General features: G+C 69.8%; 48 protein-coding genes and 1 riboswitch (2 of these 49 only partly in view). Of the genes, 22 read left to right on the forward strand and 26 right to left on the reverse strand.

All coding sequences use genetic code 11. From position 1 onward, the window contains the following. Together CHC09_RS23680 and CHC09_RS23685 are read right to left on the reverse strand one after the other, a co-directional pair. On the reverse strand, positions 1-1121 hold the 5' portion of the coding sequence (locus tag CHC09_RS23680) for a hypothetical protein (protein WP_143232489.1). Its footprint begins 85 nt before the window's first position; 1121 of the gene's 1206 nt are visible here — the first part of the coding sequence; the start codon lies at positions 1119-1121; the stop codon falls past the left edge of the window. A gap of 286 nt (positions 1122-1407) precedes the next feature. Continuing rightward, positions 1408-2067, reverse strand: a complete 660-nt coding sequence (locus CHC09_RS23685) for a response regulator (protein ID WP_089295375.1) — start codon at positions 2065-2067, stop codon at positions 1408-1410. A 213-nt stretch (positions 2068-2280) separates the two neighbouring features. Here CHC09_RS23685 and CHC09_RS23690 point away from each other — a divergent pair, with 213 nt between their 5' ends. The 5 genes from CHC09_RS23690 to CHC09_RS23710 all read left to right on the forward strand — a co-directional run bounded on the left by CHC09_RS23690 (position 2281) and on the right by CHC09_RS23710 (position 6113). Continuing rightward, the gene (locus CHC09_RS23690; RefSeq protein ID WP_089295376.1) at positions 2281-2766 is read left to right on the forward strand and encodes an AfsR/SARP family transcriptional regulator; all 486 of its coding nucleotides are present in this window, start codon (positions 2281-2283) and stop codon (positions 2764-2766) included. A gap of 42 nt (positions 2767-2808) precedes the next feature. Continuing rightward, on the forward strand, positions 2809-3408 hold the full coding sequence (locus CHC09_RS23695; RefSeq protein WP_089295552.1) for a class I SAM-dependent methyltransferase: 600 nt from the start codon (positions 2809-2811) through the stop codon (positions 3406-3408). An 80-nt stretch (positions 3409-3488) separates the two neighbouring features. Then, positions 3489-3977, forward strand: coding sequence for a MarR family winged helix-turn-helix transcriptional regulator (locus tag CHC09_RS23700; RefSeq protein WP_089295377.1), 489 nt, complete (start codon positions 3489-3491; stop codon positions 3975-3977). Then, on the forward strand, positions 3974-5734 hold the full coding sequence (locus CHC09_RS23705; RefSeq protein WP_089295378.1) for an MDR family MFS transporter: 1761 nt from the start codon (positions 3974-3976) through the stop codon (positions 5732-5734). Before CHC09_RS23700 ends, CHC09_RS23705 begins: the two co-directional genes overlap by 4 nt. A gap of 67 nt (positions 5735-5801) precedes the next feature. Beyond that, positions 5802-6113 carry an antibiotic biosynthesis monooxygenase family protein gene (locus tag CHC09_RS23710; protein ID WP_089295379.1) on the forward strand — a complete coding sequence of 104 codons (312 nt, stop codon included), beginning with the start codon at positions 5802-5804 and terminating at the stop codon, positions 6111-6113. A 111-nt stretch (positions 6114-6224) separates the two neighbouring features. Here CHC09_RS23710 and CHC09_RS23715 read toward each other — a convergent pair whose 3' ends face one another. Further along, entirely contained in the window at positions 6225-6980 is a 756-nt protein-coding gene (locus CHC09_RS23715) for an ANTAR domain-containing protein (RefSeq protein WP_179277262.1), read from the reverse strand. A 456-nt stretch (positions 6981-7436) separates the two neighbouring features. Between CHC09_RS23715 and CHC09_RS23720 the strand changes: the two genes are divergently transcribed. Beyond that, the gene (locus CHC09_RS23720) at positions 7437-7649 is read left to right on the forward strand and encodes a hypothetical protein (protein WP_239138470.1); all 213 of its coding nucleotides are present in this window, start codon (positions 7437-7439) and stop codon (positions 7647-7649) included. A 4-nt stretch (positions 7650-7653) separates the two neighbouring features. Here CHC09_RS23720 and CHC09_RS23725 read toward each other — a convergent pair whose 3' ends face one another. Further along, entirely contained in the window at positions 7654-8169 is a 516-nt protein-coding gene (locus tag CHC09_RS23725) for a DUF1360 domain-containing protein (RefSeq protein ID WP_089295381.1), read from the reverse strand. A 17-nt stretch (positions 8170-8186) separates the two neighbouring features. Continuing rightward, positions 8187-8438 (reverse strand): DUF6158 family protein, encoded by a 252-nt coding sequence (locus CHC09_RS23730; RefSeq protein ID WP_089295382.1) that lies wholly within the window; start codon positions 8436-8438, stop codon positions 8187-8189. 87 nt (positions 8439-8525) lie between these two features. Between CHC09_RS23730 and CHC09_RS23735 the strand changes: the two genes are divergently transcribed. The 3 genes from CHC09_RS23735 to CHC09_RS23745 all read left to right on the forward strand — a co-directional run bounded on the left by CHC09_RS23735 (position 8526) and on the right by CHC09_RS23745 (position 10607). Next, the gene (locus tag CHC09_RS23735) at positions 8526-8936 is read left to right on the forward strand and encodes a hypothetical protein (RefSeq protein ID WP_089295554.1); all 411 of its coding nucleotides are present in this window, start codon (positions 8526-8528) and stop codon (positions 8934-8936) included. Between the two features lie 16 nt (positions 8937-8952). Then, the gene (locus CHC09_RS23740; RefSeq protein WP_089295383.1) at positions 8953-9276 is read left to right on the forward strand and encodes a DUF3817 domain-containing protein; all 324 of its coding nucleotides are present in this window, start codon (positions 8953-8955) and stop codon (positions 9274-9276) included. A gap of 207 nt (positions 9277-9483) precedes the next feature. Further along, positions 9484-9621: riboswitch (cyclic di-AMP (ydaO/yuaA leader) on the forward strand. A 14-nt stretch (positions 9622-9635) separates the two neighbouring features. Further along, complete coding sequence (locus CHC09_RS23745; protein WP_239138471.1) at positions 9636-10607, forward strand: C40 family peptidase; 972 nt, start codon at positions 9636-9638, stop codon at positions 10605-10607. Between the two features lie 67 nt (positions 10608-10674). Here the strand turns inward: CHC09_RS23745 and CHC09_RS23750 are convergent, their stop codons facing one another. Next, positions 10675-11676: a sigma-70 family RNA polymerase sigma factor gene (locus tag CHC09_RS23750; RefSeq protein WP_089295385.1), complete on the reverse strand. Its 1002-nt coding sequence runs from the start codon at positions 11674-11676 to the stop codon at positions 10675-10677. Between the two features lie 548 nt (positions 11677-12224). Between CHC09_RS23750 and CHC09_RS23755 the strand changes: the two genes are divergently transcribed. After that, a complete protein-coding gene (locus CHC09_RS23755; protein ID WP_089295386.1) occupies positions 12225-12908 on the forward strand; it encodes an SDR family NAD(P)-dependent oxidoreductase in 684 nt (227 codons plus the stop codon). 10 nt (positions 12909-12918) lie between these two features. On the opposite strand, the gene CHC09_RS23760 is transcribed toward CHC09_RS23755, so the two are convergent. Then, positions 12919-13653, reverse strand: coding sequence for a dTMP kinase (locus CHC09_RS23760; protein ID WP_089295387.1), 735 nt, complete (start codon positions 13651-13653; stop codon positions 12919-12921). A gap of 139 nt (positions 13654-13792) precedes the next feature. On the opposite strand from CHC09_RS23760, the gene CHC09_RS23765 reads away from it, so the two are divergent. The 7 genes from CHC09_RS23765 (at position 13793) to CHC09_RS23790 (ending at position 19429) form a co-directional block, all read left to right on the forward strand. Continuing rightward, complete coding sequence (locus tag CHC09_RS23765) at positions 13793-14377, forward strand: nucleotidyltransferase family protein (protein WP_089295388.1); 585 nt, start codon at positions 13793-13795, stop codon at positions 14375-14377. Beyond that, positions 14374-14622, forward strand: coding sequence for a hypothetical protein (locus tag CHC09_RS23770; RefSeq protein WP_089295389.1), 249 nt, complete (start codon positions 14374-14376; stop codon positions 14620-14622). The genes CHC09_RS23765 and CHC09_RS23770 overlap by 4 nt, the downstream gene beginning before the upstream one ends. Beyond that, positions 14619-15371 (forward strand): metallophosphoesterase family protein, encoded by a 753-nt coding sequence (locus tag CHC09_RS23775; protein ID WP_089295390.1) that lies wholly within the window; start codon positions 14619-14621, stop codon positions 15369-15371. Before CHC09_RS23770 ends, CHC09_RS23775 begins: the two co-directional genes overlap by 4 nt. 46 nt (positions 15372-15417) lie before the next feature. Next, entirely contained in the window at positions 15418-15561 is a 144-nt protein-coding gene (locus CHC09_RS45365; protein WP_014688232.1) for a GPGG-motif small membrane protein, read from the forward strand. A 178-nt stretch (positions 15562-15739) separates the two neighbouring features. Next, positions 15740-17014 carry an MHYT domain-containing protein gene (locus CHC09_RS23780; RefSeq protein WP_239138472.1) on the forward strand — a complete coding sequence of 425 codons (1275 nt, stop codon included), beginning with the start codon at positions 15740-15742 and terminating at the stop codon, positions 17012-17014. Between the two features lie 66 nt (positions 17015-17080). Next, positions 17081-17776 carry an HD domain-containing protein gene (locus CHC09_RS23785; protein ID WP_239138473.1) on the forward strand — a complete coding sequence of 232 codons (696 nt, stop codon included), beginning with the start codon at positions 17081-17083 and terminating at the stop codon, positions 17774-17776. A gap of 27 nt (positions 17777-17803) precedes the next feature. Then, the gene (locus CHC09_RS23790) at positions 17804-19429 is read left to right on the forward strand and encodes a glycoside hydrolase family 13 protein (RefSeq protein ID WP_089295392.1); all 1626 of its coding nucleotides are present in this window, start codon (positions 17804-17806) and stop codon (positions 19427-19429) included. Here CHC09_RS23790 and CHC09_RS23795 read toward each other — a convergent pair. Then, positions 19337-20797 carry an MFS transporter gene (locus CHC09_RS23795; RefSeq protein ID WP_089295555.1) on the reverse strand — a complete coding sequence of 487 codons (1461 nt, stop codon included), beginning with the start codon at positions 20795-20797 and terminating at the stop codon, positions 19337-19339. The genes CHC09_RS23790 and CHC09_RS23795 overlap by 93 nt on opposite strands. Positions 20798-20879: 82 nt before the next feature. Here CHC09_RS23795 and CHC09_RS23800 point away from each other — a divergent pair, with 82 nt between their 5' ends. Continuing rightward, positions 20880-22037 (forward strand): glycosyltransferase, encoded by a 1158-nt coding sequence (locus CHC09_RS23800; RefSeq protein WP_089295393.1) that lies wholly within the window; start codon positions 20880-20882, stop codon positions 22035-22037. 9 nt (positions 22038-22046) lie between these two features. On the opposite strand, the gene xylB is transcribed toward CHC09_RS23800, so the two are convergent. Then, on the reverse strand, positions 22047-23447 hold the full coding sequence (xylB, locus tag CHC09_RS23805; RefSeq protein WP_089295394.1) for a xylulokinase: 1401 nt from the start codon (positions 23445-23447) through the stop codon (positions 22047-22049). 2 nt (positions 23448-23449) lie between these two features. Continuing rightward, positions 23450-24634, reverse strand: coding sequence for a xylose isomerase (gene xylA / locus CHC09_RS23810; protein WP_089295395.1), 1185 nt, complete (start codon positions 24632-24634; stop codon positions 23450-23452). A gap of 85 nt (positions 24635-24719) precedes the next feature. Here xylA and CHC09_RS23815 point away from each other — a divergent pair, with 85 nt between their 5' ends. Then, positions 24720-25850 (forward strand): ROK family transcriptional regulator, encoded by a 1131-nt coding sequence (locus CHC09_RS23815; protein WP_089295396.1) that lies wholly within the window; start codon positions 24720-24722, stop codon positions 25848-25850. A gap of 66 nt (positions 25851-25916) precedes the next feature. On the opposite strand, the gene CHC09_RS23820 is transcribed toward CHC09_RS23815, so the two are convergent. The 9 genes from CHC09_RS23820 to CHC09_RS23860 all read right to left on the reverse strand — a co-directional run bounded on the left by CHC09_RS23820 (position 25917) and on the right by CHC09_RS23860 (position 45933). Continuing rightward, entirely contained in the window at positions 25917-27695 is a 1779-nt protein-coding gene (locus CHC09_RS23820) for a VWA domain-containing protein (protein ID WP_239138474.1), read from the reverse strand. A gap of 180 nt (positions 27696-27875) precedes the next feature. After that, positions 27876-28934, reverse strand: coding sequence for a lactonase family protein (locus CHC09_RS23825; RefSeq protein ID WP_089295398.1), 1059 nt, complete (start codon positions 28932-28934; stop codon positions 27876-27878). Positions 28935-29685: 751 nt separating this feature from the next. Next, positions 29686-30087, reverse strand: a complete 402-nt coding sequence (locus CHC09_RS23830) for a hypothetical protein (protein WP_089295399.1) — start codon at positions 30085-30087, stop codon at positions 29686-29688. Next, positions 30084-40883, reverse strand: coding sequence for a LamG-like jellyroll fold domain-containing protein (locus CHC09_RS23835; RefSeq protein ID WP_089295400.1), 10800 nt, complete (start codon positions 40881-40883; stop codon positions 30084-30086). Before CHC09_RS23835 ends, CHC09_RS23830 begins: the two co-directional genes overlap by 4 nt. 199 nt (positions 40884-41082) lie before the next feature. After that, a complete protein-coding gene (locus CHC09_RS23840; RefSeq protein ID WP_089295401.1) occupies positions 41083-41559 on the reverse strand; it encodes a type 1 periplasmic-binding domain-containing protein in 477 nt (158 codons plus the stop codon). A gap of 158 nt (positions 41560-41717) precedes the next feature. Continuing rightward, positions 41718-42314 (reverse strand): GTP-binding protein, encoded by a 597-nt coding sequence (locus tag CHC09_RS23845; RefSeq protein WP_089295402.1) that lies wholly within the window; start codon positions 42312-42314, stop codon positions 41718-41720. Next, positions 42295-42660 carry a DUF742 domain-containing protein gene (locus tag CHC09_RS23850; protein WP_089295403.1) on the reverse strand — a complete coding sequence of 122 codons (366 nt, stop codon included), beginning with the start codon at positions 42658-42660 and terminating at the stop codon, positions 42295-42297. Before CHC09_RS23850 ends, CHC09_RS23845 begins: the two co-directional genes overlap by 20 nt. A gap of 13 nt (positions 42661-42673) precedes the next feature. Then, entirely contained in the window at positions 42674-43093 is a 420-nt protein-coding gene (locus tag CHC09_RS23855) for a roadblock/LC7 domain-containing protein (protein ID WP_089295404.1), read from the reverse strand. Continuing rightward, positions 43093-45933: a nitrate- and nitrite sensing domain-containing protein gene (locus CHC09_RS23860; protein WP_089295405.1), complete on the reverse strand. Its 2841-nt coding sequence runs from the start codon at positions 45931-45933 to the stop codon at positions 43093-43095. Before CHC09_RS23860 ends, CHC09_RS23855 begins: the two co-directional genes overlap by 1 nt. Positions 45934-46300: 367 nt before the next feature. On the opposite strand from CHC09_RS23860, the gene CHC09_RS23865 reads away from it, so the two are divergent. Together CHC09_RS23865 and CHC09_RS46540 are read left to right on the forward strand one after the other, a co-directional pair. After that, positions 46301-46981: a hypothetical protein gene (locus CHC09_RS23865; RefSeq protein WP_089295406.1), complete on the forward strand. Its 681-nt coding sequence runs from the start codon at positions 46301-46303 to the stop codon at positions 46979-46981. Between the two features lie 12 nt (positions 46982-46993). Continuing rightward, positions 46994-47791 (forward strand): hypothetical protein, encoded by a 798-nt coding sequence (locus tag CHC09_RS46540; RefSeq protein WP_089295407.1) that lies wholly within the window; start codon positions 46994-46996, stop codon positions 47789-47791. 65 nt (positions 47792-47856) lie between these two features. Here the strand turns inward: CHC09_RS46540 and CHC09_RS23875 are convergent, their stop codons facing one another. From CHC09_RS23875 to CHC09_RS23900, 6 genes are all read right to left on the reverse strand, one after another. Further along, complete coding sequence (locus CHC09_RS23875; RefSeq protein ID WP_089295408.1) at positions 47857-48306, reverse strand: hypothetical protein; 450 nt, start codon at positions 48304-48306, stop codon at positions 47857-47859. Between the two features lie 155 nt (positions 48307-48461). Further along, positions 48462-50447 (reverse strand): M48 family metallopeptidase, encoded by a 1986-nt coding sequence (locus CHC09_RS23880; RefSeq protein ID WP_089295409.1) that lies wholly within the window; start codon positions 50445-50447, stop codon positions 48462-48464. A gap of 75 nt (positions 50448-50522) precedes the next feature. After that, positions 50523-51944: a family 20 glycosylhydrolase gene (locus CHC09_RS23885; RefSeq protein ID WP_089295410.1), complete on the reverse strand. Its 1422-nt coding sequence runs from the start codon at positions 51942-51944 to the stop codon at positions 50523-50525. A gap of 189 nt (positions 51945-52133) precedes the next feature. Continuing rightward, positions 52134-52994, reverse strand: a complete 861-nt coding sequence (locus CHC09_RS23890; protein WP_239138475.1) for a prephenate dehydrogenase/arogenate dehydrogenase family protein — start codon at positions 52992-52994, stop codon at positions 52134-52136. After that, positions 52991-55099: an aminodeoxychorismate synthase component I gene (pabB, locus tag CHC09_RS23895; protein WP_179277251.1), complete on the reverse strand. Its 2109-nt coding sequence runs from the start codon at positions 55097-55099 to the stop codon at positions 52991-52993. The genes CHC09_RS23890 and pabB overlap by 4 nt, the downstream gene beginning before the upstream one ends. 6 nt (positions 55100-55105) lie before the next feature. After that, positions 55106-55441 (reverse strand): chorismate mutase family protein, encoded by a 336-nt coding sequence (locus CHC09_RS23900; RefSeq protein WP_089295412.1) that lies wholly within the window; start codon positions 55439-55441, stop codon positions 55106-55108. A 474-nt stretch (positions 55442-55915) separates the two neighbouring features. On the opposite strand from CHC09_RS23900, the gene CHC09_RS23905 reads away from it, so the two are divergent. Further along, entirely contained in the window at positions 55916-57271 is a 1356-nt protein-coding gene (locus CHC09_RS23905; protein ID WP_179277252.1) for an XRE family transcriptional regulator, read from the forward strand. A 46-nt stretch (positions 57272-57317) separates the two neighbouring features. On the opposite strand, the gene CHC09_RS23910 is transcribed toward CHC09_RS23905, so the two are convergent. Continuing rightward, positions 57318-57671, reverse strand: partial view of an MFS transporter gene (locus CHC09_RS23910; RefSeq protein WP_239138476.1) — the 3' end only. The gene runs 903 nt beyond the window's last position; only the last 354 of its 1257 coding nucleotides appear in the window; its start codon lies off the right edge, out of view; it ends in the stop codon at positions 57318-57320.

Below are 57671 nucleotides of genomic sequence, written 5' to 3' on the forward strand. Positions count from 1 at the left end.
AGCGTGGAGCCCGGCGCGACGTCCCGCAGCGTGCGGGTCCCCGCGGTCACCGTGGCCGCGCCGCCGCCGACCTTCACCCGGATCGGGCTGCCGGCCGGTGCGCGCAGGGTCAGCTCCTCCACCCCACCGGTGATCTTCACCGGAACGGTTCCGGACGCCTTCGACAACGCCAGCACCGCCCGCCGCGTCCCGCCGACCACCTCGATCCGCTCGACCTTGCCTTCGCCGAGATCCACGTCCCGCTCCGCGGCGTACCCGGAGAAACGCAGCGTCCAGCGCACGCGCGCGGCGAGCACGACGTCCACCTGACCGTCCGCCCCGGCGCCGCTCCTGGTGACCTGCAGGCGTACCCCGTCGTCGGCCAGTTGCGGGCTGGGCAGCAGCGGTGAGTCCTCCGGGGTGCTGATCCGGAAGAGGTCGTCGCCGATGTCGGCGACCGACAGCCGGATGCTGTCGCTGGCCGCGAGCATCTCGAACGCCGCCTTGGTACGGCCGTTGAGCGGCGCGGTGACCAGATGTGAGCTGCTGCCGCCGTCACCGGCGTTGAGATTCAGCATCTCATTGATCTTGGAGTCCGGTCCGGAGTAGAAGATCACCCCGGTCAGCGTGATCACCAGCACGGCGACCACGCCCAGCACGGCCATGCCCCCGGTGACCATCCGGGGCCGGCGCCGGGGCGCGGGAACGGCCGATCCCGGCCGCCCCGGGCTCGGGACGTCGAGCGTGTCCGCCCAGGTGGCGCTCTCCCAGGAGGGAAGTCCGGTGTCCACTCCGGAGGACCGCCCGGCGGGATTCCCCGGTGCCGCCGCAGGGCTGTCGGGCGGCAGGGTCTCAGAATTTCGCCGTACGACCGGCAGCGCGCCCGAATCCGACTCGATCACCGGGAAAGTCCCGGAGTCGTCCCGCCCGCTCAGCGGCCGGTTCCCACTGATCGGCCCGGCGGTGAACCCGAAACCGGCCCGTCCCGGCCCGGCCGGGGAAGCCGGCCCGAATTCGGGCGGACCGGCCGGTGAGACCGGCGAGTCGGGCTCTTCCTCGAGCGAGTGGGCCCCGATTTGAAAGGTCTGGGGCGCGGCCGGGGTGGACTTGTCCTCGCCGTCACCGAACCATCCGGCCGGCATGGCGGCCTTCTCCGCCTCCGACGGCGGGCGCCGGTAGATCCGGTCCCGGTCGGTCTTCCGCCGCTGCGGCAGCCCGCTACCCGTCGAGTCCTGCGCCGGAGGGGAGGACGAGGGCAGCAAAGATGACGAAGACGGCGATGGATCTGCCGGCTCCGGCGTTACGCCGTCGCTGACGGTACGGTCCACGGCGGATGTCCTCTCCCACGCAGCGCCGTCACGTGGCGCCCGCAAGAGAATACGGATCGCAGCCCTCTGCGGATGAGCCTGATCGAAGAGTCACAGGAAATTACCGCCGGTCAGGCCGGACCAGCCCCCGCCGGGTCGCGATGGCAACCGCCTCGAGCTGACTGTGCGCCCCGAGCTTGGCCAGAACCGATTTCTGGTAGCCCCGGCAGGTGTGCACGCTGATGCCCAGCCGCCGGGCCACCGCACGAGCGTCCAAACCGGCCGCCATCAGCTGCAACACCTCGTCCTCACGGGCGGTCAGCCCGCTACCGGTCCGGGTCACCGTCGCCGGGCTGGTGCTGCGCAGCAGCCGGGCCATGATGTCGGTGGAGACCGTCATCCCGCCGCCGTGCGCGGTCCGCAGCGCGTTCAGCACGTCGGCCAGCGCACCGTTCTTGGAGATGAATCCGCCGGCGCCGAAGGCGGTGGCCCGGCTGATCAGAGCCGGGTCCTCGCGCGCCGTGAGGATCACCACACGAACGTCCGGCTGGCGGACCCGGATCAGCTGAGCGATCGCGATGCCGTCGGCATCGGACAGTTCCGGATCGAGCAGGATGACGTCGGGTGACAGCTCGGATGCGAGCCGCAACGCCTCCGCACCGGTCCGCGCGTGGCCGACCCAGCGTAGGTCGGGCTGCCCCGCCAAGGCGTGTCCGAGCAGCTCAGCAAAGGTCTGGTGACCGTCGACGACGAGCACTCGGATCGTCCCGTCGTTCCCCATTCGTGCACCATCCTCTGTCCAGCGGTTAGCCCCCGGGGCCCCGCGCAGTCTAAGGACTACCCACCACCCTGCCGCCCTACCAACAGGCGGCCGTTGTGCCACGGCGACGCAAGGTTGCCACCGAGCGGTCCCGATCACCAGTCTTTTCGGCCGAGGGCACCCCCCGCATTGGGGCTTGCTGGCGCGCATCGACAACGGACACGATTCTGCATCATGTACGACATCCAGCTCTTCGGCAGTATCGAGGTTCGTACCCGTGGCATCCGCCTCGCGGGCGACGACTTCGGCGGTGACCGCCCGCGCCGGCTGCTCGCCCTCCTGGCGCTGCACGGCGAGCAGTCACTTGTGGAGCTGTCCGACCTGATCGGCGCCCCGCCGGCGACCGTCAAGGACGACCTCAAGGTGCTGCGCGACCGGCTGGAGCCGGGGGTGTCGGGCCGCGAGTCGGTGGTCGTCGGCCGTCGCGGGAGTTACCGCCTGGACACCGAGCGCGTCCGGGTCGACGTCGCCACCTTCGACCAGTTGATCCAGGCCGCCGAGGGCCGCTCACCGGAGAGTGCCGCCCGCCCGCTGACCGCGGCCGCCTTCCTGGCCTCCCGCCCGCTGCTGGAGGACGAGGACGCCCCCTGGGCCGCCGAGCTGCGCGCCAAGTACCGCGACAAGCTCCGCCTTCTTGAAGTCGAGTCCGCTCAAATCTGAGGAAACAGGCGAAGGCCGGGGGTGCGGGCGGAGAATCGCCGCGTGCTCAACGCCCCGACCGCCCTGCAGCCCGTACCGCTGGCCCCGGAGATCTCGCTTCATCTCGTCGACGCTCCGCTGGGCCTCTTCGATCTGACCGGCGGTGAGTTCCACAGCGACTCGCCGCCCCCGTTCTGGGCGTTCGTCTGGGCCGGCGGCCAGGCCCTGGCCCGCTACCTGCTGGACCATCCGGGCGAGGTAGCCGGCCGCCGGGTGCTGGACCTGGCCACCGGCTCCGGGGTGGCCGCGATCGCCGCCGCCCGCCGCGGCGCCACCCTGGTCGCCGCCACCGACATCGATCCGGACGCGGTCGCCGCCGCGCACCGCAACGCCGCCGCCAACGCCGTGACCCTGGCGGATCGCCTGGACGAACCGGACGTCGTCCTGGCGGGGGACGTCTACTACAGCCCCGCCGTCGCACCACAGATCACCACGCGGTTGCGCGCGTTCCGCCGGAACGGCGCCGCCGTGCTGGTTGGGGATCCCGGCCGGGGGTACTTCCCGGAACGGCTCTTCGAGCTGGTCACCGAGTACGTGGTGCCGGTCTCGGAGCACCTGGAGGAGACCGGCGAGCTGCGGACCGGGATCTGGCGGATGCGCTGACCGCCCAAGATGCGTTCATCACGCAACAATTTGTACGCTACACGTATTGTCCCCCCGGCGCCCATGAGGACGGCAATCACGTGCCTGACGAGCAGAAACCCAACCCGGGCACCGTGCGGCTGTCCGACGAGATCATCCGATTCATCCGGATGGGGCCGCGATTCCGAGGCATGCTCAAGACCGGAGACCTCGGTGCCGAGTTCTCCGCGCTGATGCTGCTGCTGCCGTTGCGTGCGATGGGTCCGATGCGAGTGACCGACCTCGCCGATCTGAAGCAGGCCGACCCGTCGACGATCAGCCGGCAGGTCGCCCAGCTGGTCAAGGCCGGCCTGGCCCGACGGGAGGCGGACCCGGCGGACGGGCGGGCCTCCCGGCTGGCGGTCACCGAGACCGGGCTGGCTGCCTGTGAGCGCCTGGGCGCGGCCCGGATCGCCCTGCTCGAGCGGGCCCTGAGCGACTGGCCGACGGACCGGGTCGACACCTTCGCCCAGCTCTTCGAAGAATTCAACACCTCCGTCGAGGCGCTGCTCCGCACCGACCTCGACGCACCACCACGGGAGAACCTGTGAGCCACCCCACAGCGGTCGGGAAACCGCCCGCGGAATTCACGCACCGACAGATCCTCACGATCCTCGTCGGCCTGATGATGGGCATGTTCCTCGCCGCCCTCGATCAGACGATCATGGCCACGGCTACCCGGACCATCGCCGACGACCTCAACGGCTTCGACCTGCAGGCCTGGGCCACCACGGCGTTCCTCATCACGTCGACCATCTCGACGCCGCTGTACGGCAAATTGTCTGACATTTACGGCCGGCGGCCGTTCTTCCTCTTCGCCATCGGCATCTTCATCGTCGGCTCGTTCCTCTGCGGGCTCTCCACCGACATGTACCAGCTCGCCGCGTACCGGGCGATCCAGGGCATCGGCGCCGGTGGCCTGATGTCGCTGGCGCTGGCGATCATCGGCGACATCGTCCCGCCCCGCGAGCGCGCCAAGTATCAGGGCTTCTTCCTGGCCGTCTTCGGCACCGCCAGCGTGCTGGGCCCGATCCTGGGCGGCTTCTTCGCCGGTGCCGACCAGATCCTCTGGATTGACGGCTGGCGCTGGGTGTTCTACCTGAACGTGCCGATCGGCATCGCCGCCATGGCGGTCGTGGCGCGGGTGCTGCACCTGCCGCACCACCGGATCAACCACCGGATCGACTGGCCGGGCGCGGTCGCCCTGATCGTCGGCCTGGTGCCGCTGCTCACCGTCGCCGAGCAGGGCCGGGCCTGGGGCTGGGACTCCGGCCGGTCCATCCTCTGCTACGTGGTCGGCGCGGTCGGCCTGATCGCGTTCGTGGTCGCCGAGCGGGCGTACAAGGAGGAGGCGCTGCTGCCGCTGCGGCTCTTCGGCAACCGCACGATCGCGGTCGGCACCGGCGCCAGCACCATCCTCGGCATCGCGATGTTCGGCGGCCTGATGACCGTCCCGCTGTACCTGCAGATCGTCAAGGGCGCCTCGGCCACCATGGCCGGCCTGGAGATGATCCCGTTCGTGATCGGCATCATGTCCGGCTCGATCGTCTCCGGCCAGCTGATCGCCCGTACCGGGCGCTACCGGATCTTCCCGATCATCGGCAGCATCCTGATGGTCCTCGCCCTCTTCTTCTTCTCCCTGGTCGGCGCGGACACCCCGCTCTGGCAGACCATGCTGGTCATGGTGCTGATGGGCCTCGGCCTGGGCGGCAACATGCAGCCGATGATCACCGCGGTGCAGAACGCGGTCTCCCCGCGGGAGATCGGCGTGGCCACCGGCGCGGTGACGTTCTTCCGCTCGATGGGCGGCACGCTGGGCACCGCCGTCTTCCTCTCGGTGCTCTTCAACGTCCTGCCCGGGCACATCAACAGCGCGTACGCCGACGCGGCCAAGGACCCGGCGTTCCTCGCCGCGACCAAGGCTCACCCGGAGCAGGCCGCGCAGTTGCAGAGTCTCGGCAAGGAAGCGCTCAGCGACACGTCGTTCCTCAACAAGATGGCCGACGAGCTCACCCACCCCTTCAAGGTGGGCTTCGCGGACAGCGTGCACGTCGTGTACCTGCTGGCGTTCTTCATCATGCTGATCGGCCTGGTCACGGTCTTCTTCCTGCCGGAGATCCCGCTCTCCATGCGCTCCGCGCAGCAGCAGCGCGCCGACGACGCGGCGCAGGCGGGCAGCGCCGACGCCCCCGCCGGCCCGGCCTCCGACACCGACGGCGACGCCGAGAGTGACGGTGACGCTGAAAGCGGCGGCGACGCCGAGAACCAATCGGGGGTCAAGGCCGGCAGAGACGGCACCGGTCACTGAGCAATTGCCGGGGTACGGACGGCCGCGTGGCCGTCCGTACCCCGCTCCACGTACTAGCGTGACCCGCATGGCTGTTGTGAAGATCAACGCGATCGAGGTTCCCGAGGGCGCCGGCCCCGAGTTGGAGAAGCGCTTCGCCGCCCGGCACGGCGCGGTCGAGAACGAGCCCGGCTTCCTCGCCTTCGAGCTGCTGCGCCCGGTGGCCGGAGACAATCGCTACTTCGTGTACACGAGGTGGGAGTCCGAGGAAGCGTTCCAGAACTGGGCCCAGGGCAGCGCCAAGGCCGCCCACGCCGGCGAGCGCGCGAAGCCCGTCGCCACCGGCTCCAGCCTCCTGGAGTTCGAGGTCATCCAGCACGTCGAGAAGCCCACCGCGTAGCCCCGAGGATGCACTGGCACGCACCCGGAATCCCTCCCGGTGGCGTGCCGGTGCGTGCTCCCTCGCGGACGAGGTGGCTGCCTGCCGGCGCCGAATTCACCCGAGCCCGCCTCAGGAGTTCTCGCGATCACGGGCGGCCGCCGCCACCAGCCTCTCAGCGACCGTCACCCGATCCAGCCCGAGCCGCTGCGCACTGTCCTGCAGGATCCGGTAAGCCTCCTGCACCCCGCACCCCCGCTGCGCGATGATCACACCGACCGCCCGGTCGGCCGCCGCCCCCTCGGTCAGCGCCTCCCGCCGGTGCATCTCGCCGAGCAGCACCTCGGCCTGCCCCGCGATCGCCATCGTGGTCAGCAGCAGGTCGGGGCGGAGACCACCGACCCCCGCCAGGGAGACGCTCAACGACCCCACCGCGTGCCGGCGCACATCCATCGGGACGGCCGCGACCGCCCCGATCCCGTCCGCCCGCGCGGCCGCGGTCAGTTCCGGCCACCGCTCATCGGCCCGTAGATCGTCCACGGTGACCAGGGTGCGGGTGCGGGCCGCCTCCAGCCCGGGACCGGCGCCCTGGGCGTACTGGAGCCGGTCTGAAGCCTCTCCGGCGGACCCGGCGGCGGCGACGGTGACCGGCCCACCCTCACCGATCAGCGCGACCGAGCAACGAACCGCGCCGGGCAGCGCGCCCACCGCGAGCGCGGCGAGCCGATCGAGCGCCTGCGCCACCGTGTCAGCGGTCAACAACCGCACCGTCACCTCGTGCAACAGCCCGGCCAGCTCGACCGGGTGCGGTCCTTCCACACCGAGCGACGCGGCACTGGTATGCCGGGGCCGGCCTCCGGCGACGGGCCTGCGGGGCGGGCCGGGCATGGTCACGCCACCCGGAGTGACACGGCGGCGAGCTCGGCTGCCGCGCTGCGCGGCCGGTACGCGACGTTGCGGTACTGACACCCGACGGATACTGCCACGTCGATCCGGCGATAGCTCGTTCCGTTGCCCCGATCGTGGAGTGTTGTCCGTTTAAACCCACTCGACCTGTATAGCGGAAAACGACCTGTCCGGGAAACGAGTCGGCCCCGGGCGAACCCGGGGCCGAACGAGGTAGACGCCGGTGTGCAGGTCGCCTCGCGGCGAGTGGCTCAACACGGCTCCAGCCGAACTGGTATTCCGTGCAGGCTATGGGTGAGGCCCGGGGACACTGGGCACACCGGCGTCTGTTCACAACCTTCGGCACCAAGCCCTGATTCCAGCAACGATTGTGACCTGGCTTACAAACATCGGCCGTCCGGGAGTTTGCCGCGCACCGCCCCGGGTAACCCTGCCGCCGTGACCGACGAACCCATTGGGGATGGCGCCCGCCTGACCGTGTTCCTGGACCAGGCGTACCGCGCCGAAGAGCGCCTGACCAGCGGCGATCTGCAACGTAGGGCGATCGCCGAGGATCTTCCGGCGACCCTGCTGACCCAGATCGACGCCCTGCCGGAGGGCGAATATCTCCAGGACGAGGCGGCCGAGGCGCTGCAGACCCTGGCCGCCTGAGCCGCTATTCGGCCTTCTCCTTGGCGATCGAGTACGCCATCTGCAGGAAATCCGAGACGGCGGTGGCGGTCAGCACGGTCGCCACCAGCCGGGTCAGCCGGGGCGCCAGCACGAGCCCACCGGTCAGCCCGGTGGCCACCCAGAGCGCCAGGCAGAACGGGCAGAGGATCAGCTCGCCGATCCCGTGCCGGACCTCGCTCCCCTCGTCCCGTACCTCCTCGTTGATCTCGGCCGAACCGGCCGGCTCGGCGTACCGGGTGAACGGCGCCCGCAGCGGGCTGGTGACCGAGTCCTTCGCGAGCAGCCGGCTCAACTTGTGGGTGGCGACGGAGAGCAGCAGCAGATCGGCCGCGGCCGGACGCTCCGGCACCTGGCGTCCGCCGAGCCGCACGGCCGCCGCCAGGCCGGCCGTCAGCGCGCCGAACGCGCCCATTGCGACCAGGTAGCCGCGCAGCGGCCGGTGCTCGTGCGGCGCGTAGGCCCGGGCCACCTCGGCGGCCCGGGTCTGCAGGCTGGTCATGGGAAGTCCCTTCGTGGTCAGAACGCCTGGGTGAGCCGGTCGGGGGTGACCTCGCGCCCCGGGAAGCGCGCCATGTACTCCGTCTCCAGCTCCGCGGTACGCCGGAAGTGGTTCTCCAGCGCCGCGTCGGGGCCGTACCGCAACGTGTCCAGCCGTGTCCGGTAGAGGCTGGCGAGCTCGCGGAAGAGGTCTTCGTCGGCCAGTCCCGCGGGGTCGACGCCGATGTCGAAATCCACCGCCGCGCCGTCAGTGAATCGCGCGCCCGTCATCCTGCTCCTCCGCTCGGGTCAAAGGATTCGTCGTCTGCTGGCTTGCCCATGCGGGTGACCGCCAAACCCGCCGGTAGTCTCGGGAGCATGAAAGGGCTGTGGACTCCGGCATGGATCGCCCGGCACGTCCTGGCGCTGGTGCTGACGGCGGCCTGTCTCGGGCTGGGCTGGTGGCAGTTCAGCCGGGCGACCGGCGGCAACTCGCTCAGCTGGGGTTACATGTTCGAGTGGCCGGTTTTCGCCGGTTTCGTGGTGTTCATCTGGATTCGCGAGATCCAGGTGTACCGTCGCAAGCTCACGCCCACCACCGACGAGGCCCCCGCCCCGATCCGTGATCCCGACGCCCCGGTCGTCCTGGGCCGCCCGGTCCGGGTGGCCATGCGCCCGGCGGCCACGGTGACCGACCCGGAGCTCGACGCCTACAACGACTACCTGGCCTGGCTGGCCGAGCACCCGGGTGCGCGGCCGGCCGACTACCCCGGCCGCATCACCAGATAGAAGGAGATCCCCCACCGTGCAGGGCGCCCTCACCCGTTACCGGATCATCGCCTGGATCGTCGGCGTGCTCCTGATCGTTCTCGTGCTGGTCGGCATGCCGCTGAAGTACCTCGGCGACAACGCCACGGTGGTCGCGGCGATCGGCCCGCTGCACGGCGCCCTCTACATGGTCTACCTGCTCCTCACCTTCGATCTGTCCCGTCGGGTGCGCTGGCAGTTCGGCCGGATGGTCCTGGTGATGCTGGCCGGCACCATCCCGTTCTTCTCGTTCTGGGCCGAGCGGCGAGTCACCCGGCACTGGATGCCGAATGCCGCACTCGAGCCGGCGCTGAACGGTTAGTCCACTTTCCCGAGTCGAAATAACGCTCAGCGCGGAACAAATAACAGCCCGTTATCGGGATTAAGTTCGCAAGCGCGACTATTGGTAAATTTCACTCGGCAAACACTTGATTTTGTTTTCTGCACCGATAAGTTGGTGCGGTTGGTTCGGTCCGCAGCCACAAACCCTCCGGTGGCGCCGACCAACGCCGCCGAATCATGTGCGGTGACCGGTCCACCCCCGGATCGACACCGCCCGGGAACCGGGGAACCATCTTCCCGGGGTGAATCCGCGTTCTTCGCGGTAGGGCTTTTCTTCCGAGCCCGAACCCGTCAGCTAACCCGGTAGGCGGCCAGAAGCGGAAGAAAGGCCCCTGACCAGTGCCACACCCCCGAACCAGGCTCCGGGCGCTGGTGGTCGCGCTGACCGCGTTGGCGATCACCACGTCGGGAGCTACCGCCGCACACGCGGCGCCGTCCGAGGCTCAGCTGAAGAAGCAGATCGAAACGGCTTCGAACAAGCTCGAGGACGTCAGCGAGGCGTACAACAAGACTGTTATCGCCCAGAAGAAGACCCAGGCCGACATCGTGAAGCTGAACGCTTCACTGAAGCCGACCAAGGAGGCGCTGGCCCAGGCCACCACCCGGATGTCGAAGATCGCCACCTCGTCGTACATGACAGGGCGGGTCGGCCCGGCGGAGGTCCTGCTCAGCAGCAACCAGCGTGATCTCCTCCAGCGGATGAGCTACCTCGAGCAGCTCAGCCAGTCGAACCAGCTGGAGATCGACAACTACACGGAGACCACGCAGACGTTCGCCGACAAGCAGGCGGCTCTCAAGACCCAGCAGACCAAGCAGGGTCTGCAGGCCAAGGAGCTCAACGCGCAGAAGGCGACGTACAAGAAGGACCTCGAGAAGCTGTACGACATGCGCGAGGACCTCTACGGCAGCGCGACAGAGAGCACCGGGTCCTACACCGGTCCGATCCCGAAGATCTCCGGCGACGCCGGCGTCGCGGTCACCTTCGCGTTCAAGCAGATCGGCAAGCCGTACGGCTTCGGTGACGCCGGTCCGGGCTCGTACGACTGCTCGGGTCTGACCATGGCCGCGTGGGCTGCCGCGGGTCACTCGCTGCCGCACAGCGCCGCACAGCAGAAGAACAAGCCGCACGTAAAGTTCTTCACCGACAAGAGCCAGCTCGCGGCAGGCGACCTCGTGTTCTACCGAAGTGGTGGACATGTCGCGATCTACGTCGGAGACGGCATGATCATCGACGCGCCGTCGGCCGGGCGAGATGTGCTGCACCGGACGATCAACATCATGACCCCGGACGGGTACGGCCGGGTCCTGTAACACCTGAACGTACGAAGAAGGCCGGTGCCCCTCGAGGGGTACCGGCCTTCTTTCTGGATCAGGTGGGTCAGGCGGCCTGCAGGCCCTCGGCCCGGGCCAGCTCACGCAGCCGGCCGAGTGCCTGGATCTCCAGCTGGCGGATCCGCTCCCGGCTGAGCGAGAAGCGCGAGGCCACCTCGGTCAGCGAGTGCTCCCGCCCGTCCTCCAGGCCGTACCGGGCCCGCATGATGCCGGCCGAGCGGTCGTCCAGGTGGTTGAGCAGACCCTCGATGCGCTGGCGCTCCAGTGCGCTCAGCACGATCTCCTCGGGCGACGGGGCGTCGCTGTCGGCCACCAGGTCACCGAGGTTGGTGTCGCCGTCGTCGCCGACCGGGGTGTCCAGCGACACGGTGTCCTGGGCCCAGCGGGTCAGCTCGTTGACCCGCTCCACGGTCACGCCCAGGGCCGCGGCGACCTGCTCCGGCTCCGGGTCGCCGCCCAGCTCACGGACGAGCTGGCGGGTCACGTTACGCATCCGGTTGACGTCCTCGACCAGGTGCACCGGGAGGCGGACGGTGCGCTCCTGCTGGGCGATGGCGCGGCTGATCGCCTGGCGCACCCACCACGTCGCGTAGGTGGAGAACTTGTAACCGCGCTCGTAGTCGAACTTCTCGACCGCGCGCACCAGGCCGGTGTTGCCCTCCTGGATCAGGTCGAGCATCGGCATGCCCGAGCGGACATAGCGGCGGGCGATCGAGACGACCAGTCGCAGGTTCGCCCGGATGAACAGGTCCTTGGCCCGGCTGCCCTCGGTGACGAGCCGCTCGAGCTCCTCCCGGCTGACGCCGCGGCGCTCCTCGCCCTGCTCGAGCAGGTGCTCGGCATAGAGGCCCGCCTCGATCGACTTGGAGAGCTCGACCTCTCGCGCGGCATCCAAAAGTGGCGTCCGGGAGATCTCGTGCAGGTAGACTCCGACGAGGTCGCGTTCCTCGGCGACCTGATCGGTACGCATCACGGTGCTCTTCTCCACGTTGCCCACGGTCCCCTCATTGCCGTCACTAACCCTGTTACGGGCATTACCTGCGTCCATCAGCCCTCTCCCGTAACGTCCGCAGCTCGTGCATTGCGGTTGCTGACACTTACACAACAAATGACTGCCTGGACTGATTCCGGCTGGCGGGTCGAAAGTGTCACGAATGCCTGGGTCTTACCTGAGAGCCCAGTGCGCGGTACCTGAGTGCGATCTCTGTGCGACCGCGTGGTGGATAGATGGATATACCCGTCGCGCGCCTCATAACACCATCGGCCTCTCATCGTCCACAGCGACGGGCATCACCTGGGCGCCGCGATGCTCGTCACCCTGGTTTACGGGTTTTTCGCCCGCCGGGTTCATGTGAAGCATCGACCGGCCGCCGACGGGCCTGAAACAAACGCGAAGATCAAAAGATCCCATGCCACCCGGCCGCACTCGCCGAACAGGACCATCGGCCACAATGCGCCACGCGAAGCTACAGTTCACTCGCCCGCACGGGTGATGCTCCCCGATGCGGTGACATTCCCGTGGCGGGCGCGCGGGAGCACGGTGTAGTGACGAAAAGCACACCCACGGCCGTGTGACAACCTGCTCGGATGCTTGCCATGAACAACACTGCTCTCGTCACGGGCGGCACCGGCGGGCTCGGCTCCGCGACCATCGCGACGTTCCTGGCAGCGGGGTGGCGGGTGGTGGCCCCGGCCCGTCCCGGCTCCATCGACCGGCTGCCGTCCGGCGTCGTCGCCGTCCCGGCCGATCTGGGCGACCCGGCCGGTGCCGCTGCGGCAGCCGCGGCAGCCGCCGGAGATCCGGCGGCCCCGCTCAAGGCCGTGATCAATCTGGTCGGAGGGTACGCCGGAGGCGGATTGATCGCGGACACCCCGGTCGAGGAGTTCGAGGCGATGTTGACGGCCAACCTGCGGCCCACCTACCTCACCACGGCGGCGGCCCTGCCGCACCTGGTGGCGGCCGGCGGCGGCTCGGTGGTCTGCGTCTCGTCCCGGGCCGCGGTGGCACCGTTCCCCGGCGCGGCCGGATACGTCGCGGCCAAGGCCGCGGTGCTGGCGTTCGCCGAGACTGTCGCGGTCGAGTACCGGAAGCAGAACGTACGGTGCAACACCGTGCTGCCGAGCGTCATCGACACCCCGGCCAACCGGCTGTCCATGCCGGACGCCGACCACAGCCGCTGGGTCGCCCCGGCGCGGATCGCCGAGACCTTCCTCTTCCTGGCCTCGGACGCCTCCGCTCCCACGAGTGGTGCCCGGATCCCCGTCTACGGCCAGGCGTGACCGCGGTTCGTCAGAAGGACTCAGCCAGTTGCCAGCCCAGCACGGCGGCTCCCGCCACCACCGGCACGCCGGCCAGCAGGAGGGTCCGCATCCGGAGCCGCCGCCGGCCCGGCAGTGCCGTGGGACGGGCCAGCGCCGCGTCGATCGCGGCGTGCACCTCGTCCGGTGATCCGTTCGCGTCGATCACCACGAACTCCGCGAACTCGGGCAGCGAACGGTACGCCCGGTCGGCCGCGGCCAGGTAGTCCAGCGACTCGTGGTCGGTGCCCCGCCGGACGATCCGCTCCTGGGCCACCTCCGGATCGACGGCCATGAAGAACGTCACGTCCGGGCGCGGAAACAGCCGGTAGGCGAGCCGGGCACGGCGCTCGGCGGCCGGGCCGGCACCGTGCGCGCGAAGGCTCGCGTACTGGCAGGCCGCGTAGCGATCCATCACCGCGATCTCCCGCCGGGCCGCGCGGTGCAACAGCGTCCGGGCGATCGCCAGCCAGCGCAGCAGCGACTCGAGCAGCAGCATGCTCCGGCGGCCGAGCAGTTCCTCGGCGTCCCGGCGGCCGAACCCGGCGGCCAGCCGGCCGAACCAGGCCCGCCCTCCCGCGTTCTGCCGGTACGCCGCCGGCAGCCCGGCCGCGGACAGTCCGGCGGCGAGCAGCCTCGCCTGCGTGGTCTTGCCGGAGCCGTCGATGCCGACCAGGGCGATCGTGCGGGCACCGGCCGCGTGGGCGGGGTTCACGGGGGAAGACATACCAACCCACGGTAGTCGGGTCTCGCACACCGCGTTCCACCTCGCGAGCGGGGCGAAGCGGGCCAGAATGTTCGTCAGGGGTTCAAGGTGTGGCTACTCGGGGTAGTCGTCCTCAACTGGCAGGAAACAGGAGGTCACCATGCCGCACCGCGTCGACGAAGGGCTGGCCGGCACGATGAAACGTGTCGCCGCGGCTCTGAAGACGGCGGAAATCCCTTTCGCGCTGGGTGGCAGCTTCGCCGTCTACGCCCACGGCGGCCATTCCAGTGATCACGACGTGGACTTCCTGCTCCGGGAGCAGGACAAGGTGAAGGCGCTCGCGGAGTTGGCGGCGGTCGGTTTCCGGACCGAGGAGCCGCCGGAGGACTGGCTGGTCAAGGTCTTCGACGAAGAGGGCCGGATGGCGGATCTGATCTACCGCCCGGTGGAGACACCCGTCACCGACGAGACGCTGGCCGACACCGAGCGGATCTCGGTCGAGGCGATCTACATGCCGGTGCTGTCGGCCACCCAGCTGATGGTCCACAAGCTCCTCAGCTTCAGTCAGCACCACTGTGATTTCGCCCAGGGGCTGCCGGTCGCCCGCTCGTTGCGCGAGCAGATCGACTGGGGCCGGGTGTGGCGGGAGACCGCCAAGTCGCCGTACGCCGAGGCGTTCCTGATCCTGCTCGACCGGCTCGACGTCGTGCCGTTTCCGTCCGACGAGGGTAAGGGCCTGAGATGACCAGACAGATCGATCTCGAAGCCGACATCCACCGGTTGCTGGTGGAGGACGACCGGATCGCCGAGCAGGGTGTGACCGTGCACCACCGGGAGAACGTCCTGGTGCTGGACGGTGAGGTGGAGAGCGCGCAACGACGCGACGAGATCTGCCGCCAGATCTCCGAGCACTACCCGGACCTGGAGATCGTCTGCGACATCGGGCTCACGCGGACCCAGGCGCCGGCCGAGGTGGAGGAGATTTCATGATCCGGATCGCCGCCGTGGGCGACGTTCACGTGGACAAGGACGTGGAGGGCCGGTACCGGCCGGCTCTCGAGCAACTGCCGGACCAGGCCGACGCACTGCTGATCGCCGGTGACCTGACCCGGCACGGCACGGTGGACGAGGCCAAGTGCTTCGCCAACGAGTTCGGCGGGCTGGCGGTGCCGGTCGTGACGGTGCTCGGCAACCACGATCACCAGAGCGACCGGCAGGACGACGTCACCGACGTACTCACCGATGCCGGGATCATCGTGCTGGAGGGCACCGCGACCGTTCTCGAGCTGAACGGGCACCGGCTCGGCGTCGCCGGGACGAAGGGCTTCGGCGGCGGCTTCGCCGGCGCCTGCGCGAGCAACTTCGGCGAGCGCGAGATGAAGGACTTCGTCGGCACCACCGAGCGGTACGCCACCGCCCTGCTCGACGCGCTCCGGTCGGTGCAGTGCGACGCCCTGGTCGCGCTGACCCACTACTCGCCGGTCCCGGACACCCTCGCCGGCGAGCCGCTGGAGATCTACGCGTTTCTCGGCTGCTACCAGCTCGGGCAGGCGATCGACGACGCGCCCACCGCGCTGGCCCTGCACGGGCACGCGCACCACGGCTCGGAACGGGGCCGGACGCCCGGCGGGGTGCCGGTCCGCAACGTCGCGCACCCGGTGATCAAGCAGGCGTACAACGTGTACCAGCTGCTCTCCGGCACCGTGGACACCAAGCACGAAGAGCTCGTGAACGTGTGATCCTCAGTCAGGTTTTCGATTTCCGGACACCGGGTATCGGACCGGCATGGACCTACTGCTCTGGATTCTCGCCGTAATCCTCGTGGTCGCCGGCATCCTCGCGCTGTTCCGGCGGCAGATTCTCTGGGGCGTTGTGCTGATCATCGTCGGCCTGCTGGTGGGGCCCGGTGGCGTCAGCATCTTCACCTGATCGACATCCCTCACAACCCAGCCGGCCCGACCCGAACCGGGGTCGTCTCGCGTCTTCGGACGAGAGACGACCCCGGTTCTCTTTGGTGCGCCGCCGCACTCCGGGTGCGATGGGCCACAGCTGATTTCTGACTCAATCCCCCGCGGACCATCGCCGACCTTCGCGAGGTGTTAAGTCAGTGGCTGTTCATGTTCACCACTTCACCTACGGAGCCTTCAACCCGATAGCGGCAACGCTGCTGGCGTATCTCGGATCCTTCCTCGGACTGCTCTGCACGGGGCGGGCCCGCGAGGCGCACAGCCGCAGCCGGCGCAACCGGTGGCTGGTGATCGCGGCGTTCGCGATCGGTGGCGGAGGCATCTGGCTGATGCACTTCTCCGCGATGCTCGGCTTCGACGTGCCGGACAGCCCGGTCCGCTACGACCTGCCGGTCACCCTGCTCAGCCTGGTCTTCGCGGTGGTCACCGTCGGGGTCGGGCTGATGGTGGTCGGGCACGGCTCGCGCAGCGTCGCCAAGACGGTGGCTGCCGGGGTGCTCACCGGAGGCGGGGTGCTGGCCATGCACTACACCGGGATGGAGGGCATGCGGCTGTCGGCCGTGGTGCGGTACGACCCGATGCTGGTCGCCGCGTCCGCCGTGATCGCGATCGCGGCCTGCACGGTGGCCCTCTGGTTCGCGGTCTCGGTGCGCGGCCTGGCGAAGGTGGCCGGCGCCGCCGCGGTGATGGCGATCGCGGTCTGCGGCATGCACTACACCGGGATGGCCGCCATGTCGGTGAGCCTGGATCCGTCGATCGTCCCCACCTCGAACGGGATCCGGCCGCTCACCATGATCGTGCCGATCACCCTGATCACCGCCGCGACCATCGTGGGAGTGGCGCTGAGCGCGCTGCAGGCGATGACCGAGGAGGAGTTCACCGACGGGGCCGGGGCCCCGAAGCGCGGCGTGCACGCCGAGACGCCGCAGCCCTGGACGATGCGGCAGGGCACGTTCGGGTCAGCGGTCCGGCTCTCCCCCGCGGCCCGTGCGATGGCGTCCGGCCGGGCCGCCGGTGCCACCCGCCCGTCGCCGACGCCTCGGCCGGCACCGCGCCCGCCGACGTTCGACCCGTCGGTGGCCGGGGCGCCACCACTCGTTCAGCCGACACCGATCCTCGAGGCGCCCTTCTCCGACGCGCCGTTCCCCGAGGCACCGTTCCCTGAGGCACCGATCGCCGGAGTACCGATCGCCGGAGTACCGATCGCCGAATCTCCGGTCCCTCAGATGTCCGAGATGCCGCCAGTCGCGCAGACTTCGCCGACCGCTGAGATTCCTCAGATCCCTCAGCTCTCCCAGATTCCCCAGACGCCCCAGGAGGTGCCGATCGCGGAGCGGCCACCGGCGGTGCCGGTCACCGATCCGGGTGGTCCGATGATCGGTCCGGTCGTGGGTCCGGCCACATCAGGCACCTGAGCGATCCCCACCCCGACGGATGTTCGGGTATATCTGATCCACATGGCACCAAGAATGTTGCTCTCGATGCCACTGCACGCGATCACCGAGGTGTACGGCGAGGCCGGGCTGCGGCAACGGTTCGGGTTGGAACTGGAGTCGTTCCCGGCCGCGGACCAGAAGCAGCTCACCGAGGCGCTGGAGCTGGCCTCCGCGCTGCACGCGGACGACCGGCGGGTCCGCGAGCCGTACCTTAACCACCTGCTCCGGGTGGCCATCCGGATCATCCGCTACTACCAGGTGCGCGACGTCGACGTGCTGGCCGCGGCCCTGCTGCACGACGCGGTCGAGGACCATCCGGCGGAACTGGCCGGTCTGGAGCCGGAAACGTCGTACGAGAAAGCCACCGAAGCGGCCCTGGCCGTGCTCACCCACCGGTTCAACGCGCGGGTCTCCGAGCTGGTCCGATCGGTCACCAATCCGGCCTACGACCCGGGGCGCGACCGCCACGAGCAGTACCGGGAGCACGTCGCGGAGAGCCTGGACCGGGATCCGTGGGCCCGGGTCATCAAGATCTCCGACTTCACCGACAACGGCGTGGGGGTCATCCACACCACCCTGGACAAGGCGCACCGGTCGGCGACCAAGTACCGCCCGCTGGTGCCGAAGCTGCGCGAGCTGATCGGGCGGCCCGACACCCCGCTCTGCACGCAGGCCAAGGAGCACATCCTCGACCAGCTGGATCTCGCCGAGGAACGTTTCGCGGCCATCCTCGACGAGTGACGAGAACCGCCGCCTACGCTGGGCCTCATGCCCTCCACTGACGCCTGGTGGCGTGACGCCGTCATCTACCAGATCTACCCGCGCTCGTTCGCCGACGGGAACGGCGACGGCATGGGCGACCTTCCCGGCATCACCACCCGCCTGTCCCGTCTCCGCGAGCTCGGCGTCGACGCCGTCTGGCTCTCCCCCTTCTACGTCAGCCCGCAGCACGACGCCGGGTACGACGTCGCCGACTATCGCGACGTCGACGCGCGTTTCGGCACCCTCGGCGACGCCGACAAGCTGATCGCGAAAGCACACGAGCTGGGCCTCAAGATCATCGTGGATCTGGTGCCGAACCACACCTCCAGCGAGCACGTCTGGTTCCGGGCCGCCCTCGCGGCGCCGCCCGGCAGCCCGGAACGAGAGCGCTACATCTTCCACGACGGCCGGGGCGAGAACGGCGAGCAGCCGCCCAACTCCTGGCAGAGCGTCTTCGGCGGGTCCGCCTGGGAGCGCCTCGCCGACGGCCAGTGGTACCTGCACCTGTTCGACGTCAGCCAGCCCGACCTGAACTGGGACCACCCGGAGGTCCGCGCCGAGTTCCTCGACATCCTGCGGTTCTGGCTGGACCGCGGGGTCGACGGCTTCCGGGTCGACGTGGCGCACGGCCTGGTCAAGGACGCCGACCTGACCGACTGGACCGAGCCGGCCGTGGTGCTCGGCGGCCTCGAGCCGGCCGGCCCGCCCCCGCCGATGTGGGACCAGGAGGGCGTGCACGAGATCTACCGGCAGTGGCGGGCCGTGCTCGACGGCTACCCGGGCGGCCGGATCCTGGTCGCCGAGGCCTGGGTGCAGCCCGAGGAGCGGCTGGCGCGGTACGTCCGGCCGGACGAGATGCACCAGGCGTTCAACTTCCCGTACCTGGAGGCACCCTGGTCGTCACGGGAGCTGCGCGAGGTGATCGACTCCTCGCTGGCCGCCACCGGTGCGGTCGGGGCGACCACCACCTGGGTGCTGTCGAACCACGACGTGGTCCGGCACGCGTCCCGGCTCGGCTACCCGGTCACCGAGAAGCGCAAGCCCGGGATCGGAGTCGGCGACCCGCAGCCGGACACCGGGCTGGGCCTGCGCCGGGCCCGGGCGGCCACCCTGCTGATGCTGGGCCTGCCCGGTTCGGCGTATCTCTACCAGGGCGAGGAGTTGGGGCTGCCGGAGCACACGACGCTGGCCGACGAGTTCCGGCAGGACCCGGCCTGGGAGCGGTCCGGGCACGCCGAACGTGGGCGGGACGGCTGCCGGGTGCCGATCCCGTGGGAGGCGGACGCGCCGTCGTACGGGTTCGGGCCCGGCGACGACAGCTGGCTGCCACAGCCTGCGGCCTGGGCCGAGTACGCCCTGGACCGCCAGGTGGACGTGCCCGGCTCGACCTACGAGCTGTACCGATCGGCGCTGGCCACCCGGCGCGAGCACGACCTCGGCGGCGGCTCGCTGGTCTGGTCCTCCTCGGCGGAGGAGGTGCTGGCCTTCCGCAACGACGGGATCCTGGTGCTGACCAATTTCGGCCACGCCCCGGCCGCGTTACCGCCCGGTGCCCGGGTCCTGCTGAGCAGTGAGCCGCTCGACGGCGACGGACGGGTCCCCACCGACGTCACCGTCTGGGCCGCGCTCTGACGCCTTGGCCAGCAGGGCGGCGTGGGTGGCGGCCATGTCCGCCGCGACCGTCCTGCTGGCCAGCCAGTACATGATCCCGGTGGGGACGAAGAAGAGCTGGAACGAGGCCAGCCCGACCGCGTAGTTCAGCGGCGGCGGAAACGCTCCGGCCAGTCGCTGGAAGGCCACCGCCACCAGCACGTTGCCGCCCGCCCGGCCGGCCCCGTTGACCAGGTTGCCGAGACTGTAGACGGTGCCCCGGTGCTCGGGCGGGTTCACGTCGGCGATCATGGCGAACCAGTTCGGCGAGTTCGCCGAGGTCAGCATCAGCGCGAAGACCGCGATGGCCAGGCAGCCGGCGACGGTCGGCTCGGTCACCACGTTGTCCAGCACGCCACGGATCACCGCTCCGGTGTCCGCGCTGTCCGGCACGGTGATCTTCATCGGGACGAAGAACAGGACGACGTAGAAGGGCACGGCGGCGAGCACGCCGACGGCCGCGACCAGGGCGCGACCCCGCGGCGTACGACGCTGCAGCCGGTCGCCGGCCAGTCCCCCGAGGATCGACAGCGCCGCCCCGAGCTGGAAGATGGTGGCGAACACGCTGCCCACCAGCACCGCGGTGCCGGCCGAATAGCCCTGGTCCTCGGCCCTGGCCCGGAACAGCACCGGCAGCCAGACCAGCGAGCCGAACGCGATCTGCGCGGTGCCGCCCTGCAGGATCAGCCACAGGTTGGTGCGCCGGCCCAGGATGATCGACAGGTGGTCGTGGTGGATCCGCTCGTCGTAGTCGATCCCGGCGAGCTCCGGCTGGCTGTCGCCGCGCGGCACGTTGTAGGTGAACAGGTAGGCCAGCGTGGCCACGGTCCCGGCGACCGCGGTCATCAGGAACGGCTTGCGCCAGTCGGTGTGCCCGAGGATGCCACCGGCCAGGGTGCCGACCAGCGTGCCGACGCCCTGGGACAGGCCCCAGAAGCTCATCACCAGGCCCCGGCGCTTCGGTGAGATCAGGTCGCTGACCACCGCGAAGCTGACCGAGGCGACGGCCCCCAGGCCGAACGCGGCGAGCACCTGGGCGCCGAGGAACGAGCCGTAGCCGGTGGCGAGGCCGGACCAGGCGGTGCCGGCGACCCAGATCGCGGTGCCGGCGATCAGTACCGGCTTGCGGTCGGTGCGGTCACCGGCGTACGCCCAGCCGATCGCGGCCACCGCGCTGATCATGAACATGATCGTGGTGGCCAGCGCGATGTGGCCCTCGCCCACCCCGAAGTCGTCGCCGATGCTGCCGTACAGCGGGGGCACGATGCCGATCGCGACGTTGTCCAGGGACGCAAGGATCACGAAGACGACCACGCTGTAGACGCGATGCACGGTGCCGCCCCTGGCAATCACGGGTAGAGGTTAGCGAGTGTTCGGCCTGCGGTCAGGGACGTGTTGCCCGGAGGACCACGGATTTCGATGATCTGAACGCATGCTGATCGTGCGGGTCGCCAACTTCGTCCACGCGTCCTCCGGCGGGCTCCGCACGGCGTTGCGGGAACTCGGGCGCGGATATCTGGCCGCCGGACATCAGGCGGTGCTGATCGTTCCCGGACCGCGGGCCGCCGAGGAGGAGACCCCGTACGGGTCCGTCGTCACCCTTCCCGGCCCGGTCGTTCCCGGCCTCGGCGGCTATCGGGTGCTGCTGAACCGGGCCGCGGTCACCAAGCGGCTGGAACGGTTGCGGCCGGACCGGATCGAGGTCCACGACCGGTCGACGCTGCGCTGGCTGGGCTCCTGGGCACGGCGCGCGGAGGTTCCGTCGACAATGGTCTCCCACGAGAGCCTGGACGGCCTGCTGCGGCTGTTCGGGCCGGGGCGGTCGCTCGGGCTGCGGGCGGCGGACCGGTTGAACTCGCGTACGGTCCGCGCCTTCGACTCGGTGGTCTGCACCACCGGCTGGGCGGAGCGGGAGTTCACCCGGCTGGGGGCCGCGCCGGTCCGCGTACCGCTGGGGGTCGATCTGGCGCGGTTCGCGCCGGCCAACCGGGACCCGGAACTGCGCCACCGGCTCGCCGGCCCGGACCAGGTGATCCTGCTGCACTGCGGGCGGCTGTCGGCGGAGAAGGAGCCGCGGCTGTCCCTGGCGACGCTGGCCGGGCTGCGCTCCGCCGGGGTCGACGCGGTGCTGGTGGTGGCCGGTGACGGACCATTGCGGACGGCGCTCATGCGGGAGGCGCTCGAACGGCGGCTGCCGGCCACGTTCCTCGGACACGTCGCCGATCCGCTGCTGCTCGCCGCCCTGCTGGCCACCGCTGACCTCGCGCTGGCGCCCGGGCCGATCGAGACGTTCGGGCTGGCCGCGCTGGAGGCTCTGGCCAGCGGAACGCCGGTGGTGGCCCGGTCCACGAGCGCGCTGCCCGAGGTGATCGGCGAGGCGGGGGTGGCCGCGGGCGGGACCGGAGCCGCGTACGCGGCGGCTGTGCGCGGGCTGCTGGAGCGGACCCCCGGCGAGCGGCGGGCCGCGGCTCGCGCGCAGGCGGAGCGTTTCCCCTGGTCCGGCGCGGTGGACGGGTTCCTGTCGGTGCACGGGCTGTCCCGGACGCCGACCGGCCGGGTCCACGTCGCGGACCCGGCCGTCTCGCACTGACCCGACAGGTCAGCGGGCGCGGTCCAGGACGGCCCGCTGGGCGGCCGCGTACTGCTCGCGGATCAGCGGGACGGGGTCGTCCTCGTACAGCGAAGGGGTCTCCGCGGACCAGGCGGGCGGGGCGTCCCCGCCCGCGGCGACCCACGCGGCCTGCCGGGCCGCGCCGTCGGCGACGTACTCACCGGGCGGCGGGACCAGCACCGGCTTGCCGAACAGCGCGGGGGCGACGCGGCGCACCGCCTCGCTCCGCGCACCGCCGCCGACCAGCACGATCCGGTTGGCCTGGGCGCCGTGGGCGACCAGCGCGTCCAACCCGTCGGCCAGGGCGCAGAGCATCCCCTCGACCGCGGCCCGGGCGAGATGTGCCGGGTCCGAGGTGCGCAGGGTCAGCCCGTGGATCGCGCCGGTGGCGTCCGGCCGGTTCGGGGTGCGCTCCCCTTCCAGGTACGGCACCAGGACCAGGCCGTCGGCACCGGCCGGGGCCGAGAGCGCGAGCCGGGACAGCTCGTCGTGCGAGACACCGAGCAGCTTGGCGGCCGCGTCCAGGACCCGGGCGGCGTTGAGCGTGACCACGATCGGCAGGAACCGCCCGGTGGTGTCGGCGAAACCGGCGACCGTGCCGCTCGGGTCGACCGGCGCCGCGTCGGAGGAGACGAAGACCGTGCCGGACGTGCCGATCGAGACGATCACGTCGCCGGGCAGCGCGCCGGTGCCGAGGGCGGCCGCCGCGTTGTCCCCGGCGCCGGGACCGAGCGGCGCGCCGTTCGGCAGGTGCCCGGCGACGCCCGTCGGGCCCAGCACCTCGGGCACGATCAGGTCCCGCCCGAAGCCGAGCTCGAGCAGGTCGTGCCGGTACTCGTTGGTCTTGGCCGACCAGTAGAGCGTGCCGCTGGCGTCACTGCGGTCGGTCCTGAGATCCGCGAGGCTGGTGGACCCGGAAAGTTTCCAGGTCAGCCAGTCGTGCGGGAGGCAGACCGCGGCGACGAGATCGGCCAGATCCGGCTCGTTGCGGGCCAGCCAGCGCAGCTTGGTCAGGGTGAAGCTGGCGACCGGCACGATGCCGACCGCTTCCGCCCACCGGTCCGGGCCACCCAGCTCCGCGATCAGGTCCGCGGCCGCACCGGCGCTGCGGGTGTCGTTCCACAGCAGCGCCGGGCGGACGATCTCGCCCCGCTCGTCGAGCACGACCATGCCGTGCTGCTGACCGGCCACCGAGGCGGCGGCCACGTCGTCCAGACCGCCGGCCTCGTCGATCGCCGACCGCAGGGCCGACCACCAGGCGTCCGGATGCACCTCGGTGCCGTCCGGATGCGCGGCCCGGCCCTGCCGGACGAGCTTGCCGGTCTCGGCGTCCCGGATGACGACCTTGCACGACTGCGTCGAGCTGTCGATTCCGGCAACGAGCGCCATGGTTAGCGGGCCCCGAGCAGGTGCTCGATCGCGAGCTGGTTGAGCTTGACGAAGCCGTAGCCCTGGGCGCCGGCGGCGTCCACGTCGTACTCCTCGAAGGCGCTGCGGTCGGCGAGCAGGTCGGCGTACGTCTCACCGGGGTTGAGGGTCGGCGTGGACAGCTCGGCGACCTTGGCCGCGGCGAGCGCCTCCTGCACCTCGGGGTCGGCACGGAACGCCTTGGCCCGCTCCTTGAGCAGCAGGTACATCCTGATGTTCGCCTTGGCGGACTCCCAGACGCCGTCGAAGTCCTCGGTGCGGGACGGCTTGTAGTCGAAGTGGCGGGGGCCGTCGTAGGCCCGGCCGCCGTTCGCGCCGTTCTCCAGCAGGTCGACCAGGGAGAACGCGTTGAGCAGGTCGCCGTGACCGAAGACCAGGTCCTGGTCGTACTTCGGGCCGTGCTGGCCGTTCAGGTCGATGTGGAACAGCTTCCCGTGCCACAGCGCCTGGGCGATGCCCTGGGTGAAGTTGAGGTTCGACATCTGCTCGTGGCCGACCTCGGGGTTGATGCCGAAGAGCTCCGGCCGCTCCAGCTCCTGCACGAATGCGATGGCGTGCCCGGCGGTGGGGAGCAGGATGTCGCCGCGGGGCTCGTTCGGCTTCGGCTCGATGGCGAAGCGGAGGCCGTAGCCGCGGTCCTCGGAGTACTGCGCGAGCAGGTTGAGCGCCTCGCGGTAGCGGTCGAGCGCGGCCCGCACGTCCTTGGCCGAGTCGTACTCCGCGCCCTCGCGGCCGCCCCAGAGCACCAGGGTCTTCGCGCCCAGCTCGGCGCCGAGGTCCATCTGGCGCAGCACCTTGCGCAGCGCGTAGCGCCGGACCGAGCGGTCGTTGCTGGTGAAGCCGCCGTCCTTGAACACCGGGTGGCTGAAGAGGTTGGTCGTCACCATCGGGACGATCAGGCCGGTCTCGTCGAGCGCCTTCTTGAAGCCGGCGATGACCCCGTCCCGGGTCTGCGCGTCCGCGCCGAACGGGACCAGGTCGTCGTCGTGGAACGTGATGCCGTAGGCGCCGATCTCGGCGAGCTTGTGCACGGCCTCGATCGGGTCGAGCGCCGGGCGGGTGGCCTCACCGAACGGATCGCGGGCCGGCCAGCCGACGGTCCAGAGACCGAAGGAGAACTTGTCTTCGCGTGTGGCCTGGAGCGACACGGGTTACCTCCACGAAACACTGGGAAACCGCTGCGATTTGTTTATTGGCTGAATTATTTGACCGGGGTATGGCATTGTCAAGGCCGTGACGGCCCGGATCTCCTCCCCCGCGAGTGCACCCGTCCGGCAGTCCAGCGTGCGGGCCCATAATCTCGCGCTGGTCCTGGACACCGTGGCGAACAGCGCGGATCGGCCCTCCCGGGCGGCCGTCGCGGCCGCCACCGGGCTCACCCGGGCCACCGTCTCCGCGCTGGTCGACGACCTGATCGCGGGCGGGCTGCTGACCGAGGTCGACCCGCCGCCGCGCACCGGGGCCGGGCGGCCCGCCACCGGTCTCGCGCTCACCTCGGCCGGCCCAGCCGGCCTGGGCCTGGAGATCAACATCGACTACCTGGCCGCCTGCGTCGTCGACCTGACCGGCACGGTCCGGCACCGCTTCGCCGAGCACGCCGACCAGCGCCCGGCCGGGGCCACCGCGGCGCTCGCCGCGCTGGGCCGGCTGGGCGCCCGGGCCCGGCTCGCCGCCGAGGCGGACGGCCTGACCGTCGCCGGCGCCGCGCTCGCCGTGCCCGGCCTGGTCTCCGGCTCCTCGGTCCGGGTCGCGCCCAACCTGGGCTGGCAGGACGTGGACGCGCCGGCCCTGCTGCGCGGCGTGCCGGAGCTGGCCGACCTGACGATCGCCGTCGACAACGAGGCGAATCTCGCCGCCCTGGGCGAGCTGCGGGTCACCGGCGGCAAACCCGACTTCCTGTACGTGTCGGGCGAGATCGGCATCGGCGCCGGGCTGGTGATCGACGGCGAGCTCTACCGCGGGGTCCGGGGCTGGAGCGGCGAGATCGGGCACGTCACGGTCTACCCGGACGGTCGCCCCTGCCGCTGCGGCGCGAACGGCTGCCTGGAGCAGTACGCCGGCCAGGAGGCGCTCGCCGCCGACGAACCGCTGGCCGCCGCGGCGCTGGGCATCGCGCTCTCCGCGGTGGTCAACCTGCTCGACGTGCCGGTGATCGTGCTGGGTGGGGCGTACGTGCCGCACTTCGGGCGGCTGCGGGACGGGATCGAGGCGGAGCTGCGGCGGCGGGTGCTGACCGCGGGGCTGGCGCCGGTCACGCTGCGAGCGGCGAGCCTCGGGGCGGAGGCGGCGGTGCGCGGCGCCGCGGACGTGGTGATCCGGGCGGTTCGCGACGATCCGGCCGCCTGGCTGCGCCGTACCCGATAGCTCCGCGGAAAGTCGAAGCGGCCGCCACCCCCTGGGGGATGGCGGCCGCGTGGTTGCCGGACGGTCCTACTGAACGCCGGTCCGCGAACCGATCGCCTGCAGGAAGATGTCGGTGATCTTCGTCGGGTCCTCGGCGATGAAGACGCCGCTGCCCTTGACCGCCCCCGAGATCGTCTTGAGCTCGCCCTTGTCCACCTCGGTGCCGATACCGATCAGCACGAGCCGGATGGGCTTCTTCGGATCCTGGGCCTTCTTCAGGTCCTCGAGCAGGGTCTGCTGACTGATGCCGTCGTCGTTGTCGTTCTGCCCGTCGGTGAACAGAAGGACCGAGTTGGCCTTGCCCGGCTGCCAGCTGGCCTTAGCCGCGTTGTAGGCGTCCCGCACCGTGTTGTAAAGGCCGGTGTTGCCATCCGGCTTCGGGTTCAGCTTCGGGATCGTCTCCGCGACGGCGGTCCGGCCGCTGGCCAGCGGCGTGACCTTGATCATCTGCTTCCACGCCTTCGTGCCGTTCATGTTGGTGGAGAAGGCCCACACGCCGACCGCCCACTCGTCGCTGAACAGCGAGAGACCGGTCACCGCCGCTTTCTGGGTGACCTGCGCCTTGCTCTGGTTACCCGCGGTCGGCACCGGGTCGCCCATCGAACCGGAGACGTCGAAGACCGCCAGCACCCGGCCCGGCTGGGTGGTCGCGTTCCAGGTACCGACCACCTTGCTCACCGCGGTGGCGTCCACGCCGGCGGCGGCAGTGCCGCCGGTTTCACCGCCACCGGCCGCGGCGGTGATCGCCGGAGACGCGGAGGGCGCACCGATCGGCGCGACGAAACCGGCACCGTACGTACCGTCCGGGGCACGCAGGCCGTGGCCGGCGAGCTCGTTCTTGAACGAGCTCGCGGTGAGCTGCTTGAGCAGACCCTGCGCGGCGCTGATCTTCTGACCGTCGACGACCTGCGGCAGCACCGTGAACGGGTAGTCCAGCGGGACCGAGGAACCGTCCAGGTAGACCGCGCTCAGCTCCACCGGCGGACGCTTCGCGTTGTACGAGATCACGTCCTCCTCGGAGAGCGGCGCGGCGCCGAGGCTCTCCGAGAGGGTGGCGGCATCGGCGGCCTTCGGGAACTGCGCCAGCAGCTCTTCCCGCAACTCCGAGCGGCTCTTGGAGAGGTAGGTGAGCGCCGAGACCAGAGCCTGGACGGAGCCCTTACCGGCACTGGCCGCCTGCTGGATAGCCATCAGGGCGGTCAGACCGGACGCATCCTTGGCCGGGTTGACGATGCCGAACTTCGCCGCCTCCGCCGAGCCGAGCTGCGCCTTGAGCAGCGAGGCCAGAGCGACCTTCTTGCCCTCCAGCTTCTGACTCTGCGCGATCGGCTGTGGCATCGCGACGACCAGTGGGCTCTGTGCCACTGAGGTGACCTTGGTGGGCTGGAAGCCGGACGCCTCGTTACGCAGGCGCAGCTGCCAGGTGGACGAGTCCGGGATCCAGACGTCGGGCACCTGGATCGTGCCGTCGGCCTGACCCAACCCGGCTAGGAGGACACCGTGCTCACGGGCGATCGCACTGGCCATATCGGCCGGATTGACAGGCGTCACCGCGACCGAGACACAGGTACCGCCGACGTTGCCTCCGTCCTTGGACCAGGCATCCGCGGCGCTGATGACGGCGGGTGATATCTCAGGGGCTGCAGCGACGGTCAGCGGGATGGAACCGGTGCACTTGGAATCAGCCAGTTGGCTGTATGCGAACCAGGTTCCCGAGACGACGACGACGATTGCCATCGCTCCGCCGACGACGCTCGCCCCTTTTAAGTTGAAGTTTCTACGATGGCGGCCAGACACGCGCTCCATACTGCGCATCCCAAGACCCGAATGCCATATACGTTCGGTCGAAACTTACTCAGATTGGCGTTTGCCGATCTAGAAAACACCCAGCGTAGTCACGCCACCTCAGGCAGTATCAAGTCCGGGCGTCCGAGCGCCCGCTTTTAACCACAAAGATCATTGATGCCCTCGGGTGCCCGATCTGACCTATAGCCTGATCATCGGCGGGTTCCAGCGAAGCAGACAGGTGGGGCTCAGCTCAGCGGCCGGCTCCCCTTGCGCAACGGGAATTCCGGTGTCCGGATCGACTCGAAAAACCGTCACGTTGTGTGAACGCTGATTGGCTACGTAGAGGTACTCAGCAATCAAGATCATGTGCCGTGGCCAGACTCCGCCGGTCGAGGTCTCGGCCATCCTCACGGCGCTCTCGCCGTCCCACCCGAAGGTGGTCACGGTGTCCGGCCCACGGTTCGCCAGGTACACGAAACGACCGTCCCGGCCGGTGGTCACCTCGGACGGGTAGACCGCGCCGGTCGCCTCGCTCGCCGCGACCTCGCCGCCGGCCTCCAGCGTCGGACCGCCTGCCGCCCGGTACCAGCCCAGCGTCCCGCTCAGCTCGCCGGCCAGGAAGAGCACGCCGTCGGCCGTATGGGTCAGATGCCGCGGCCCGGCGCCGGGCTTCGCCTCCACCGCCGGCTCCGGCGAGCCGAGCCGGCCGGAGACCGGGTCCAGGCGCGACCGCCACACCCGGTCCGAACCGAGATCGGAGATCAGCACGTCGGGACCGTTACGGTCGGGCACCACCATGTGCGCGTGCGGGCTCGCCTGACGTTCCAGGTTCGGACCGGCGCCGGTCAGGGTGAGCAGATCGGTGCGCTCCCCCGGCGCGCCTTCGGCGTCCAGCGGATGTACGGACACCGAGCCGCTCGAGTAGTTCGCCACGACCAGATGCCCGCCGTCAGCGGTGACCGCGAGGTGACACGGGTCGGCGCCGCCGGTCGGTCGGGTCGCGAGCGGGGTCAGCGAGCAGTCCGGGCCGACCGCGAAGGCGGAGACGGTCCCCTCCGTCAACTCGTTGACGGCGTAGAGGACCGGGAGGGTCGGGTGCTGGACCAGGAAGGAGGGGGACGGGGTGCGTGCGGCGAGCCCGAGCCGGGTCAACTGCCCGGTCGCGGGGTCTCGGCGCAGCAGCGTGATGCCGTCGCCCTCACCTCCGGTGTGCCCTGTGTAGGAACCGACGAAGACGTACTCAGCGTTCGCGCCCATGCCCCGATCCCATCACAGCCCGGTCCGGAAATCTCATCGCCATCACTTCTTTCCCGGCACAGAGGCCGTGACGTGCTGTGCCGGCACAGAGATGCCACCTCCGCTCACCTTCCGGCATCCGGTTGCCGACGGCAGCCGGCGCGTCCCGGCGTCCACCGCGTCCGGCGTTACGGTGCGGCCAGCGGAAAGGAGCGGTGACCGGGTGCCGGGGTGACGTCGCAAGCGATCGCGGACCGGGCCGGCGTGAGCCGGATGACGGTGTCCAACGCGTCTCCTTTCCCGACCGGCCTGGCGATCAGCCTGCTCACCTCGTCCGGCGCGGGCGACCTGATTCCGGCCCGAGACGGGGCGATGGACGGTGCGCTGGTCTACCTCCAGCCGAGGCGGCATCGAACCACTGATCATCCGCGATCCGTTCGAGCGGGTCGACGCCATTCGCCGCGACGCCCGCGAACTGTGCCCCGCCCGGCCCTCACGACGATCCGCCAAGACATAGAAGGAAAAAGGAAGGGCAGCGGCCGCTTCGCTGACCGCTGCCCTTCAGTCCACCCGGGACGGCAAGCCGTCTCCAGCACCACAGGTCTTGCTCCGAGCCACACTGACCATCCGCGACAGCACCGGCCCGTCGCCGCGACAGCTTTCCGCCATTCCGTTCGACTCCGACCGGACAGCAGACGACGATAGCGGCCTGAACCGCATCCAGGCAGTTCAGACCGCTATCGATCAAACACACGCAGAGAGCCTCGCGTCGCTAACCCTTCGGCCCAGAGTCGCCGATTCCCGCCTCGCGACGAAACACCTCGACGGCAGCCGGCTCCCTCTCGATCAGATCATCGTGATGATCTGGATCATGAATGAGCGACGGATACCCCCAAAGAGCCAACACTGGACCGCCATTCTCCACCACGGCGAACTCCCAATGAGCCGGCAACGCACCGTCCACGACGCGGAACAGGCTGATCGGCACCCAATACGACCAACCCGTGTCAACCACCACCAGGACATTCAGCCCATAGGTCGACAACTCCATAGCATGCGCACGGTACTCATTCCCGACGGTGATGTTGAACCGCGAGAACGGCGTGTTACCCGATGCCGCCAGCACGTCGGGAGGCAGGTCCCGACCCTGGCTGCCAACGCTAACGAGCTTCACTCGGGATCTTTCCTATCCTTGAACTTGAAATCGTCATAGACGCCCATGCTCGGGTTATGCACGTAGTGGATCTCAACGTGGTTGACCTCCTGGGACATCTTCACCCAGCCGTCATCGTGATTCCATCTCGTATCTTCCATCTTAGTGGAAAGACGGACCCCGAATTCTGGATTGGCCTTCGCCAGGTCCATTGCGTGCATCTCAGCCGGACTACCTACAGTTCTACCTGTAGATCCTCGCGACTTGAAGGGGGGAGGTGCCGCCTTAACGGGTTTCAGAATGACAGGCATGTCGTAGTTGCAGTAGCAATCATCTGCATGATCGCTGTTACCGCACTGGTTGTTATGGACCAGAACCGGCGTATCGCCGGTCACCACGTAGTAGGTGTGGATATTGGCGACCGTGAGGTCGCGCATCTCCTTGGTGTCGTCGTAGTTGCGGACCTCGTTCACGATGACGTCGCCGCGGCCCTCGACCTTGAGGTGGTCGCCGGGCTTGAGGTCCTTGGCCTCGGCCCAAGCCTTGGTGGTGTCGTTCCAGAACGGGTGGTTCTGGGTGGTGTTCAGGGTCGTGGACTTGCCGTCCTGATCCTTGACCGTGACGTCGGAGAACTGGTGGTCGGTGTTGCGGTGCAGCTCGGTGATCGACTGCTCGGACGACTTGCCCGTCTCCGGGTCAGTCGCCATGACCTTGTCGCCGACATTGACGTCCTGGATCGGCCGTGTCGAACCGTCGGCCATCAGAACCTTGGTACCCGGGTCGAAGCTGTGCTTACGCCCCTTCACCGGGCACCCACCGCCACCACCGATGCCGGGGATCAGGCCGGTAACCATCGGAAGGCCGCCGCTGGAGGAAGCTGAGCCTCCGCCAGAAGGCGCGCTGCCAGCCGGGGAACCGCCCTTGCCGCCGCCCTTCTTCTTGCCGCCGCCGAGGAGAGACCCCAGGCCGGGGACCATGCTCAGGGCTGCGGACTTGGTGTCGACCCGGCCGGTGGTAACGGCCTGGTTGAAGACCTCTTCGACGCCGTTTTCGACGGCCTCGGTAGCCATGCGACCGAAGAGGCCGGTGCCGACCTTGCCGGCGACCAGGGTGCCGATCTTGCCGGCGATAGCACCGCCGGCGCCGCCGATCAGGCCGGAGATCGCGCCGGTGCCCAGTGAGCCGAGGGCGTCGCCGAACGAGTGGATGTTGCCCTGGGCGGCGTCCTTGGCCAGGTTGACCAGGGCCGAGGCGCCGACCATGCAGGCCACCGCACCCGCGCCGGCGGTCGCGGCCGTACAGGCCATGCCGGCGAGGATGCCGACGCCGATCGCGGCGACCTCGATGATCGCGTCCTTGTGTTCGACGACGAACTTCTTGGTTGCCTTGGCCGCGTCCTTGATTGCCGCGACCGGGTTCTTGGCCACCCGTTTCGCGGCCGCGGTGACGAACTTGCCCGCCGCCTTGGCCTTCTTGACGACTGCCCTCGTGATCTTCGCCGCCTTGTGGGCGACGGCCTTCACGAACTTCTTGACCTTCTTCTTGATCTTGGCGACTTGTTTCTTCACGTACCGTTTCGCCGCGGACGCGTACCGCTTGACCTTCTTGATCACCCGGTGCGCGGCCTTCTTCACCGCCTTCGCCGCTCGGTGATAGGTGCTCTTCACCGCGCTCACCGAGCGGTGGTAGGCCGCTCGGGTGTACGAGTAAGCCGACGACACCGAGTGCGAGACGTACGACGAGACCGACGACACGCTGCGGCTCACGAAATTCGTGGCCTTCTTGAACACCGAACCGAAGCCCCAGTGGCCGGTCGGGTCGGTGACGGTGAGCGGGTTGGCGTCGCCGTACTGGTAGCGGTTGGCGTTGACCGAGTCACCGATCGGGCTGTTCGAGACCGTGTCACGGGTGTCGAACTGACCGGTGTCGGTGTTGTACCAGCGGGCCATCATGTTGACCCGGCTGGTCGTGGTGTCAGTCCACTCCGACTGGTAGCCGAGGTTCCCGACCATCTGACCGGCGTTCGCGACCACCTTGCCCAGCGGGTCGTAGACCGTTGAACCGTCCAGCGCCGTGCCGGTCGCGGTGTACTGCGCGACCACATCGTTGTGCAGGTCGGTCCAGGCCAGCTTGGTGGCACCACCGCTGCTGGCGGTCTCGGCAATCACCTGGTTCGCGGTACCGCGGACGTAGGTGGCCTGCCCATCCCTGGCCAGGTCATTATTGGAGCCGGTGTACGCGAACCCGTCCCGGATGACCCGGCCGAGCGCGTCGTACTGGTAGGTCTGCGTCCCGCCGTTGCGGTCACCCTGGGAGATGACCTGGTCGAACGCGTCCGCCTTGGTCAGCGTCGTGCCAGCGAAGCTGAGCGAGCCTCGGGCGGTGTAGTTGTAGTTCGTCCCGTCCGCCTTCAGCAGGCGGTTGCGGGCGTCGTACTCGAACAGCTTGCTGCCGTTCTGCAGCCGGTTGCCCGACTTGTCGTACGCGTACACCGTGGTGGCGGTCCCGTTGTTCCACGAGGTCAGCCGGTCGGCGTAGTCGTACGTGTAGGTGTTGGAGATCGTCTGACCGCCGAAGCCGGTGGTCTTCTTCGAGGTCAGATCGTCGTTGTCGTTCCAGCCGTACTCGATCTTCGCGATCGACGTGTTGGACGCCGAGAGCAGCTCGTCGCTCTTGAGTCGGTGCGCGTCGTCGTAAAGGAAGTTGCGGCTGGTGCCGGTCCCGTTGGCGATCTTCTTGACGTCGTTCAGAACGTCATAGCTGAACGTCTGGTCGACGTTCTTACCCGTGTTGGTCAGCTTCTGCAGCCGGCCCGCAGTGTCGTAGCCATAGTTCGTCGTCCCGGCCGCGTCGGTGCGCGAGGTCATCGCACCGTCGCCGTTGTAGGAGAACGAGGAGTTTCCGGACGGGCCGGTGAACGCCGTCGGCAGACCCCGGTCGTCGTAGGAGATCGTGTTGTCCCCGCCCACACCGGAGAACTTGGTGATCCGGCCGTCCTTGTCGTACCCGAACGTGCGGTCGACCGTGGCGGCCTCCGCGCCGGCACCGGACTGCCTGGTCAGCTGACCCATCAGGTCATAGGTGTTGCTGACCGTGACCCCACCGGGCTGCAGCTGCTTGACCGCTCGGCCGGCCTTGTCGTAGACGACGAGGAACGTCCGGTCGGCCAGGTTCGGATGTGCGGCCGTCGAGGGTTCGATCTGTGCGTCGGGCATGCCCCACGCGTTGTACGCGGTCCAGAACGCGTTGCCGCGGCCGTCGGTGAACCGGGTGCGGTTGCCCTCCAGGTCGTAGCCGAAGGTCGTCTCGATCGCGTCCGAGTCGTTGATCGGCTGGCGTTCCTTGGTCAGCATGCCGGTCGCGTCGTACTCGAACGTGGTCGTGTGCTTGCGCGGATCGACCGACGCGACCACGTTGCCGGCCGCGTCGTACTGGCTCGACTGGGTGGTCAGCAGCGTTCCGGTGGTGCTGTACTGGCTGCTGGACAGCGTCTGGCCGGCCATGTCGTACACGGTCGTGCCGTAGCTGTTGTCGGCCAGCGTGGTCCTCGTCGGGCGACCCAGACCGTCGTACGCGATCGTGGTCTTGTTGTTCGCACCGTCGTAGGACTCGATCGTCTCGCCCAGCGCGTTGTACTTCACGCTCTGCGTGACGCCGGTCGGCGAGATCACCTTCGACACCTGGCCGTTGGTGTCGTACTGGTACTGCGTCACGTGCGAGGCCAGACCCGACGACGTACGCACGTGCTGCTTGGTCTTGTCCTGCCGGCCCAGGTAGTCCCAGGTCGTCTCGGAGACCGCGCCGGTCGGGTCGGTCGCGGTAAGGACGTCACCGATCGAGTCGTACGTGTAGGTGGTCTCCCCGCCGTCGGCGGAGATCATCTTCGACAGCCGGTCCAGCTGGTCGTACTCGTAGCGGGTGATGTTGCCGTACGGGTCGGTGACGGTCTTCACCTCACCGGAGGTGGTGTAGGTGGTGGTCGTCTCCGTGGTGATCGGGTCCGACCCGTCCAGCGGGGTGTACTTCGGGCTGCGCTGCAGCGTCGGCTTGCCGTCGGCGTCGTAGTACGTCACCGACCAGTTGCCCAGCGCGTCCTTGGTGTCAGTGACCTCGCCGAACGTGTTGTAGCCGGTCCACGAGACCGCGTTCGCGACGCTCTCGCTGATCTCCCCGGTGCCGACCTTGAGCACCTGCTCGGCCTTGGCCGCCGGCGCGGTCGACTTGACCGCGTGACCGTCCTGGTCGTACGAGGTGTAGCTGGTGTTGCCCAGCGGGTCGGTCACCGAGGTGACGTTGTCTTCCTCGTCGTACGTGTAGCTGACCCGAGTGATCTTGTTGCTGGTCGCCGCGAGGGTCCCACCGGCCAGCGCCTTGACGTCGGTGGCCGACAGCGCCTGCTGGTACAGCTGGACGTCGCGGATGCTGCCCTTGAGGTTGTTCCCGAGGCTGGCGTTCCACATACCGGAGCCGATGTAGACCGGCCCGGCCGTCCCGAAGATCGCGCCGGTGGAGGTGCTCTCCAGCGTGCCACCCACGTAGAGCTTCGCCGACTGGTCAGCCGGGTCGTAGACGCCGGTCAGGTGGGTCCAGGTACCGGCAGCCGGAACACTCGTCGAGAGCGCCTCGGTGCCGGAGCTGGTGTCGGCGGCGTCGTCGCTGACCACCATGAAGCGCCATTTGCCGCTGTCCGCGTCGTAGGAGAGGTCGTACGGGGACTGCTGCTTGCCGCCGCCGCCGGAGACAGCCCGGTAGAGCTGCGCCTTGTCGGCGAGCTTCACCCAGGCCGAGACGGTGAACGCCCGGCGGGTGTCGACGGTCGCGGTGTTGCCGGTCAGCGTCTCGTTGCCGGACAGGACGGCGGCGCCGCCGCTGTCGCTGCTCCAGGTCACCGTTCCGGACGTGACGTCGGCCGGGCTGTTGCCGGCGCTGTCGGCGGCCCGGGTGCCGGAGCCGTCGTTGAGCTTCCAGCGGGCGACCGGGCTGACCGTGCCGGACACGTACTGGGTCTGCGCCAGGTTACGGCCGGCCTTGTCGTACAGCGCCTCGACCTTGCTCAGCACCGAGCCGGAGGCATCGCTCTGAGTCGTGCTCAGCGCGTGGTCGTCCTTGTCGTAGACGACGCTGGTGGTGCGCTTGAGCCCGTCCGGGTCCGCGGTCGAGGAGATCTCCCGGCCCGCGTTGTCGTACGTGTGCGTGGTCTTGGTCGTGTGGTTGTTGGTGTACTCGGTGGTGAGGTTGCCCGCGTCGTCGTACTCGTTCTCCTCGACGATGAACGAGCTCGTGCCGTCGGTGCGGACGACCTTGTTCTCCAGGCCGTTGTCCGTGTAGGAGTGCTCGGTCGTCCAGCCCTGTGCGTCCACCTCGGACGACAGCCGGCCGGCGCCGTCATAGGTGTTGCGGGCGACCAGAAGATCCTTGGCGGCCTGCGGGTGGTTCGGGTCGCCGGTCCAGCCGAGCAGCCAGGTCTCGGTCAGGTTGCCGGCCGCGTCGTAGACGCTCTTGGTCACCGTGTTGTCCGGGCTGGTCTGGGTGACCATCCGGCCCAGGCTGTCGTACGTGAACGAGGTCGTCGCCAGACCCGGCGTGGTCGAGCTCGTCTCCTGGCCGTACTGGTTGTAGGTGTGCTTCTCGACGCGCGCGGTGTCACCGCCGGTCGAGTCCTCCTGGCGGACCTCGGTGATGTTGCTGTCCAGGTCGTAGACCGTGGTGGTGACCTCGGTGTGGGTCACGCCGGTGACCCGGTTGAGCACCCCCGGAGCGGTCTCGACGGTCTCCCGGTCCAACCGGTCGTACGCGTGCCCGGTGGTCACGCCGCTCGGATTGGTGGAGGACACCTCGGTCTCGGTGAGCACCCGGCCCAACGCGTCGTAGGTGAACTTGATGACCTTGCCGGACGGCTCGGTCACCTGCGCCACGTCACCGGACTTGAAGTACGTGACGGTCTGCGAACCGCCACCCGGCATGGTCACCTTCGTCGGCAGGCCGGCCGGCGGAGTGCCGCCGTCCGCGGCGACACTGTTCGAGTCGGTGAACGCGGTCCTGGTGACCCGGCCCTCCGGCTCGGTGACCGTGATCAGGTTGCCCTTGACGTCGTACTCGTTGCTGGTCAGGTACCGGTTGTCCGCCTCGGTGGTCGAACCGGCGCCACGAACCGTCAGCAGCAGGTCGTTCTTCGGGTTCGGGGTCAACGCGGTGGTGGTCGCGTCCGGGAAGTACGTGTAGTAGACCGACGAACACTTCTTCGCCGACTGGTCCTGACACGTGACCGACTGCTTGGTGTTGCCCCGGGCGTCCTGGAACGTCTGGGTCAACATGCCGTTCGGGTCCCAGACCATGCTGGAGTAGCCGCCGACGTCGTACCCGTACTGGGTCGTCTTGCCGCGCTCGTCGGTCTGCGCCACGATCCGGTTGCCGTTGACCAGGTCGAAGTACGACAGCTGGGTGGCCCGGTTGCCGTCCGCGTCCGCCGGCGTGGTCACCGTGATCTGCGAGACCGGCATCGCGATCGGCGTCTTGGTGCCGGCGACCATCGTCATCGACACCGGCGCGGTCTGCTTCGCCTTGATCACGTGGTCGGCGACCTGAGCGGCGCTCAGCGTGCTGTCGTAGAACGCGACCTCGGAGATCGAACCCGGCCACCAGCCGAACTCGGCGGTGCCGTGCGAGGCCCAGTTGCCCGACCAGCGGCCGGACCCGACGTACGCGTGCACCGCGGTGGTCGCGACCGGAGCCTTGGCCAGCGTGGTGCCGACCTGCACACCGTCCAGGTACAGCGCCTGCGTGGTGGTCGACGCGGCCAGCGCGACGTGGTGCCAGTTGCCGTCGTTGACGGTGCCCGTCGTGGTGATCTGGTTGGCGGTCGCGGTCGAGCCGGACCAGAGACCACCCCGCAGCTTGCCGTCGACGCCGACATACAGCGCCGGGGTCCAGGGGCCGACCGCAGCCGTACCGATCACGTCGCCCTGGTAACCGAACAGCACACCACCCTTGGTGCTGCTCTTCGGCATCTTGAACCACATCTCGACGCTGTTCGGGCCGGTGGTCGGCACGTCGTCGGACGGCAGTTCGAGGTACGAGGTGGCGCCGTCGAAGGTCGCCGCGGTCGCGTCGGTGAACGGGCCGGCCTGGCCGACCTGCACCGCGTTGTACACCGCGGTCCCACCGGCCGCCTCGTTCAGCGGGTCAGCCGCGTTCTGGTCGTCACCGAGCCGCCAGTAGTCCTTGGGCTTGGCGCCCAGCACCGCACCGGCGTAGACCAGGCTGCTGCCGGCCACCGTCGGCTCGGCCAGCGTCCACGTCCCACCGTTCTCGTCGACGACCGACGCGACCCGGCCGGTGTTCTTGTCGTAGCTGGCCTTGGCGGTGATGCCGCCGCTGGGCCTGGTGACGGTGGAGAGCACCGGCTGGGTGGCCCGGCCGGACGTGTTCAGCTTGGTCACCATGTCGGTGGTCAGCGTCTGGTTGTAGACGGCCACGTCGGCGATCGACCCGGAGAACCAGGACGGGGTCGCCGGCGAGACGCCGCTGTTCGCGTGGTCCGGCCAGGTGCCACCGATGTAACCCACACCGATGTTGATGTTGGCAGCGCCGTTCGTGACCGGGAAGATCGTGCCGGCCAGCGTCGCCTCGGCCACGCCGTCCAGGTAGAGCGTCTGCGAGTCACCGGCACCGGCCAGCACCACGTGGTGCCACTTGGCGTCGGTCACCGTGGTGGTCGACTTCATCGCCTGCTGGGCGGTGCCCATCCAGAACTCGCCGCGCAGCTTGCCGTTCTTGTCGATGTACAGCGCCGGCGTGTAGTTGCCGGTGGTGCTGCCCTTGCTGATCGGGTCGCCGTTGTAGCTGAACAGCACACCACCGGGGGTGGAGGTGTTGAACCACATGCTGACCGACTGGTACTGGCCCTCGGCGATCAGGTTCGCCGGTAGCTGCACATACGAGTTGGTGCCGTTGAAGCCTGCGGTGGTCGGTCCGGCCGCGGCGAGCGGGCCGGCCTGGCCGAGGTTCACGTTGACGTAGCGGGCGGCGTCGATGCCGGCGTTCGACAGGACGCGGCTCTTCGCCACGGTCGCGCCGGCCGCCTCGTTGAACGGCCAGTACGTCTCCGGGTCCAGGTTCAGCACGGTGGTGCCGTGCTGCGCGGTCTGCTCGTAGCCGTACGCCCAGCAGTGCTGGTAGTCGTTGGGCTGGCAGACCTGGGCCAGGCGGTCGCCGGTGTAGCTGTACGTCCAGGTGTTGGCGCTGTTGGCGTCGTTCGCGTCGGTGCGGTCGGTCGCCACCGCCGACACGTGCGAGAAGCCCGCGCCGGTCGGCTTGGCCCAGAGGACCGTGAGCTTGCGACCGGAAGCACCGGTCAGCGTCGACGGATTGCCGTCCGTGCCGTACGCGATCGCCAGCGTGCGCCCGTTGGCGTCGGCGACCGCGGACAGCCGGAACACCTTGGCCCCGGTCAGACCGGTGTCCTTGCCGAAGGTGTAGACCGTCGCGTCCTTGTCGGTCAGCTTGTAGCCGGTGACCGTGGTGCCGCTCTTGATCTCCTCGAAGGTCGAGAACCGACCCGACGGCGGAATGAACGTGCCGGCCGAATTACGCCCGAACGCCACCTCCTCACCGGTCGGATAGGTGATCCGGACCGACTGCATGGTGCCCGCCGCGTCCAGCACCTGAGTCGTCTTGGCGTCGAGGATGCTCGACCAGCCGGTGCCGAACGCCGTGTCGGTCCGGGTGTCCAGGCTGTTGTAACTACGGTTGATCGCCAGCGACGGGCCGACCGTGGCGACGTTCGCGTCGGTCGCCGACGTCGTGTAGTTACCGATGCTGGAGTCGAACCCCTTGCCGCCGTTCTGCGCCAGGTTGCTGGTCACCGCCGGCTGCGGAACATTCGTGGTGAATGCGTACGCCGGGGTGTATGCGCCGTAGGCGGACTGGTCGTACGGCCGAACCGTGTACAGGTACGTCTGGTTCCAGGCGAGTTTGCCCGCCGGAACCGTCCACGACGAGGAAACCGCCGGCGACGTCGCGATTGTCGTCGCGCCGTCCCCGCTGAGCACCGTGAAGACGTAGGTCAGGCCCTTGCCCGGCCAGTTGTCCGAGTCATGGCCCTTGACCAGCAGTTCCGGGGTGAGCGTGGAGATCACCGAGTTGTTCGCCGGGTAGCGGACGTCAACCTGCGGCAGCACGTTGTTGCTGTAGGTGACCGAGAGCTCCGGCTTGTACGCGCCCGAGGAGAAGTTCGCCGCGGTGAACCGCTTCCACGAGTAGTTGTCGGTCTCCGAGGTGGTCAGCGCCAGACCGTAGTTCGGGTCGCCCTTGGACCAGGCGTCGATCGCGGCCGCGTCCAGCGGCACCGAGATCCACTTGCCCTTGCTCCGGTCAGCGCCGCTGTTCGTGCAGGCCGCGCCCGGGTCGGTGACGGTCAGCGAGCCGATCGCCGCGGAGTAGGCCGGCGAGGCGGCGATCGAGGTCGCGGCGGTCAGGTCGGCGACAGTCCACTTCTCGGTGGTCTTGCGGACGTAGAAGATCCGGTCGGTGTCGCAGCTGTAGGTCCAGGTCAGGTACAGCTTGAGGGTCGCCGCCGTGACGTGCTTGCCCTGGATGTCGGTGTCGAACTCGTCCAGGTGGATGAACGAACGGGCCTTGGTGGTGCCGCCGTCGTACGTACCGATCGGCAGGTTGTCGCCGTTGTTGTTGGTGTCCTTGTCGTTGTCGATGAACACGTCACCGGTGGTGCCGGTGGTCGTGGTCGGGTCGACCCGAACCGGGTAGACGCGCGCCGGGTCGTCCAGCCAGGCCCGGTCCGCCTCGACCTGCAGCGCGGTTCCGCCGTCCTGCTCGATCAGCTTGAACGTCACCTTGGTGGACTCGGCCGGGGCACCGGAGTGCGGGTCGACCTTGGAGTCCTGCATGGAGCCGCGGGGCAGCCAGGCGACCGCCTTGCCGGCCGCGTTGAGCAGCTCGATCCCGCCGTCGGCACCGACCCGCGGGGTCAGGCCGTGCAGGGTCAGCGGGTAGGTCCAGACGTTGGCGGCCCGCGGCGAACGCAGGACCATCGTCTCCTCGATGCCGGCGTCGAACGTCTGCAGCTCGAGGTCGGTGTCCGCCAGGATCCCCGGGTAGGTGGCCAGGTTGCCCTCCACCTTCGCGGTCACCGGGTTCGCGCCGAGAAGCGAGTAGCCGACGCTCTCACCGGTCGGCAGTTCCAGGTTCGCCAGCGTGGCGGGCTTGGTCGCGGTGTTGTTCGGCGATACGGCAGCGCTCGGCGAGGCAGTAGCGCCCGACGAAGCGGTGGCGCTCGGCGAAGCAGTGGCGCTGGGTGAAGCGGTGGGGCTCGACGACGCTGCCGGGCTGAGGGCGGCCGGCGCCGCGACGGGCGCCTTGGCGGCCACCGAGGTGTCGATCGCGTTGGCGGCGGCGTGCAGCCGGCCGTCCGACTCGCGGGTCAGGTTGGTGTCGATCTGCTGCCAGTCGCCCGACTCGTCGCGGAAGTTGACCGGGCGCGGGTACGTCTTCGTGGTGACCGTGCCGTCCGTGTTGGTGAACACGTCCGACCGCCGGGTCGCCTTGTCCTCGTCCCGGACGCTGGTCTTCGGGTCGAAACCCTCCTCGGCCGGACCGGTGCCGCCGGCCTTGCTGGTCGGGTCATGCGGCTGGTACGCATCCAGCGTCCCCGGGACCTGCTTGATCGGCCGCCCGGTCCCGCCGCGTCCCTTGGTGTCGGCGTACGACGCGTCCCGTGGGCCGCCGTCACCGCGACGTTGCTCCGGCGCCGGCGGCGCCGGGAAAGCCCATGCGGGCCGTTGTGACCACCAGGACCACAACCATGAAACCGGTAACTCTGGATCTTTGACGGCGCCGACCGGAGCGGCCACCGTCAATCCAAGAAGGACCGCGCATACAAACGCGATCCGGGCCAGCGCACGGCGCATCGGCCGCCCCTCCCCCGAAGCTGATAGAAAGCTGGGAGAGTGTGCATTGCCGATCTTCCAAATACAAGAACTCCGATTGGCGCGCCCGGTGTCAATCGCCCTCGGCGGAGAGGACCTCCTCGACCAGGTCATGCACCCGCGAGGTCACCCGCTCCGGCGTCGCCTCGGTCACCTTAACCAGATTGGCCTGTGTCTTTCCGTCATCCACAGTGGTTATCGCAATGAACTTGGCGCCCGGAAACTGAGCGGCCCCCTGGAGCATCGCGGCGGACGGGGCGGATCCGGCAGCGAGAACAACATCACACCCGCCGCTGACCAGAGTGGCGAAAAAAGTGGACGCGTTCTGCGCGGTCTGCGGCCCGTCGACCTCAAGGAAACTCACCTTGCCGAGGGTCTCCTCGGACGCCTGCCGCATGCCCGCCCAGACCGGAGCGGCGCTCGGGTCGGTGATGCCCTGCGCCGGCGTCAACAGACACGCGGACGCCTCGGTGTAGACCCGGGAGCGCGGGTCCGGGCGCTCATCCTCCGGCCACAGCGACCATGCCACCAGCCCGGCCAGCACCAGCACCCCGGCGCCACCGCCCAGCCACCACGACGGCCGACCCGGGAGCCGCCGACTCGAACCCTGGCCGGCCTTCGCCGCGCCCCGCAACCGCTTGTTAACTCGTCCACCCAGCACGGGCAGAGCGTACTCAGACGATCAAGCCCGGCCTCGGGGGTCCGCTCCTAGCGGCTGCCCGCGGCGGCATACTGACGGCGGGCGACGTACTCCACCAGCTCGATCAGCACGTTGCGGGCCGCAACCTGGTCACGCGCGTCGAAGAGCACCACCGGGACACCCGGGTCAAGGTCGAGGGCGCGAGCCACCGCCTCCGGGCCGAACCGATGTTCCGTGTCGAACGTGTTGACCGCGACCACGAACGGGGTGCCGCGCTGCTCGAAGTAGTCGATCGACGGGAAGCAGTCGGCCAGCCGGCGAGTGTCGGTAAGCACCACCGCGCCGAGCGCGCCCTGCGACAGCTCGTCCCAGAGGAACCAGAAACGGTCCTGGCCGGGCGTGCCGAACAGGTAGAGCTGGAGGTCCTCGGTGATCGTGATGCGACCGAAGTCCATGGTGACCGTGGTGGTGGTCTTACCCTCCACACCCGACACGTCGTCGGCACCCTCGGCCCCGGTGAGGATCTCCTCGGTCTGCAACGGCCGGATCTCACTGACCGATCCGACCATCGTCGTCTTGCCCACGCCGAAGCCCCCCGCGATCAGGATCTTCAGCGCGACGGGGATGCGCGAGCCGCTGGTGCGGTCAGAGCGCACGGAGTCCATTGACAACCGCCTTGAGTACGTCGACGTCGTGCGGCTGACTGGCCGCGGGAGGTTCGTACAGCGAGATGAGACCCGCTGAGCGTAGATCACCGAGGAAAACTCGGACCACGCCGATCGACAGGTCCAGCTGGGACGCGAGCTCCACAACGGAGATCGGCTCCCAGGCGGCGGCCACGATGGCGTGGTGCTCGGGCTGCAACTGGACACCGGGTGCCAGGTCCGGCACGGTCGCGACCACGAACGCGACCAGGTCGAAGTCGCAGCCGACCGGCGCGACACGTCCCTGGGTCATCGCGTACGGGCGGACCACCGGACCGGCGTCCTGGTCCATCCAGTCATGTGTCATGTCCGGCGGCTCATCAGAGGGCATCTTGCGCCGACAGCGTGCGCCCTGGGGCGCTCATCGTCTGCCCGACCCGGGTGACCAGCATCGCCATCTCGTAGGCGATCAGGCCCAGGTCGGCGTCGGCCGACGCGAGGACGGCCAGACAGGCGCCCTGCCCGGCGGAGGTGACGAAGAGGAACGCCTCCTCCATCTCCACCACCGTCTGCCGCACCTGCCCGGCGTCGAAATGCCGGCTAGCCCCCTTCGCCAGGCTCTGGAACCCGGCCGCCATCGCCGAGAGATGCTCGGCGTCCTCCCGGTTCATGGCCGCCGAGGCGCCCATCATCAGGCCGTCCGCGGAAAGCACCACGGCCTGCTGTGCGGTCGGCACCCGCTCGACGAGGTCGTCGAGGAGCCAGGTGAGGTTCGCGCTCTGCTTCGTCGTCTGTGCCACTATGCGTCCTTCTCCGGCCTGTTCACTTCATTACCGCCCGGGGTGTCGGCGCGGTCGCCGTCCGCGTCACCGTCGCCCCCGGGTGCTGCCCTCTCTCCGGCGCCCGCAGGATCCGCGAGGGCCGGGAACCTGACGGTCTTCGATTCCATGAGCCCGGTGTCGCCCGCCTCGGCGGCACCGGCGTCCTTGTCGCCGCTGTCCGGCGGCATCGTCTTGGAGGCTTGGATCCGGCCTCGGGTGGTGCCCAACTGCAAGGCGCTCATCAGCGTACGGACCTGCTCCGGGGTGCGCTGCGGTGCGGTGGAGCGCGACGCCTCCGCAACGGGGTTGAGCAGCTGCGGGGCCAGGCTGGCCTGCCGGACCCGCTTGGGCAGGTCGTCCGGGCCGAGCCGCGTGGTCACCTCGTCGTCCGAGTCGGGCGCCGCAGGCTCGCCGACGGGAGCGGGGGCGAACGGCGGCACCGAGGTCGGCGCGACGAACATCGGTGCGGCCGAGGTCGGCGCGACCGGCGCCGGCGGCTCCGGGGTGGTGAACAGCGGGGCGGCCGAGGTCGGCATCAGCGGCGCCGAGTTACGCGGCACCGACCGCGGCGCGCCGAGGGCGCCGGTCACGTCGTCCAACCGGCCGGCGGTCGCCTCCGGTGGCAGTTCCGCCGGAGCTGTCGGGGTTCGGCGCACCCGCTTGCGCTGCACGAGGCCGTCCGGGCTGAGGTCGGGGGCGACCGCGCTGGGCGTCGGCCCGCCGGGTTCGCCCGCCAGGGGCTGGCCGTTCAGGCCCTCCCCGGCGATCGCCGGCGCGGGCTCGCCGTTGGTGCGCCGGGCCGGCGCTGCCGAGACCTGCTGCAACTCGCTGGTGTTCTTGTCCGGCCACTGCAGAGCGGCCAGGTCGCCGGCGCCGCCCGGCAGGTTGCTCCAGCCGGCGGTGCTGGCCCGGCCCTTCGCACCGGCCCGCACGACCGGGCCGGGCGCCTCGGTGACCAGGTCGCCGGGGACGAGCACGACCGCGGTGATGCCGCCGTACGGCGAGGGCAGCAGCGAGACCCGGATGTGGTGCCGGTTCGCCAGCTGGGCCACCACGAACAGGCCGAGCCGGGCGCTGTCGGTCGGGTCGAACTCGGGCGGTTCGGCCAGCCGCCGGTTCGCGACCTCGATGCCTTCCGGGGTCATCCCCAGGCCCCGGTCCTCGACCTCGATCACGTAGCCGTTCGGCAGCTGCTGGCCGGAGATCTGCACCCGGGTGTGCGGCGGGGAGAACGAGGCGGCGTTCTCGATCAGCTCGGCGAGCAGGTGGATGACGTCACCGACCGAACGGCCGACCAGCGCGGCGGACGCCACCGCGCTGATGTCGACCCGCTTGTAGTCCTCGACCTCACTGATCGCGCCACGGATCACGTCGATCACCGGGACCGGGTTGCGCCAGCCCCGGCCGGGCGCCGCGCCGGCCAGGATGACGAGGTCCTCGGCGTGGCGCCGCATCCGGGTGGCGAGGTGGTCGACCCGGTACAGGTCCTCGAGCTCCTGCGGCTCAGTCTCCCGGCGCTCCATCCGGTCGAGCAGCGACAGCTGCCGGTGCAGCAGCGTCTGGCTGCGCCGGGCGATGTTGAGGAACACCTCGTTGATCCCGCGCCGAACGTTGGCCTCGTCGACCGCGGACTGCACGGCGGTGCGCTGCACGTCGTTGAAAGCGTGACCGAGCTGGCCGATCTCGTCGCTGCCGTACTCCAGCGGGGGCGTCTCGACGTCCACGTCGACCGCCTCGCCGCGCTGCAACCGATGGACCACGGTGGGCAGCCGCTCGGTGGCCATCTCCAGGGCCTCCCGGCGCAGCTTGATCAGCCGGCCCACGATCGACCGGCCGACCCGCACCGAGAACCAGATCGCCACCACGAACGCGACCAGGCCGACCACGGCGGAGAGGCCCAGCCAGAGGAAGACCTCGATGGCGAACGGGGTGGCGTCGGAGGCCACCTCGTGGACCGTGCGCAGCGCGAACGCCCGCAGGTCCGCAGAGACCTGGTCGTAGGTGGCCTGCCAATCGGCGCCGGAGACCGGCGGCACGCCACCGACGTAGACGTGGTCGACCAGCCGGTTCTGCATGATGTCCAGCTGGATGAAGGACGAGCCGGTGATCAGCACGGCATAGTCGCCCTGAGCTTTCTCGGGCATGTCCGCCACGCCGGTCTTCAGCAGGTAGCGCGAGGTGACGATGTTCTCGACCAGGCTGACCCAGTTCTTCTTCTCGATGCCGCCGGCCGCGTTCGCGCCGGCCAGCAGTGCGTCCACCCGGCTCAGATATTCCTGGCCGCGGTACCCGGTGATCAGGCCGCGCACTTCGCGGTCGACCTTTTCGTGGAAGAAGACCGCGGCGGTCACGGAGACGTCGAAGCCGGCGTCCACCGTGTCGTTGTACACGGCCATCATGTCGTGAACGCCGATGCCGCGCGTGTCGACCCGGGCCCGGGTGGTCTGGACGGCGTCCAGCTGACGGAGCAGCGTGTCGGCCCGGGCGGTCAGGTCATCGCTCATGTCGAGGCCGCCGATGGCCGCCCGGAACGTGTCGGCCGCCTGGTCGGTGGCGGCGCGCTGCGCGTTGAGGTCGGTCAGCGGGGTCTTGGCCGCGGAGAGGTAGACGGCGGAGAAGTGCCGCTCACGCTGCATCTGCGCGGCCAGCTCCAGGCCGGGTTCCCCCAGGCCGTGGACCGCATCGCGCGCATTCAGCAGCGTCATCGCCGGCCCGATGGTTGCCGCGGTCGCGAAGCCCCAGAGCGCGAGGAGCGCGGCGAGCGGCACCGCGACCATCGCGATGATCTTCGATCTAATCGACCAGTTGCGGCTTTTCATCAAGCTCCGCCCGAGGAGGTCCGGCAGGGAACGGCGGCACGCCACCGACCCGGGAAGCCGACCGATCAGAAGTGGACGGCGGCGACGCGGACTGGATGCGCTTCGGAAGAATACGTAAAGACGTCCGTCACAGCTAGTTCTACGACCATCGAAAACTTACCTTCCATTCCGTTTGTCCATCGGGGATAGGTGTTGATCTCCGTTTCCGGGCCGTCGGGGTTACGACAGTGCGCCCGAATTCAGGTCGACGCGCCGTAATCGGACGGCGACACGCCGGGGCGGCGCCTGGTTTCCAGCCGGTTCGGTCGAAGACGATTGGCGAGCGGGTCCGAGTGGGCATATCCGCTACGGAAGAAGGAGGAACCCGATGTCCCCCACCGCCACCATCGTCCTGATCATCGTCGTCCTGCTGGTGCTGGTCGCAATCGCGTTCGGGGTCAGGGCCACGCGACGCCGCCGGCTCCGGCGGACGTTCGGCCCCGAGTACGACCGCCTGGTCGCCGACTCCGGAAGCCGCGCCAACGCGGAGCGCGAGCTGCTGGAACGCACCAAGCGGCACGCCCGGCTGGAGCTGAAGCCGCTCTCCGCGGAGTCCCGCGCGAAGTACTCAGCCGCCTGGGAAGAGATCCAGATCCGTTTCGTGGACAGTCCGAAGGAGGCGGTGGAGACCGCGGACGCCCTGGTCACCCGCCTGATCGCCGAGCGCGGCTACCCGACCGGCGACTACGACGAGCGGCTCGCCGACCTCTCCGTCGAGCACGCCGCCACGCTGGAGCATTACCGGTCCGCCCACGACATCAGCGTGCGCAGTAAGAATGACGAGACCGGCACCGAGGATCTGCGCCAGGCGCTGGTCCACTACCGGGCGCTCTTCGCCGACCTGCTCGGCGGGGACCCGGCGCCCGGAGGCAGCACCGTACCCGCACCACGATCGGCCACGGAGGAGATCACCACCGGCAACACCACGACCGCCGCCCGCTCCGTGACCGAGGAACCCGTCCCCGAACCCGGCGTCGCACCGTCCCGGCCCGACGCCACCAGCCGCTGAGGAGCACCCACGATGCGCTTCTTCTCCAACGAGGCCAAGGACAACCTCGACGATCAGGACCTACGGGCCGACACCGTGCCGCTGCAGCGGCCCGGCTCGCCCTGGGACGACCGGCCGGGCGGGAACGCGGAGGCCGCTTCCGGGGCGAGCGCGCCCGTGACCGGGCCCCCCGACGACGTGGACCGGGACACGGCTTCCGAAGCGGCCGATTCAGGGGCCGGCGACGACGACGCACTCGAGGACCGGCCGCGCAAGCACGACGGCGCGCCCGTGGACCATGACGTCGACGTCCCGCTGGACGACCGGGCCGACGACGTCACCGAGGAACCGGCCGCGGACTCCGACCCCGACGAAGCCGACGAAGCCGACGCGACCGACGAGGCCGACAAGGCCGACGCGACCGACAAGGCCGACGAGGAGCCCGCCGAGCGGGCGGAGACGGGGCGGCACCGGGACGACGAGCTGACTCCGGTGGCCGAGCCGGTGGTGGCGGTGGCCGCCGTTCAGCCGCCGGCGGTCACGGAGGCCGAGCCCGGGGTAGTCACGGCCGGTGGGCCGGCGGCGTTCTTCCCGGAGGCGGAGTCCCAGCCGCTGCGGGACCGCTGGCGCGAGGTCCAGCTCCGCTTCGTCGACGATCCGAAGACGAGCACCGCCGAGGCGGCCGCGCTGGTCGACGAGACCATCGAGAAGCTGACCGCCTCGCTGCGGCAGCACCGGGGCTCACTGGCCGTCGGCGGCGACGACACCGAGGCGCTGCGGGTTGAGCTGCGGGCCTACCGGGACATCCTGGACCGCCTGCTCGGACTCTGAGACGTCGGTCGCGGAAGAGGGAGCCGGTCGGCTCCCTCTTTGCCATTTCGGGAAGTGGGCGCTCGCTACGGGGTCACCCCGGTGGCCGGCGCGCTCGTCGGCTCCTCCCCGGGCGGCGGCTCCGACTCCTCTTCTCCGGCCGGCTTGCTCGGAGTGGACTCGACGGGCGGCTCGCTCGGCGCCTCGGACGGCTCGGCCGAGGGTGTCGGCGATGAGCTCGGTGACGGCGTGGGCGACGACGTCGCCGAGGTAGCGACGGACGGCGCCGCGCTGACGGTCGCGGTCCCGGTCGAGAGCGGCAGGAGCCAGCCGGCGGTGGGACCGGGAGTATCCGACTCCTCGCCCGCGCCGGAACCACCCTGGTCGGTCTCGGCGGCCGGCACCTGCTGGCGAATGACGACGGGCGGCTTACCCTCCGGCGCGTCGGCCGCGCCGACCTGCACGCCGAGCCACAACGCCGGGCCCAGTCCGACCGCGACGATGGCGCCGAAAAGCCACGCCGGCCCCCGTCCCATCAGCGCCTCCCCATGCGGTCTTCCGGGATCGTCCCGCTCCGCATCGGCTCTGTGCTACCCATTTCAGGCATACACGAAGCCAACAATCTCCGGGGCAATTGTTACCCGAAGTGATGACGGAGTTACTCATTCGTCATGGAGGAGACTCGAGCGGTTCAGCGGGTGCCGGTGAGGAACGTGACCGCCTCCTCCCAGGCTGCCCAGCCGCCCGGGAGCTCGTCGGTGTCCAGCGCCGGGCGCAGGGTGAGGCTGCCGCCGTCCCGGAGCCCGATCACCCAGCCACGCCGCCGGCCGGGCAGCGCGGTCACCGCGCCCACGTCGGCGAACGGCACGAACCGCCGCCCGTCCGCCGGGGCCTCGATCGTGGCCACCGCGCTCGTCCCGCCCTCCGGGCCGCTCGCGCGGCTTCCCGAAACCGGGACACCACCCGCGGCGATCTGGTTGAGCCGCCGCTTGGCCTCCGGGCCCTTGCCCCGGGACAGGCCCGGGACCAGCAGGAATCCAAGGTCGGTGACGAGCAGATCGGTCCGCTCGCCGTCCGCCGACAGGTTGATCAGCCCACCGAGCGCCTGCGCCCGCGCCGCCGCCCCGTCACCACCTGGCGCGGCCAGGTCCACCCCGATCCGGGACAGATAGGCGCGGACCGCCTCGGCCTGCTCCGGGTCGGCGGCGGCCGCCGCGACGTCGGTCAGGTTCAGGTGCGCGCCGTCCGCGGCGACAAGCTCGGCGGTGCCGGTCCAGTTGTGCCGCCAGCGGGCGACGCCGCTGCGCAGCGCGGCCAGGGCCAGCATCAGGGAGAGCAGTTCGACGATCCGCTCGGCGGTCTCCTCCGGGGTCAGGCCCGGGAAGACGGTGTCGGCGGCGGCCCGGAGCCGGCCGTCGGCCGCCAGTTCCAGGATCCGCTCCGCGTCCGGCACGGCGGTGCCGACGGCCCGGGACACCGCGGCGAGGGCGGCCCCGGCCTCCCGTTCCATCTCGGCGGTGCGGGCCACGCTGAGGAAGTCGTCCCAGCCGACCTCGGTACGTCCGTGCGGCGGGAACGCGACGGCCTGTAGCGCCCGGCCGAGCCCCGGCAGGTCGGGAACCAGCTCGTCGGCCGAAATCTCTGATTGCGCGGGATCTGCCTCGTCCGGCGAATCAGCCGGTGGATCAGCCGGCGAATCGGTCGACGAATCGGCCGACGGATCGACCGGCGGCTCGGCCGGCGATTCGACCGGGGTCAGCGCGGCCAGCCGCTCGGCGAGCGGCGGATGGGTCTCCCACAGCCCGGCCGGCTCCGGCCCGCGCGCCCGCAGGATCGCCACATCCTCGCCCCGGGCCGCGAGCACCCGCAGGAAACCCCCGAAAACGTCGTCCGGAACGTGTCCCGCGCTCCACCCCGGCGCGACGTACTCGGCGTGGAACAACCGCTGCATCCCGGCCAGCACCGGGAGATCCCGCAGCGCGGCAGCGGCCGCCTCCGGCCCGGCGTGCCCGGCCGCGATCCGGTCCGCGGCCAGCTCCTGGGCCCGGGAGAACGGCGCGTCCCAGCGACGGTAGACCCGGGCGTACGCCCGGAAGACCGCCCCGGCCGGGTTCCGGCGCCGGCTCCAGCGCGGCACCAGCCGCCCCACCGCGATCCTTCCCCGGTACGCCGTCGGCGCCCACCGCCCCAGCCGAGCCGACCCGTGCGCCAACTCGTGCGCGATCGCGGCACGCACCCGGGCGGTGTCCCAAGCCTGCAGCAACGGCAGGCCGAGGTAGAGATCACGGCGCCCGCCGAGCAGCCCGAGCGCCCGGGTCCGCTCACCGACCACGACGGTCGCGTCGGTGACCACGGTCAGCCCGGCCGGCGGGGTCACCCCGGCGGCGGCCGCGGCACCGTCGACCAGCGCCCACAGCTCCGGCGCGTCGGAGCGGGTCACCGCCACCCCGGCCGGCACCCGGCGCCGGATGTGCAGGGCGCGCCAGGTCGCGTACCCGAGCGCGCCGAAGGTGGCGATGCTCAACGGCACGCCGGCCCGCAGGGCGAAGTCGGCGGGCAGCAGTTTCAGCACGGTCCACAGGACACCGAGAACCACGATCAGTTGCAGTCCCGCGACGATCAGGAACCCGGCCAGGGCGACGACCGATCTCGCCGCCGCTCGTGCGTCGTTGCTCAAGCCGCTCTCCTCCCACCGAAACCGGCCACCAGCGTAGGTGTGTGGCGGGAGGTACGGCCCGGAGGGCCGGGACGATCAGGCCGAGGGCCAGTCGATCTCCGGAGAGCGGAAGTAGGCGACGCCGGCCGCGTCCCAGCGCGGACCGAAAGCGGCCACCCGCTCCCGGAACGACGCCCAGTCCCGGACCGCCTGCGGGGTCCAGGCCACCTCGGCGACGGCCGGCAGCCGGGGAAAGGTCAGGAAGCGCACGTCGTCGACGCTGCGCAGAGTCTCCGACCAGAGTGGAGCGGCCACCCCGAGCAGGGCCTGCTCCCCGACTCCTTGCAGGTGGCGGGCCGGGTCCCAGTCGTACGCCCGCTCGACCGGGAGGAGCCCGGCCCAGTCCAGCCCGATCGGGGTGCTCGCGTCGTACTTCATATCCAGATAGACCCGGTCGGCCGGCGACATGATCACCGCTCGCCCGGCGGCGGCCGCGGCATCCACGTTCGCGTCCTGCCGCTCCGGCCGCCAGTACTGCACGATCGCGCCCTCGGGCAGGTCGGCGGCGGCGATCTCGTGCCAGCCGATCACCCGTTTGCCGTACTTCCCCGGCAGCGGCAGCACCCGGGCCAGGAACGCGCGGTAGTCCTCGGCCGAGGTGGAGAGGCACTCGTCGCCACCGATGTGCAGGTACGGCCCCGAGGTCACGTCGGCCAGCGTCTTGAGCACGGTCTCGACGAAGGCGTACGTCTCCTCCCTGCCCGCGACCAGTGAGCTGTACCCGACCTCCGCGTCGGTGCGCGGCTCGACCGGTCGCCCGTCCGCGGTCAGCTCCGGGTATGCCACGAGCGCCGCGTTCACGTGCCCGGGCATGTCGATCTCCGGGACGACGGTGACGAACCGCTCGGCGGCGTAGGCCACGACGTCCGAGTACTCCGCCAGGGTCAGGAAGCCCGGCCCGGCGCCATCGCAGCCGGTCCCCGGACCACCGCCGATCTCGGTGAGCCGGGGCCGGTCGGGGATCTCCAGCCGCCAGCCCTGGTCGTCGGTGAGGTGCAGGTGCAAGTGGTTGATCTTGAACTGGATCAGCAGGTCGAGGTGCGCCTTGATCTCGTCGGCCGTGAAGAAGTGCCGGGCCAGGTCGAGCATCGCCCCGCGGTACGCGAACCGCGGCCGGTCCTCGATCACCCCGCCTGGCAGCACCCGGTCGCCGGCCGCCAGCTGGAGCAACGTCTGCACACCCCAGAACAGGCCGGCCAGCTCGGCCGCCCGCAGCGTCACCCCGCTCCCGGTGATCTCCAGGCGGTACCCCTCGGCGCCGAGCCCGTCCACGTCGGTCAGTTGCAGACGGAGCTGCCCGTCGTCGCCGGGAGGACCCAGGCGGGCGGCCACCGAGGCGGCGGCCGGCGGCGCGCTCACCCGGGTGTCAGGGGTGATCGTGAAGGTCACGGCCGGTTCCGGAACAACCAGGGCGGGCGCCGGGATCACGTCGCCGAGCCGCTTCGTCAGAGGGCGCACTCTGAACACTCTAAACTGTTTCGCCGTGGCGGTAACGGTGCGTCACGCCACCATCGGCGACGAGCAAGCTCCGCACGACCCCTCACCTTCGCCTCGGCCTGCCGCAACGGCAGGCCGAGATAAAGGTCGGCAAACTCGGAACTAGACCCGTTCCTCTCGATCAGGGCCGCTTCGCGTAACTGACCCCCGTCATGGTTCGTCCTGCAGGATCGCGAACATGCGGGCGCACCGGTCTCGATGAATGGCGAGATCATCGCCGAAAAGGGAGCGCAGTTCGCCGAGAGCGTCGTCGAAACCGTGGGTGTCGCCGGCGTCGACCAGGTCGGCCAGGCGGCGCAGGCCGTCCGCGAGCGCCGCACGACCGTGAGCGGCGTGCGGATTGGCGGCCTGGATGTCCCAGTAGACCTCGGGGCTCTGCGACATCAGGCGGGCCAGCAGCGCGAGCATGCTCTGGTGTGGTGGCGGGGCGGTCGCGGCCAGGGTCTCGAGCGGCAGGCCGAGGTCGCGCACGGCCAGGCCGAACGCGAGGATCGCGGCGTGCGTCATGCTCTGGGTGACGGCCGCGATCCGGTCGTGCTCGACGGCCGACATCCGCACGACCCGCCCGCCCCAGCCGGTGATCTCGGCGAGGAATCCCTCGACCCGCTCGCCGCCGTGCGCGACGATCGCGGCGACCGGCCGGCCTCGCATGCCGAGCGAGGGCGCGAACATCGGGTTCACGCTGACCCACTCCCGCCCGGGAGGCCCGGCATCGACGATCCCGGCCTTCACCGAGGACGTGTCGACCAGCAGCGCCCCGGCCGCCATCACGGCGGTAACCTCCGGCAGCGCCTTGAGGGTCACCGCCTCGGGCAGGGCGAGCAGCACCGTGTCCGCCGCCCCGATCACGGCGATCAACTCGGGGGACGGCGCCGTGACATCGGCGCGCAGGTCGCCCCGCGCGGCGACGTCCACGACCGTGACAGACGCACCCCCGTCGCGCAGCAACTGGGCGAACATGCCGCCGACAGCGCCGCCACCGACAACGACCGCGCGATGACACGAGGTCACGACGGCGACTCCACGGCGACCCGATCCAGCGGACCCGGCTCGCCCGACGCCGCTGAGAAAGCACTGATCATCACACGCGATTTCACGGCGGTCTCCTCCCACTCCTCGGCCGGGTCGGAGAGGGAGACGATCGCGCCGCCGACGCCGAAGGAGGCGCCCTCCGGGGTAGCGACCAAGGTCCGGATGACGATACTCAGGTCGGCCGCGCCGTTGAGCGAGAACCAGCCGAGCGATCCGGAGTAGACACCGCGCGGCCCCGCTTCCAGCCGGTCGATGATCTCCATCGTACGGATCTTCGGCGCGCCGGTCATCGAACCGCCGGGGAACGCGGCGCGCACGCAGGTGACCGCGGTCTCGTCCGCGCGCAGGCGCCCGCGAATGGTGGAGACGAGCTGGTGGACCGGGGCGTACGTCTCGACATTGAAGAGGCTCGGGACGTGCACGGAGCCGACCTCGCAGACGCGGTTGAGGTCGTTGCGGACCAGGTCGACGATCATCAGGTTCTCGGCCAGATCCTTCTCCTGACCGAGCAGTTCCTGGCGCAGCAGCTCGTCCTCCGCCGGGTTCTTCCCCCGCGGGCGGGTGCCCTTGATCGGCTTCGACTCGACCACGCCGTCGGCGCTGACCGACAGGAACCGCTCGGGCGAGGCGCTCAGCACCGCCACATCGGGGAAGTCCAGCAGCGCGCCGTAAGGCACCGGGCTGATTCCCCGCAGATGCAGGTAGGCCGGCAGCGGGTCGATCACGACCGGAGCTTCGACCGTGTTGGTCAGGCAGATCTCGTACGACTCCCCGTGCCGGATCTCCTCCAGACAGGCATCGATGAGCTTGAGGTACGCATCCTCGCCGTGCCGGGCCGTGACGCCCAACGCGGGCGCCGCGTCGACGAAGCTCCTGCCCCGGAACGGCACCGATTCCGCCTGGGCCTCCTGCTCCGGCAGCATCGCCAGCCGCCCGGCGGTCTCCTCCAGCCAGGTCCGCGCCTCGGCGGCCTCGCCGTCAGCCGAGTGCAGGGCAAGCAGGTAGGCACGCCGGTCACGATGGTCCAGGGCGAGCATCCGGTCAGCGAAGAGCAGCGCCGCGTCGGGTGTCAGCGCGGAGTACGCCGCGTCGCCACCGGTCTCCGCCTTGAGTTCGTAACCGAGGAAACCGACGTAGCCGAGGTTGAACTCGAAAGGCAGGCCGGCCGGGGCGGGCGCCGCCCGGGCGCGCAACTCCCGGTCGAGGTAGTCGAAGAAGCCGGTGTGTTCCTCGTGAGTCCGGCCGCCCCGGGTGACGCGCACCGTCCGCTCGTTGGTCCGGTAGGTGACGTACTCGGCGAGGGGGCCGGAGCCGTCGCCGAGGAAGGAGAAGCGGGACAGGCCGTCGATCACCTGGCCGCTGTCCAGCCAGAAGCCGTGCGGTCCGGCGGCGAACAGCTCCCGGTAGGCGTCGACCGGGTTCGGCAGGAACGGCAACTCCCGCACGAGCACCTCGTAGGGCCCACGCCCGGCGCTTCCGGAGGCGGGCAGCGGGGCTCGGTCGGTCGCGTGGTGGGCGAGCGCCAGATCGCGGAAGTTCGCCAGCAGCGCCCGGCCGTGCTCGGTGCTGATCGACTCCGGGTGGAACTGCACCCCCCACACCGGCCGGGTCCGGTGCTGCACGCCCATCAGCAAGCCGTCGGCGGTGCGGGCGACGTCCTCCAGGTCCGCCGGCAGATCCGTGACGGTCAGCGAGTGGTACCGGACGACCTTGAACGGCGACGGCAGTCCGGCGAACAGCCCGACCCCCTCGTGGTGCACCTCGGAGATCCGGCCGTGCATGGGCTCGGGGGCGAGAGCCACCGTTCCGCCGTACAGATGACAGATCCCCTGGTGCCCCAGACAGACGCCGAGGGTCGGCAGCCGACCCTCGGCGATCATGCGGGCGCTCAGGCCGAAGTCACGCTCCCGGTCGGGGCGGCCAGGGCCCGGTGATATCACCACCGCGTCGAAGTCCGCCAGATCGATGGTCGAAAATTCGGCGTCGTTCGGCACCACGACCGGCGGTACGCCGTTGACCTCACCGATAAGTTGATAGAGGTTGAAGGTGAACGAATCGTAGTTGTCAATTAGTAGCGTTCGCATTCTGATTTACTCCGATCCGCCCGCTGCCCCGATAACGAGATCCTCGACCCGGCAGGTCTCGGCGATGATCAAGTCATAGAACCGGCGCATGAAATCGCGATCGATGCCGTTGCGATCAGCGAAGCCGGCTGCTCGCTCCTGGACGATCCCGATCCGGTGCGGCTGCATCATCGGCACCCCGTACTCGCGCTTGACCTGCGCGATCTTCACGCAGCACGCAATGCGCTCCGCCAGGCGATCCCGCAGTTCGGCGTCCACCCGGTCCAGTTCCGCGCGTAACCTCTCAAGTTCGCGCGACGACAGGGTCGCGTCCGCGGAGCCTGCGATCGTTTCGTCGGTCATCTCTCACCCTTCAGTTCGCGGTGTGCCGGCACCCGGCGACGGACTCCTTTTCTGATCGGGGCACGGCGAGGACGGGCCGTCGTCACAGAAATTGGCACGCCCGATCATTCGGGACCACCGGCCACCGCAGCGATAAGACCAGAACGATCTGTTGGCCGAAATCATTTGGGAGGTAATGAAAGCCAATCAATCAAAAGTCGCCAACAACCAATACATAGTTCACAAAATGGACATGGTCACATCGAGTGTGTTGTTTGTCTCAAGCTCGAGAATGAGAGCAACACGTGAATGGAGAACGGCTCGCGCGACACCGTCGTAATCTAGCCGCGGCACTCGTACGGTTTGTCACCGTCCGTTCATCGTTGCGCGGCCGGTCGATCGATACGCGTTGCGTCTCACGCGCCGGCCAGCCACCAGGCCGGAGCCGCGGCAACACCTGGAAGGAGATCGACGATGGGTCGACCGGAGCGGCCAGTGGATCCGAACGGAGGGGCGGTCGCGGCGTTCGCACTGGCCCTACGGCGATTGCGCGCGCAGGCGGGCAACGCCTCATACCGCGAACTGTCGGAGCGGGTCGGCTTCTCGCCGTCAGTGCTCTCGGCGGCGACCAACGGATTCAGCCTTCCCACCCTGCAGGTCACGCTGGCCCTGGTGGAGGCGTGCGGCGGGGATCGCAACGAGTGGACCCGGACCTGGCAGCGGATCGCGGGCCAGGAGGACGCCGGCCGGTCGTCGCGCCGCCGCCGCCCCGTCCCGGCCGCCACCTCCACCACCGGCGAGGCGGAGCGCCAAGGCGACGCGGGACGACCCACCCCGGCACAGCTCCCGGTGCCGCCCCGGCACTTCGCCGGGCGCACCGCCGAGATGGACCGGCTGACCGGCTTCGTGCTGAACACCGACACCGGGACCCCACTGCTGATCAGCGGACCGATCGGGGTGGGCAAGAGCGCGCTGACGATCCACTGGGGGCATGAGCACAGCGGGCACTTTCCCGACGGCGTGCTCTACGCCGACCTCGCCGGGCGCGAGCACGGCTACGACGTGCTCAGCTACTTCCTCCACGCGCTGGGTTGCCCGCGCGAGCAGACCGAGACCAACGAGCGGGACCGCTCCGCGCTGTACCGGTCGTTGCTCGGCCGTCGACGGGTGCTCGTGGTGCTGGACAACGCCACCGATGAGGCCCAGGTACGACCGCTGCTGGCCGGATCCCGCGGCAGCCACGTGATCATCACCAGTCGGAACAGGCTGGCCGGGCTCGAAGGTGTGGAACGGTTCACCCTGGATGTGATGTCGCCCGAGGAGTCCCTCGCGGTGCTCGGCGCGATCGTCGGGCGCGAGCAGGTCGCCGCCGAGCGGGAAGTGGCCCGGGCCCTGGCCGAGCTCTGCGATCACCTGCCTCTGGCGCTCTGGACGACGGCCGTACGCGTCGCCGTGCGGCCCGCCTGGAACCTCGCCTACGCCCTCGACCAGTTACGGGACAACACGCGCCGGCTGGAGCAGGTCGACTCCGGCGACCTGGGGCTGGGTAAACGGCTGCGCGACATGTATTCGGCTCTCGGCGCGCTGCCCGCCTGGGCCTGGCGGGCGGTCTCGGCCTCGCCGGGCGGTGACCCGGAGGCCAGCGTCCTGGCCGGGCAGATGTGCCTGCCGCTCCATGTGGTGGAGGAGGTGCTGGAGTCGCTCGTGGACGTCGGCCTGCTGATCGGCACCCCCACCCCCGGCCGATATCGCATGCCGCTGCTCTTCCGGCTCTTCGTCGCCGAGGTCGCCGAGCAGACCGCCCCGCCGCCGCACGCCGGGCGCGCCCCGGCGATCTTGACGGCGGGATGATCGGGACAGGCGTGGGCCATCCGTCGGCCCACGCCTACGCTGGCCGTCAGCCGGCGGCCGGTTCCTCCATCGACACTGCCGGCTCCGGGGTGGCGGCGTGCGCGGTGCCGGAGAGCAGGCGCAGGTTGATGCCGACCATCAGGGGACAGAGCAGGCCGGCGGCGGCCATGAAGATGAACGCGGCTCCGCTGCCGGACCGCTCGATGAGCGAGCCGGAGATCGCGGCGCCGGCCGAGGTGCCGACCGCGATGGACGAGGCGATCCAGGCGAAGCCCTCGGTGACCGCCGAGCGCGGCACCACGTTGGAGAGCACGGAGTAGAGACCGATCAGGGTTGGCGTGATCGCCAGGCCGGCGATCGTCGCGAACGGCGCCATCACCCAGAGCGAATCGACGAAGAT

This window comes from Actinoplanes regularis, from assembly GCF_900188005.1.
GTDB classification, from domain to species: domain Bacteria; phylum Actinomycetota; class Actinomycetes; order Mycobacteriales; family Micromonosporaceae; genus Actinoplanes; species Actinoplanes regularis.

Bases quoted from the DNA above. Each gene is read 5' to 3' on its own strand.
- CHC09_RS23875 (WP_089295408.1), bottom strand. From the start codon at position 48,306: ATGGGACGGGGGCCGGCGTGGCTTTTCGGCGCCATCGTCGCGGTCGGA.
- CHC09_RS23735 (WP_089295554.1), top strand. From the start codon at position 8,526: ATGAAAGGGCTGTGGACTCCGGCATGGATCGCCCGGCACGTCCTGGCG.
- xylB (WP_089295394.1), bottom strand. From the start codon at position 23,447: ATGGCGCTCGTTGCCGGAATCGACAGCTCGACGCAGTCGTGCAAGGTC.
- CHC09_RS23725 (WP_089295381.1), bottom strand. From the start codon at position 8,169: ATGACCAGCCTGCAGACCCGGGCCGCCGAGGTGGCCCGGGCCTACGCG.
- CHC09_RS23800 (WP_089295393.1), top strand. From the start codon at position 20,880: ATGCTGATCGTGCGGGTCGCCAACTTCGTCCACGCGTCCTCCGGCGGG.
- CHC09_RS23820 (WP_239138474.1), bottom strand. From the start codon at position 27,695: ATGGAGCGCGTGTCTGGCCGCCATCGTAGAAACTTCAACTTAAAAGGG.
- CHC09_RS23710 (WP_089295379.1), top strand. From the start codon at position 5,802: ATGGCTGTTGTGAAGATCAACGCGATCGAGGTTCCCGAGGGCGCCGGC.
- pabB (WP_179277251.1), bottom strand. From the start codon at position 55,099: ATGCGAACGCTACTAATTGACAACTACGATTCGTTCACCTTCAACCTC.
- CHC09_RS23760 (WP_089295387.1), bottom strand. From the start codon at position 13,653: ATGTCTTCCCCCGTGAACCCCGCCCACGCGGCCGGTGCCCGCACGATC.
- CHC09_RS23900 (WP_089295412.1), bottom strand. From the start codon at position 55,441: ATGACCGACGAAACGATCGCAGGCTCCGCGGACGCGACCCTGTCGTCG.
- CHC09_RS23860 (WP_089295405.1), bottom strand. From the start codon at position 45,933: ATGAAAAGCCGCAACTGGTCGATTAGATCGAAGATCATCGCGATGGTC.
- CHC09_RS23730 (WP_089295382.1), bottom strand. From the start codon at position 8,438: ATGACGGGCGCGCGATTCACTGACGGCGCGGCGGTGGATTTCGACATC.
- CHC09_RS23770 (WP_089295389.1), top strand. From the start codon at position 14,374: ATGACCAGACAGATCGATCTCGAAGCCGACATCCACCGGTTGCTGGTG.
- CHC09_RS23850 (WP_089295403.1), bottom strand. From the start codon at position 42,660: ATGACACATGACTGGATGGACCAGGACGCCGGTCCGGTGGTCCGCCCG.
- CHC09_RS23785 (WP_239138473.1), top strand. From the start codon at position 17,081: ATGCCACTGCACGCGATCACCGAGGTGTACGGCGAGGCCGGGCTGCGG.
- CHC09_RS23775 (WP_089295390.1), top strand. From the start codon at position 14,619: ATGATCCGGATCGCCGCCGTGGGCGACGTTCACGTGGACAAGGACGTG.
- CHC09_RS23845 (WP_089295402.1), bottom strand. From the start codon at position 42,314: ATGGACTCCGTGCGCTCTGACCGCACCAGCGGCTCGCGCATCCCCGTC.
- CHC09_RS23755 (WP_089295386.1), top strand. From the start codon at position 12,225: ATGAACAACACTGCTCTCGTCACGGGCGGCACCGGCGGGCTCGGCTCC.
- CHC09_RS23690 (WP_089295376.1), top strand. From the start codon at position 2,281: ATGTACGACATCCAGCTCTTCGGCAGTATCGAGGTTCGTACCCGTGGC.
- CHC09_RS23865 (WP_089295406.1), top strand. From the start codon at position 46,301: ATGTCCCCCACCGCCACCATCGTCCTGATCATCGTCGTCCTGCTGGTG.
- CHC09_RS23790 (WP_089295392.1), top strand. From the start codon at position 17,804: ATGCCCTCCACTGACGCCTGGTGGCGTGACGCCGTCATCTACCAGATC.
- CHC09_RS23765 (WP_089295388.1), top strand. From the start codon at position 13,793: ATGCCGCACCGCGTCGACGAAGGGCTGGCCGGCACGATGAAACGTGTC.
- CHC09_RS23825 (WP_089295398.1), bottom strand. From the start codon at position 28,934: ATGGGCGCGAACGCTGAGTACGTCTTCGTCGGTTCCTACACAGGGCAC.
- CHC09_RS23750 (WP_089295385.1), bottom strand. From the start codon at position 11,676: ATGGACGCAGGTAATGCCCGTAACAGGGTTAGTGACGGCAATGAGGGG.
- CHC09_RS23715 (WP_179277262.1), bottom strand. From the start codon at position 6,980: ATGCCCGGCCCGCCCCGCAGGCCCGTCGCCGGAGGCCGGCCCCGGCAT.
- CHC09_RS45365 (WP_014688232.1), top strand. From the start codon at position 15,418: ATGGACCTACTGCTCTGGATTCTCGCCGTAATCCTCGTGGTCGCCGGC.
- CHC09_RS23685 (WP_089295375.1), bottom strand. From the start codon at position 2,067: ATGGGGAACGACGGGACGATCCGAGTGCTCGTCGTCGACGGTCACCAG.
- CHC09_RS46540 (WP_089295407.1), top strand. From the start codon at position 46,994: ATGCGCTTCTTCTCCAACGAGGCCAAGGACAACCTCGACGATCAGGAC.